Source organism: Neobacillus bataviensis LMG 21833, assembly GCF_000307875.1.
Classification (GTDB): Bacteria; Bacillota; Bacilli; order Bacillales; family Cytobacillaceae; genus Neobacillus; species Neobacillus bataviensis.
The window spans coordinates 57,672-113,715 of the sequence record NZ_AJLS01000054.1 but is presented as its reverse complement, the minus strand read 5'-3'; the positions used below and the strand labels follow the sequence as shown (position 1 = coordinate 113,715).

59 protein-coding genes and 4 pseudogenes (1 of these 63 running past the window's edge) are annotated in these 56,044 nt (G+C 38.8%); 45 read left to right on the top strand and 18 right to left on the bottom strand.

Going from position 1 to position 56,044, the window contains the following annotated elements:
- From BABA_RS08405 to BABA_RS28045, 5 genes are all read left to right on the top strand, one after another.
- Window positions 1–672: penicillin-binding transpeptidase domain-containing protein (locus BABA_RS08405; protein WP_007084731.1), on the top strand; the 672-nt coding region annotated here is incomplete at its 5' end.
- Window positions 673–792: 120 nt separating this feature from the next.
- The gene (locus tag BABA_RS08400; protein WP_007084730.1) at window positions 793–2,847 is read left to right on the top strand and encodes a peptidoglycan D,D-transpeptidase FtsI family protein; all 2,055 of its coding nucleotides are present in this window, start codon (window positions 793–795) and stop codon (window positions 2,845–2,847) included.
- A gap of 263 nt (window positions 2,848–3,110) precedes the next feature.
- Window positions 3,111–4,016, top strand: a complete 906-nt coding sequence (bla, locus tag BABA_RS08395; protein WP_083865338.1) for a class A beta-lactamase — start codon at window positions 3,111–3,113, stop codon at window positions 4,014–4,016.
- A 174-nt stretch (window positions 4,017–4,190) separates the two neighbouring features.
- Window positions 4,191–4,688, top strand: coding sequence for a glycoside hydrolase family 18 protein (locus tag BABA_RS28050; RefSeq protein WP_007084728.1), 498 nt, complete (start codon window positions 4,191–4,193; stop codon window positions 4,686–4,688).
- Between the two features lie 46 nt (window positions 4,689–4,734).
- Window positions 4,735–5,298: a glycosyl hydrolase family 18 protein gene (locus tag BABA_RS28045; RefSeq protein WP_235749622.1), complete on the top strand. Its 564-nt coding sequence runs from the start codon at window positions 4,735–4,737 to the stop codon at window positions 5,296–5,298.
- 120 nt (window positions 5,299–5,418) lie between these two features.
- On the opposite strand, the gene BABA_RS08380 is transcribed toward BABA_RS28045, so the two are convergent.
- Window positions 5,419–5,769 carry a GIY-YIG nuclease family protein gene (locus BABA_RS08380; protein ID WP_007084726.1) on the bottom strand — a complete coding sequence of 117 codons (351 nt, stop codon included), beginning with the start codon at window positions 5,767–5,769 and terminating at the stop codon, window positions 5,419–5,421.
- A 23-nt stretch (window positions 5,770–5,792) separates the two neighbouring features.
- Window positions 5,793–6,539 carry a DUF2087 domain-containing protein gene (locus BABA_RS08375; RefSeq protein ID WP_007084725.1) on the bottom strand — a complete coding sequence of 249 codons (747 nt, stop codon included), beginning with the start codon at window positions 6,537–6,539 and terminating at the stop codon, window positions 5,793–5,795.
- A gap of 234 nt (window positions 6,540–6,773) precedes the next feature.
- On the opposite strand from BABA_RS08375, the pseudogene BABA_RS08370 reads away from it, so the two are divergent.
- Window positions 6,774–7,189, top strand: a pseudogene (locus BABA_RS08370) (VOC family protein).
- Window positions 7,190–7,444: 255 nt separating this feature from the next.
- On the opposite strand, the pseudogene BABA_RS08365 reads toward BABA_RS08370, so the two are convergent.
- Window positions 7,445–7,867 (bottom strand): annotated as a pseudogene (locus tag BABA_RS08365) (VOC family protein).
- 203 nt (window positions 7,868–8,070) lie between these two features.
- Between BABA_RS08365 and BABA_RS28040 the strand changes: the two are divergent.
- A complete protein-coding gene (locus BABA_RS28040; protein ID WP_235749618.1) occupies window positions 8,071–8,463 on the top strand; it encodes a DUF3231 family protein in 393 nt (130 codons plus the stop codon).
- Window positions 8,464–8,475: 12 nt separating this feature from the next.
- Window positions 8,476–9,087: a DUF3231 family protein gene (locus tag BABA_RS28035; protein ID WP_235749616.1), complete on the top strand. Its 612-nt coding sequence runs from the start codon at window positions 8,476–8,478 to the stop codon at window positions 9,085–9,087.
- A gap of 66 nt (window positions 9,088–9,153) precedes the next feature.
- Here BABA_RS28035 and BABA_RS08355 read toward each other — a convergent pair whose 3' ends face one another.
- On the bottom strand, window positions 9,154–9,780 hold the full coding sequence (locus tag BABA_RS08355) for an NUDIX hydrolase (protein ID WP_007084722.1): 627 nt from the start codon (window positions 9,778–9,780) through the stop codon (window positions 9,154–9,156).
- Window positions 9,781–10,046: 266 nt separating this feature from the next.
- Here BABA_RS08355 and BABA_RS25995 point away from each other — a divergent pair, with 266 nt between their 5' ends.
- From BABA_RS25995 to BABA_RS08340, 3 genes are all read left to right on the top strand, one after another.
- Window positions 10,047–10,625 (top strand): hypothetical protein, encoded by a 579-nt coding sequence (locus BABA_RS25995; protein ID WP_157273142.1) that lies wholly within the window; start codon window positions 10,047–10,049, stop codon window positions 10,623–10,625.
- A 174-nt stretch (window positions 10,626–10,799) separates the two neighbouring features.
- The gene (locus BABA_RS08345) at window positions 10,800–12,047 is read left to right on the top strand and encodes a cation:dicarboxylate symporter family transporter (protein ID WP_007084720.1); all 1,248 of its coding nucleotides are present in this window, start codon (window positions 10,800–10,802) and stop codon (window positions 12,045–12,047) included.
- A gap of 66 nt (window positions 12,048–12,113) precedes the next feature.
- Window positions 12,114–13,421 (top strand): VTT domain-containing protein, encoded by a 1,308-nt coding sequence (locus tag BABA_RS08340; RefSeq protein ID WP_007084719.1) that lies wholly within the window; start codon window positions 12,114–12,116, stop codon window positions 13,419–13,421.
- Window positions 13,422–13,568: 147 nt separating this feature from the next.
- Here BABA_RS08340 and mprF read toward each other — a convergent pair whose 3' ends face one another.
- Complete coding sequence (gene mprF / locus BABA_RS08335) at window positions 13,569–16,118, bottom strand: bifunctional lysylphosphatidylglycerol flippase/synthetase MprF (protein ID WP_007084718.1); 2,550 nt, start codon at window positions 16,116–16,118, stop codon at window positions 13,569–13,571.
- 191 nt (window positions 16,119–16,309) lie between these two features.
- Here mprF and BABA_RS08330 point away from each other — a divergent pair, with 191 nt between their 5' ends.
- On the top strand, window positions 16,310–17,023 hold the full coding sequence (locus tag BABA_RS08330) for an MOSC domain-containing protein (RefSeq protein ID WP_007084717.1): 714 nt from the start codon (window positions 16,310–16,312) through the stop codon (window positions 17,021–17,023).
- A gap of 114 nt (window positions 17,024–17,137) precedes the next feature.
- On the opposite strand, the gene BABA_RS08325 is transcribed toward BABA_RS08330, so the two are convergent.
- On the bottom strand, window positions 17,138–17,383 hold the full coding sequence (locus BABA_RS08325; protein WP_007084716.1) for a hypothetical protein: 246 nt from the start codon (window positions 17,381–17,383) through the stop codon (window positions 17,138–17,140).
- 247 nt (window positions 17,384–17,630) lie between these two features.
- On the opposite strand from BABA_RS08325, the gene BABA_RS27255 reads away from it, so the two are divergent.
- From BABA_RS27255 to BABA_RS08295, 6 genes are all read left to right on the top strand, one after another.
- Window positions 17,631–17,807 (top strand): hypothetical protein, encoded by a 177-nt coding sequence (locus tag BABA_RS27255; protein WP_157273141.1) that lies wholly within the window; start codon window positions 17,631–17,633, stop codon window positions 17,805–17,807.
- A gap of 146 nt (window positions 17,808–17,953) precedes the next feature.
- The gene (locus BABA_RS08320) at window positions 17,954–18,637 is read left to right on the top strand and encodes a response regulator transcription factor (protein ID WP_007084715.1); all 684 of its coding nucleotides are present in this window, start codon (window positions 17,954–17,956) and stop codon (window positions 18,635–18,637) included.
- A 1-nt stretch (window position 18,638) separates the two neighbouring features.
- The gene (locus BABA_RS08315) at window positions 18,639–19,640 is read left to right on the top strand and encodes a sensor histidine kinase (protein ID WP_040345688.1); all 1,002 of its coding nucleotides are present in this window, start codon (window positions 18,639–18,641) and stop codon (window positions 19,638–19,640) included.
- Between the two features lie 188 nt (window positions 19,641–19,828).
- A complete protein-coding gene (locus BABA_RS08310) occupies window positions 19,829–20,512 on the top strand; it encodes an ABC transporter ATP-binding protein (protein WP_007084713.1) in 684 nt (227 codons plus the stop codon).
- Window positions 20,509–23,106 (top strand): ABC transporter permease, encoded by a 2,598-nt coding sequence (locus tag BABA_RS08305; RefSeq protein WP_007084712.1) that lies wholly within the window; start codon window positions 20,509–20,511, stop codon window positions 23,104–23,106. The genes BABA_RS08310 and BABA_RS08305 overlap by 4 nt, the downstream gene beginning before the upstream one ends.
- Before the next feature lie 353 nt (window positions 23,107–23,459).
- A complete protein-coding gene (locus BABA_RS08295) occupies window positions 23,460–24,023 on the top strand; it encodes a uridine kinase family protein (RefSeq protein ID WP_235749620.1) in 564 nt (187 codons plus the stop codon).
- A gap of 59 nt (window positions 24,024–24,082) precedes the next feature.
- Here BABA_RS08295 and BABA_RS08290 read toward each other — a convergent pair whose 3' ends face one another.
- The gene (locus BABA_RS08290) at window positions 24,083–24,403 is read right to left on the bottom strand and encodes a DUF3889 domain-containing protein (RefSeq protein WP_157273143.1); all 321 of its coding nucleotides are present in this window, start codon (window positions 24,401–24,403) and stop codon (window positions 24,083–24,085) included.
- Window positions 24,404–24,582: 179 nt separating this feature from the next.
- On the opposite strand from BABA_RS08290, the gene BABA_RS25990 reads away from it, so the two are divergent.
- Window positions 24,583–25,404 (top strand): DUF4362 domain-containing protein, encoded by an 822-nt coding sequence (locus BABA_RS25990; protein WP_007084708.1) that lies wholly within the window; start codon window positions 24,583–24,585, stop codon window positions 25,402–25,404.
- Window positions 25,405–25,438: 34 nt separating this feature from the next.
- Window positions 25,439–25,945: a GNAT family N-acetyltransferase gene (locus BABA_RS08280; RefSeq protein WP_007084707.1), complete on the top strand. Its 507-nt coding sequence runs from the start codon at window positions 25,439–25,441 to the stop codon at window positions 25,943–25,945.
- A gap of 40 nt (window positions 25,946–25,985) precedes the next feature.
- Here BABA_RS08280 and BABA_RS08275 read toward each other — a convergent pair whose 3' ends face one another.
- Window positions 25,986–26,360 carry a DUF454 family protein gene (locus BABA_RS08275; RefSeq protein WP_268870148.1) on the bottom strand — a complete coding sequence of 125 codons (375 nt, stop codon included), beginning with the start codon at window positions 26,358–26,360 and terminating at the stop codon, window positions 25,986–25,988.
- 204 nt (window positions 26,361–26,564) lie between these two features.
- On the opposite strand from BABA_RS08275, the gene BABA_RS08270 reads away from it, so the two are divergent.
- From BABA_RS08270 to BABA_RS08250, 6 genes are all read left to right on the top strand, one after another.
- On the top strand, window positions 26,565–27,020 hold the full coding sequence (locus tag BABA_RS08270) for a DUF2269 family protein (RefSeq protein ID WP_007084705.1): 456 nt from the start codon (window positions 26,565–26,567) through the stop codon (window positions 27,018–27,020).
- Window positions 27,021–27,179: 159 nt separating this feature from the next.
- Window positions 27,180–28,598, top strand: a complete 1,419-nt coding sequence (locus BABA_RS08265) for a tetratricopeptide repeat protein (protein ID WP_007084704.1) — start codon at window positions 27,180–27,182, stop codon at window positions 28,596–28,598.
- Window positions 28,599–28,859: 261 nt separating this feature from the next.
- A complete protein-coding gene (locus BABA_RS26435) occupies window positions 28,860–29,156 on the top strand; it encodes a phospholipase A2 family protein (protein ID WP_083865335.1) in 297 nt (98 codons plus the stop codon).
- Window positions 29,157–29,376: 220 nt separating this feature from the next.
- Complete coding sequence (locus BABA_RS08260; protein ID WP_040345679.1) at window positions 29,377–29,556, top strand: hypothetical protein; 180 nt, start codon at window positions 29,377–29,379, stop codon at window positions 29,554–29,556.
- A gap of 156 nt (window positions 29,557–29,712) precedes the next feature.
- A complete protein-coding gene (locus BABA_RS08255; RefSeq protein WP_007084703.1) occupies window positions 29,713–30,039 on the top strand; it encodes a PadR family transcriptional regulator in 327 nt (108 codons plus the stop codon).
- Complete coding sequence (locus BABA_RS08250; protein ID WP_007084702.1) at window positions 30,039–30,653, top strand: DUF2812 domain-containing protein; 615 nt, start codon at window positions 30,039–30,041, stop codon at window positions 30,651–30,653. The genes BABA_RS08255 and BABA_RS08250 overlap by 1 nt, the downstream gene beginning before the upstream one ends.
- A 58-nt stretch (window positions 30,654–30,711) precedes the next feature.
- Here BABA_RS08250 and BABA_RS08245 read toward each other — a convergent pair whose 3' ends face one another.
- Together BABA_RS08245 and BABA_RS08240 are read right to left on the bottom strand one after the other, a co-directional pair.
- Entirely contained in the window at window positions 30,712–32,889 is a 2,178-nt protein-coding gene (locus BABA_RS08245) for a peptidoglycan D,D-transpeptidase FtsI family protein (RefSeq protein ID WP_007084701.1), read from the bottom strand.
- Window positions 32,890–33,166: 277 nt separating this feature from the next.
- The gene (locus BABA_RS08240) at window positions 33,167–33,583 is read right to left on the bottom strand and encodes a GNAT family N-acetyltransferase (protein WP_007084700.1); all 417 of its coding nucleotides are present in this window, start codon (window positions 33,581–33,583) and stop codon (window positions 33,167–33,169) included.
- Window positions 33,584–33,696: 113 nt separating this feature from the next.
- On the opposite strand from BABA_RS08240, the gene pdxR reads away from it, so the two are divergent.
- The 14 genes and pseudogenes from pdxR (at window position 33,697) to BABA_RS08170 (ending at window position 45,211) form a co-directional block, all read left to right on the top strand.
- A complete protein-coding gene (gene pdxR / locus BABA_RS08235) occupies window positions 33,697–35,100 on the top strand; it encodes a MocR-like pyridoxine biosynthesis transcription factor PdxR (protein WP_007084699.1) in 1,404 nt (467 codons plus the stop codon).
- 68 nt (window positions 35,101–35,168) lie between these two features.
- Window positions 35,169–35,780 (top strand): FMN-binding negative transcriptional regulator, encoded by a 612-nt coding sequence (locus BABA_RS08230; protein WP_007084698.1) that lies wholly within the window; start codon window positions 35,169–35,171, stop codon window positions 35,778–35,780.
- A 548-nt stretch (window positions 35,781–36,328) separates the two neighbouring features.
- On the top strand, window positions 36,329–37,075 hold the full coding sequence (locus tag BABA_RS08225) for a vWA domain-containing protein (RefSeq protein ID WP_040345710.1): 747 nt from the start codon (window positions 36,329–36,331) through the stop codon (window positions 37,073–37,075).
- A gap of 38 nt (window positions 37,076–37,113) precedes the next feature.
- Window positions 37,114–37,518 (top strand): annotated as a pseudogene (locus BABA_RS08220) (response regulator transcription factor); the annotation flags it as partial.
- Between the two features lie 177 nt (window positions 37,519–37,695).
- Window positions 37,696–38,247 (top strand): signal peptidase I, encoded by a 552-nt coding sequence (gene lepB, locus BABA_RS08215; protein ID WP_420805984.1) that lies wholly within the window; start codon window positions 37,696–37,698, stop codon window positions 38,245–38,247.
- A gap of 79 nt (window positions 38,248–38,326) precedes the next feature.
- A pseudogene (locus BABA_RS27250) lies at window positions 38,327–38,614 on the top strand (DinB family protein); the annotation flags it as partial.
- A 436-nt stretch (window positions 38,615–39,050) separates the two neighbouring features.
- Complete coding sequence (bioB, locus tag BABA_RS08205) at window positions 39,051–40,064, top strand: biotin synthase BioB (RefSeq protein ID WP_007084693.1); 1,014 nt, start codon at window positions 39,051–39,053, stop codon at window positions 40,062–40,064.
- Window positions 40,065–40,406: 342 nt separating this feature from the next.
- Window positions 40,407–40,691 (top strand): hypothetical protein, encoded by a 285-nt coding sequence (locus BABA_RS08200; RefSeq protein ID WP_007084692.1) that lies wholly within the window; start codon window positions 40,407–40,409, stop codon window positions 40,689–40,691.
- 316 nt (window positions 40,692–41,007) lie between these two features.
- A complete protein-coding gene (locus tag BABA_RS08195) occupies window positions 41,008–41,754 on the top strand; it encodes a nucleoside phosphorylase (RefSeq protein ID WP_007084691.1) in 747 nt (248 codons plus the stop codon).
- A gap of 23 nt (window positions 41,755–41,777) precedes the next feature.
- Complete coding sequence (locus BABA_RS08190) at window positions 41,778–42,380, top strand: ECF transporter S component (RefSeq protein ID WP_007084690.1); 603 nt, start codon at window positions 41,778–41,780, stop codon at window positions 42,378–42,380.
- Between the two features lie 33 nt (window positions 42,381–42,413).
- Window positions 42,414–43,181, top strand: coding sequence for an energy-coupling factor transporter transmembrane component T family protein (locus BABA_RS08185; protein WP_007084689.1), 768 nt, complete (start codon window positions 42,414–42,416; stop codon window positions 43,179–43,181).
- Complete coding sequence (locus BABA_RS08180) at window positions 43,178–44,023, top strand: energy-coupling factor ABC transporter ATP-binding protein (protein ID WP_007084688.1); 846 nt, start codon at window positions 43,178–43,180, stop codon at window positions 44,021–44,023. The genes BABA_RS08185 and BABA_RS08180 overlap by 4 nt, the downstream gene beginning before the upstream one ends.
- Window positions 44,020–44,817, top strand: a complete 798-nt coding sequence (locus tag BABA_RS08175) for an energy-coupling factor ABC transporter ATP-binding protein (protein ID WP_007084687.1) — start codon at window positions 44,020–44,022, stop codon at window positions 44,815–44,817. Before BABA_RS08180 ends, BABA_RS08175 begins: the two co-directional genes overlap by 4 nt.
- Before the next feature lie 172 nt (window positions 44,818–44,989).
- Entirely contained in the window at window positions 44,990–45,211 is a 222-nt protein-coding gene (locus BABA_RS08170) for a hypothetical protein (RefSeq protein WP_007084686.1), read from the top strand.
- A 239-nt stretch (window positions 45,212–45,450) separates the two neighbouring features.
- On the opposite strand, the gene BABA_RS08165 is transcribed toward BABA_RS08170, so the two are convergent.
- Genes BABA_RS08165 through BABA_RS08150 form a run of 4 tightly spaced genes read right to left on the bottom strand, consistent with a single transcriptional unit; the run spans window position 45,451 to window position 49,228 of the window.
- A complete protein-coding gene (locus tag BABA_RS08165; protein ID WP_007084685.1) occupies window positions 45,451–46,524 on the bottom strand; it encodes an ABC transporter substrate-binding protein in 1,074 nt (357 codons plus the stop codon).
- Window positions 46,521–47,327, bottom strand: a complete 807-nt coding sequence (locus BABA_RS08160; RefSeq protein ID WP_007084684.1) for an ABC transporter permease — start codon at window positions 47,325–47,327, stop codon at window positions 46,521–46,523. The genes BABA_RS08165 and BABA_RS08160 overlap by 4 nt, the downstream gene beginning before the upstream one ends.
- A gap of 1 nt (window position 47,328) precedes the next feature.
- Complete coding sequence (locus BABA_RS08155) at window positions 47,329–48,132, bottom strand: ABC transporter permease (protein ID WP_007084683.1); 804 nt, start codon at window positions 48,130–48,132, stop codon at window positions 47,329–47,331.
- Complete coding sequence (locus tag BABA_RS08150) at window positions 48,122–49,228, bottom strand: ABC transporter ATP-binding protein (RefSeq protein ID WP_007084682.1); 1,107 nt, start codon at window positions 49,226–49,228, stop codon at window positions 48,122–48,124. The genes BABA_RS08155 and BABA_RS08150 overlap by 11 nt, the downstream gene beginning before the upstream one ends.
- A 339-nt stretch (window positions 49,229–49,567) precedes the next feature.
- On the opposite strand from BABA_RS08150, the gene BABA_RS08145 reads away from it, so the two are divergent.
- Window positions 49,568–50,275, top strand: coding sequence for an MBL fold metallo-hydrolase (locus BABA_RS08145; protein WP_007084681.1), 708 nt, complete (start codon window positions 49,568–49,570; stop codon window positions 50,273–50,275).
- 13 nt (window positions 50,276–50,288) lie between these two features.
- On the top strand, window positions 50,289–50,867 hold the full coding sequence (locus BABA_RS08140) for a TetR/AcrR family transcriptional regulator (RefSeq protein ID WP_007084680.1): 579 nt from the start codon (window positions 50,289–50,291) through the stop codon (window positions 50,865–50,867).
- A 34-nt stretch (window positions 50,868–50,901) separates the two neighbouring features.
- Here BABA_RS08140 and BABA_RS08135 read toward each other — a convergent pair whose 3' ends face one another.
- On the bottom strand, window positions 50,902–51,294 hold the full coding sequence (locus tag BABA_RS08135) for a VOC family protein (RefSeq protein WP_007084679.1): 393 nt from the start codon (window positions 51,292–51,294) through the stop codon (window positions 50,902–50,904).
- A gap of 186 nt (window positions 51,295–51,480) precedes the next feature.
- On the opposite strand from BABA_RS08135, the gene BABA_RS08130 reads away from it, so the two are divergent.
- Window positions 51,481–52,089: an exonuclease domain-containing protein gene (locus BABA_RS08130; protein ID WP_007084678.1), complete on the top strand. Its 609-nt coding sequence runs from the start codon at window positions 51,481–51,483 to the stop codon at window positions 52,087–52,089.
- Window positions 52,090–52,209: 120 nt separating this feature from the next.
- Here the strand turns inward: BABA_RS08130 and BABA_RS08125 are convergent, their stop codons facing one another.
- Window positions 52,210–53,298, bottom strand: a complete 1,089-nt coding sequence (locus BABA_RS08125) for a citrate synthase/methylcitrate synthase (protein ID WP_007084677.1) — start codon at window positions 53,296–53,298, stop codon at window positions 52,210–52,212.
- 107 nt (window positions 53,299–53,405) lie between these two features.
- Here BABA_RS08125 and BABA_RS08120 point away from each other — a divergent pair, with 107 nt between their 5' ends.
- A complete protein-coding gene (locus BABA_RS08120) occupies window positions 53,406–54,284 on the top strand; it encodes a LysR family transcriptional regulator (protein ID WP_007084676.1) in 879 nt (292 codons plus the stop codon).
- 87 nt (window positions 54,285–54,371) lie between these two features.
- Here the strand turns inward: BABA_RS08120 and BABA_RS08115 are convergent, their stop codons facing one another.
- Both BABA_RS08115 and BABA_RS08110 read right to left on the bottom strand, forming a co-directional pair.
- The gene (locus BABA_RS08115; RefSeq protein ID WP_007084675.1) at window positions 54,372–54,797 is read right to left on the bottom strand and encodes a VOC family protein; all 426 of its coding nucleotides are present in this window, start codon (window positions 54,795–54,797) and stop codon (window positions 54,372–54,374) included.
- 194 nt (window positions 54,798–54,991) lie between these two features.
- On the bottom strand, window positions 54,992–55,516 hold the full coding sequence (locus BABA_RS08110) for a DinB family protein (protein ID WP_007084674.1): 525 nt from the start codon (window positions 55,514–55,516) through the stop codon (window positions 54,992–54,994).
- Window positions 55,517–55,811: 295 nt separating this feature from the next.
- Between BABA_RS08110 and BABA_RS08105 the strand changes: the two genes are divergently transcribed.
- Window positions 55,812–56,044 carry the start of a copper homeostasis protein CutC gene (locus BABA_RS08105; protein WP_007084673.1) on the top strand. It continues 469 nt past the right edge of the window, so the window shows 233 of its 702 coding nt (coding positions 1–233); the start codon lies at window positions 55,812–55,814; its stop codon lies off the right edge, out of view.

Below are 56,044 nucleotides of genomic sequence, written 5' to 3'. Positions count from 1 at the left end.
TTTGTTTTATTTGATTCCTCAAAAAACCAATATCAACTTTATAATAGAGAAATGAGTGAACAGAGAGTTTCTCCTAATAGCACCTATAAAATATATTCTGCCTTATTTGCATTGGAATCCAATGTGATTTCTACAACAAGTAATAGCCAGATTTGGGATGGAACCGTTCACCCCTATCCAGAATGGAATCAAAATCAAAATTTAGCGACTGCCTTAAGCCGTTCCGTAAATTGGTATTTCCAGAATACCGATCGAGAGGTAGGGAGAAAGCTGCTGCAAGATTATTTTCACAAGATAAAATACGGGAATGAGGATCTTTCAGGGAATTTGGAAAGTTACTGGATGGAATCTTCCTTAAAAATATCACCCATTGAACAAGTCCAATTATTATACCAATTAGAAGAAAATCAATGGGGTTTTAAAGCGGAAAATATCAAAGCTGTAAAAAAGGCACTTTTAATAGATGAGCAAAAAAATGGGCGGTTGTATGGTAAAACGGGAACCGGTATGGTTAATGGAAAGAATGTAAATGGCTGGTTTATTGGCTTTGTCGATAAAGGTGATGATCGTTTTTATTTTGCCATTAATATTCAAAATAAGGATGGTCAAGCCCAGGGAAGTAAGGCTGCGGAGATTGCCAAGCAGATCCTGCATCAAAAAAAGATATATTAATAATGAACTCCAGAAAGGATTTCCCTACCTTTTTGGGACTTTTTTGGATTAAATACTACGATTGTAGTATTTATGACTAACTTGTTCACAAATTTCCCAGTATGAAAGGGCTGATGAGTTTTGAAGCAGAAAATGCAGAAAGAAAATATAGTAAAAAACCCAATCCGATGGAGATTGACTGGTCTCTTTTTTATGGTCTTTGTTCTTTTTTCTATCCTGATTCTCCGCCTCGGCGTTATCCAAATTATTAAAGGGGAAGCCTATGCGGCTCAGGCAGAGAAGACAGATGTGACGCCCGTCAGTTATTCCGTTCCGCGTGGAAAAATATATGATACAAATCATAAGTTAGTCGTCTACAATATTCCGGAAAAGGCGATTATCTATACACCGCCGAAAAATCCGCAGCAGGAAGAATTGCTTGAACTGGCTAAAAAGTTAAATACCTTCCTGGTCATGACTGATAAAGAGATCAATAAAGTAACCGATCGTGACTTAAAAGATATCTGGCTGCTAGAGCATAACAATGGCACAGATTTAATCACAAAGAAGGAGGAGAAATTATACGAACAGGAAAAGCTGAATGACAGGGATTTATATCAATTAAAATTGAAACGCATTACAGAAAGCGAGCTCAAGAAAATGGACAAAAATCTGGCGGCCATCTACCGGAAGCTATCGACCGCCATAGCTTTAACCCTGACGATGATCAAAAATGAAAATGTAACAGAGGAAGAATTTGCAAAGGTCAATGAAAATCTGGATAACCTGCCGGGTGTGGATGTCACGACTGATTGGAAGAGGGGCCGAACCTATGGGGAAACGTTTTGGAATATGCTTGGGGAAGTAACGAGTGCAGATGAAGGCCTACCGGCAGAAAAGGTAGATTACTATACTGCTAAAGGATACAAACTGAATGACCGCGTCGGAAAAAGCTATATTGAAGAGCTTTATGATAGTGTGTTGCAAGGTCGAAAGGAAAAAGTGAAAACAGTGACAGATCAAAATGGAAATGTGGTGAGTACTGAGACTGTATCGGAAGGGAAGAGCGGCAAGGATCTTGTTTTGACCATTGATATGGAGTTTCAAGCCCAAGTGGAGAAAATTATGCAGGAAGAGTTGGTAAGTGCAATCCAAAAGCCGCATACGGATACGCTTGACACTGCCTTTGTTGTGGCAATGGAACCGAAAACAGGCCGTATTCTTGCGATGTCAGGAAAAGTGTATGACAGGAAGTCCGGGGAGTTTACCGATTTTACTCCGGGAACCTTTACTTATGCATTTGAACAGGGGTCCGTTGTAAAAGGGGCTACCGTATTAACCGGATACCAAACGGGTGTAAGGGATTTCGGGGAAATTGAGCTGGATGAAGTCATGCGATTTAAAGGGTCGGGAACCTTTTCCTCTTACCAGGTCATGAACAGAATTAACGAATTAGAGGCATTAGAGCGTTCATCAAACGTTTATATGTGGAAAACCGCGATTGAAATTATGGGCGGCAAGTATGTACCCAATGGCACATTAAATATCGATCCGAAAAAAATTGAAACCATCCGCTATTATTTCAACCAATTTGGTTTGGGCATCCCGACCGGTATTGGTTTTGATAATGAAACGGCGGGAATGAAAGGAACGAATACAAGCACCTACTTCCAAATTGCCATTGGACAATTAGATACCTATACACCTATGCAAATCGCCCAGTATATTACCACGATTGCCAATGGAGGATACCGGATGAAGCCCCAATTGGTCAAGGAGATTCGAGAACCCAATGAGGATGGTAATGAACCAGGCAACGTAATCGATGAAATCGAACCAGTGGTGCTGAATCAGGTGGATATGAGTGCGGAGATGCTTAAGCGGGTTCAACAAGGTTTTTGGCTGGTCACCCATGGCTCCAAAGGAACAGCAAGAGGATATTTTAAAGACGAACCGTACAATGCCGCGGGTAAAACCGGGACCTCGGAATCTTATAAAAATGGGGTGAAGACTTGGAATCTTTCTTTTGCTGGTTATGCCCCATTCGATGATCCCGAGATTGCCATTGCCGTTATTGTGCCAAATGCCTACCGTGATGGTTATGCTCAGCCGCATAGTGCAGCTAATATCATCAGCCAGCGGGTTTTTCGGGCATATTTTGATCTTAATAAAAAAGGATGGCCAACTACAAAATGATTGACATCTTTTTATTACAGTTGTAGTATTAGGTGTGCAATAAATACTACACAAGTAGTATTACATACATAATCAAATATTACGTATGTAATCAGAGTGGAGAAAGGAGGAAATTCTCCTCTAGCATTTTTAGAATCTGCTGATTAAGAGCTGATCGGTGTTAATCTAAACATTATGATTAAACCCGCTGATTCTATTTTCAGGACATCTAGTATTAATAGAAAGAGGTTATGATCTTGAGGAAAACACATGATATTTTCAGTATGAATAAATTTATATATGCCTTGCTTGTGCTAGTGGTTGCAATTGTACCGCTCGCCGGTTGGTCGATGACCACTCATAACCCTTCTGACAAGCCTGAAAAGGCAGTCAAGAAAACACCAGCACCCCAAATTCACCGTGAGTTTGCAGAACTCGAGAACAAATATGATGCTCGGCTCGGAGTCTACGCCATCGATACAGGTACAAATCGGAAAGTCTCTTATCGGCCTCAAGAGCGGTTCGCTTACGCATCTACTTACAAAGCTCTAGCCGCAGGTGCATTGCTGCAGCATTACTCAATTGATCAACTTGATGAACTGGTCACATACAACAGCGAGGACATCGTTTCGTATTCACCCGTAACACAACTTCACGTAGATACCGGGATGACTCTTCGGGAAGTTGCCGAGGCTGCTGTGCGATATAGCGACAACACCGCAGGGAACCTTTTATTAGAGAAATTGGGAGGCACTGAGGAATTTGAAACAGCACTAAGGAAGATTGGCGATCATAAAACCCAAGTTGATCGCTACGAGACGGATTTGAACTCAGCTGTTCCTGGAGATACACGTGACACAAGCACGCCAAAAGCACTTGCTACCAGCCTCAAGGCTTTTGTAGTCAGCGACTTGCTCCCAACTGAAAAACGAACGATCCTGACAGATTGGATGCGAGGAAATGCCACTGGAGATGCATTAATCCGGGCTGGTGCACCAACAGGCTGGAAAGTCGATGATAAGAGCGGGGCAGGAAGCTATGGAACGCGGAATGACATTGCAATTGTTTGGCCGCCGAATAGAGCTCCCATTGTCATCGCAGTTCTATCCAGCCGCGATACACAGAATGCCACCTATGACAATACGCTTATCGCAGAAGCTGCTAAGATCGCACTTAACGCTCTTAAGTGAACAGATAAGTAAATTTACTCATCACAATTCTCGAATAAAAAAGCTGATGAGTAAAAACACTCTAGAATACGAAACAGTGGGAAACGAATGCTTCCCATTGTTTCGTACGTTATTGAATAAGTTACACCTTTTCTCATCAACTTAAGAAATATACAAATTAGGAGAAGGTGTAATATGGAGAAAAGTGGTTATCGGTCATTCACCATCATGGCCATAAGCATAGCAATGTTGCTAATGTCATCCTGTAGTCAGTCCCAAAAAATAGAGAAAAATTCAAGTACGAATAAAACTCCTCGTGAAGTTTTAGGTTTCTACACAGAAAAGGAAGGAACGTATCCAGGGTCTCAACCGATAGTTAACTCGCATTTCAACAGTTTAAGCATCATTGCCCCCTTTTGGTATAAGCTGGATGATCAGCGTCCAGGCAGTCTGATTGATTCCGTTACTGCCGATCATAAGAAAAAGGTTATTCAGAGTGCTCATAAAAAACACCTGAAGGTCTATATGGTTGTCCATAATCTCTTTTATGAAACCGTCGAGAAGGGGAAGCAGGTAGCGAGTAATGTACTCGATCACGATAACGACCGCCATGTTTTCATTCAGAATATACGCAATGAAATCAATCAGTTTAACTATGACGGTATAATATTGACATGGAAAATTTGTATGTGACTGACCGAGATTCTTTTAGTCAGCTGATAAAAGACTTGTCTGATGCATAAAACCTGATGGAAAAGTAGTTACGGTTTCAGTCCCGGCAAACACAGGTGATTCCCGAGCTAATCCCTGGTCACCGTGGTTTGATTACGAAAAGCTTGGTCAATATTCAGATGGGTTAATGATTATGACATACGACGAACACAACCCAAGAACCAAACCTGGTTCAACAGCATCAGTCGATTGGACAGAAGCAACGATTCGTTATGCTTTGAAACAGGAAGTACCGCCCTCAAAAATTTTACTCGTTATCGCTGGGTATGGATGGGATTGGGATACAGCAGCAGGCAAAGCCAAGTATAGCTCCTATGAAGAGCTGATGGGGCAGAAGACAAAATATAAAGCGAAAGTTCAATGGGACTCCCGTTCGCAAACACCTCATTTCGATTACGTAGATGAAGAACAACATAGCCACCAGGTTTGGTTTGAGAATAGCGATAGTCTGCGGTTTAAGCTAGACCTTGTAGAAAAATATAATTTACGGGGAATCGGGATATGGCGGCTCGGTTTAGAAGATCCAATGTACTGGACGACCATCCCGGAGAAAATAAAAGTAAAAAAGTGATGGAATCGCCCTTCAAATCCTGTTGGGATGGCTGCGGCGATCCCATTTTTCTGTTTTTCTACTCTTGCACATGCAATATGAAAATATATCTTTCCCTTGTTACATTCATTCTTCAAAAGACTATTTTTTGTTATAACCTCGTTCCCCATAGGATTGTAACTTTTCTATCCATTTTTCTTCAAGGGCTAATAATGCTTCTTTTTCGTTAAAATACGGATCATCGGACTTCTTCAATTTTTCAAGAATATCAATCCTGAAAGCATCTTTTCCGTATTGATTCCATTCTTTTTGCAGCTCTTTGTTGGTGGTATACCCGTTTGTTTCAAGCATGAATTTTAAACCGTTTAAGGTTTTTAAGTTTCTCGTACTTCCAACCAATATTTTATTGTTGATCGTATTCTTTATCTGATAAATTCCTGCTTCAACGGTTATTTCTTTAAATTGTTGTTTTAACTCTTTTTTGCGATCCATGTTTATTCACCTTCTGTTATCATTTACTTTTTTAACCAATAACTACTTCCGTCTGATTTACGGTCTAAAAATCCGTATTCAACTAAATATCTTCTTATTAAAACATAATCCTCATAAAAGCCTATTAGAATTTGATTTAATTCTTGTTCATCATAATTGTAATCCGTTTTTAAATGGTTTGAAATTTCACTAAGGATTACAAGTCTTTGTTTTTCTTTTTTGGGAAACCTAGTCAAAATTCCTTCGGAGAAGTATTTATGAACAAATTGCTCATGTTCATCTTGGGTAATATTGTATCTCTCATCTACCATTGTGGCTGTTTTATGCACGGGAACAAAAGCTGGTGCAAAATTATCTTTTTCTTTCAGTAATTCCATCATAGCTAAAAAAGTCTTTGCCTGACGTTCTTTTTCTTTTAAAGCAAAGCGATGATGACGAATAGTAGAGGCACTTCCAATGGCAAGCTCAGTTTGAATTTCTTTGTCATTTTTCCCCTGATAAAAAAGGGATAATAGTTTCTTTTGATGTTCAGTAAGACCTGTGAGTTTCTTGTCCATGTCAAGTAAATATTCAAATACGGATTGGTGCATATTTTCAATATGAATACGCATATACCTTTCAGCTTCGTACAATCTATTTTCATAAGGATAAACAATTCCTTTTTCTATTCTTTCGCCACATAATAGACAAGTAAATGAACCAGTTTCTTGAATATACCCACTTTTCAGTTCTTCCAATGAGGCATTCCAAAAAATATTTGATATTTCCATTGGTATTAACACTTCCTATCATTAAAAAGAAAAATAAACATCCGCTTATTTTGTTTATTTAATTACAAACATTCTATAATAATGTTTGTATATAATCAATAAAAAAAACAAACAAAACATTGAACTATATATATTCATCAGCTTAACTCCAATGTAATTATGTTTTTATAAAAACCGAACCTTAGTTGACTTTGTTTTGTTGCTTGTGATAACGTCAGCATGAGGTGATAATAAATGGCATTTAAATCCAAAAATATCTTTATCAATTTACCCGTGAAAGATCTGAACAAATCAAGCAACTTTTTTCGGGACTAGGTTTTGAATTCAATCCCCAATTCAGTGATGAGACTACAGCCAGTATGATCATTAACGACAATATCTTCGCATTGATAATGGTCGAAGAACGTTTCAAAGAGTTTAGTAAGAAGGATATTGTCGATGCTACTACTTCTGCCGAAGCGATTTTCTGTTTATCAGCTGAAAATCGGGATCAAGTAGACGAATTGGTAAATAAAGCACTGGCATCTGGCGGTAAACCTTCGAATGCCCCTCAAGATCATGGATTTATGTATGGATGGGGGTTCCAGGACTTAGACGGTCATATTTGGGAAGTCGTTTATATGGATGAAAATGCAATTAACCAGGCGTAACACATATTGGATAACGGTGCCTGTCCCTCGATGCGTTAAAGCTTTAACCTGTTGGGGTTCAGGCACCGCCTTTGAAATACACCGATAAAACTTTTAAATTCTCCGAAAAACGGGTGTGTAGTACATTATTTCCGCTAAATAATAGGGAGAAAAGCTCTATAGCAGTGCAAAAACCACAATCATACGTGAAAAATCACGCACTCGATTGTGGTTTTATATACTTTTATGTATATCTAGTTCTACTACAAGTAATTGTTAATCTTGAAACTCCCATGCTGGATTCCAGACAACTTCCCATAAATGCCCATCTGGGTCTTGGAAATGGCCGGAATATCCACCCTAAAAAGCATCATGCGCAGGGTCTGTTATAATGGCACCAGCCTTTTTAGCTAGCTCCAATACTCGATCTACTTCTTCTTTACTTTCTACATTGTGGCCAATTGTACATTCGGTGGGATTTGGTGCGGTTTGAATAACCTTCGCCTCGTGGGCAATATTTTTGCGGCTCCATAGAGCGAGCTTCAACCCCGCTTGCAAGTCAAAAAAGGCAACGGCTCCATGCTCGAATTCTTTTCCAAGGATCCCCTCCGTTGGTAACCCTAATCCTTCACGGTAAAATTCTACCGATCTCTCTAAATTGTCTACACCTAAGGTGATAACAGTAATTCGTGGTTTCATCATTAAATGCCTCCTATTAATATACAAAGTTTTTCTATTGACTACTACACATCCTGTTAGATATTCATTCAATTATAATATAAAAATAGAGGAGGGAAAAATATGCGTACTGAACAAGAAATAATGGAGTTAATCTGTATAATTCATAACCAATACCATAAAATATCTCAGAATAACAAAATAAAAATAGGGAGGTATTTTCTTTGGGGATTTTTAGAAAAAAAAATACAAACAGCTTAACCGCTGCAGAAGTATCCGCCCTTTGGTTACAGTTTACAGGCGATAGTATGGCTATATGTGTTTACAAATATTTTCTTAACATTGTTGAAAGAAACGAAATAAAACCCATATTAGAATTCTCTTTACAGTTAGCTGAAGGACATTTAACGAAAATCAAAGAATTCTTGAAAAGTGCAAATTTTCAAGTCCCAAAAGGATTTACAGAGAGTGACGTGAATGTTAATGTCCCGCGTCTTTTTTCTGACCAATTTCTACTATTTTACTCCTATATTATGACAATTCATGGGTTAACCGCTTATAGCCTAGCTATTACAAACTCGGAACGACAAGACATTCAAAATTATTTTTTTGAATGAACATCCAAGGAATTGTTCCAAAAAATAGTTGAATTAGCTAAAAACCAACCCAAATTTTCAAGTGTCCCCTCTATTCCTACACCTCATGGGGCGAAGTTTATTGAATCCACAGGAATCATTTCAAATTTAATTGGCGATAAAAGACCACTGAATAGTTCGGAAATCAGTACCCTTTTCTTTAATTCAACGAAAACTGGATTTATCAGTTCGCTCAGCTTGGCTTTCAGTCAAGTGGCGGAGCTGGAGGAAGTTCGTAATTTTATGTTGAAAAACGTTAAATTAGCAGGGAAAGATGCGGATAGCTTTGACGCTATATTACGACAAGATCATTTACCAATACCTGAGAAATGGGATGCTGAGATCACTGATTCTACTGTAAATCCTTTTTCGGACAAATTGATCATGTTTCACGCAGCGTTTTTAGTAAATGCGGCTCTTTCCTATTATGGTGCATCATTAGGTTCCAGCTTTAGATCGGATATAATTGTGAACTATTATAAAGTATTTACCCATGCTATGGAGGCTGGTGCATCTTCTTTCAATATTATGGTTAAACATGGATGGCTAGAAAAACAACCTGAAGCGATTGACAGAAAATCTCTGGCACAAGGTTCAGAGAAATGAACCCCAAAAACAGGCGAACAGTGACAAAACTATTCGCCATTTTGATTACCGCAATACGGGTTTGCTTCATTCAGTTAGTTTTTCTTGAATCAACTGAATGATTGTTTCATAAAATGAAAGCCCATGTGGGACAAATCTACTTTTATCAGCCATTCCATCGATAACGAGCTTTTCACCCATATGATTTATCTCAAATCCGCTGATATTTATTTCTGGTTTAACACCCGACCAAAGATCAATAAAATCAGCAAAATTCACTTTGATGATGCCTGAAACTTCTTCTTTTTGTAAGCTAAATTCATCAAATCCCAGGTTTTTTTTATATAAAAATGTGTGTGCAAGTTCATTATCAAGTAAGTCTTCATGGTTGACGCAATAATTGATGATTCCCAATGGTATTAGTTCATTAAAGGCAACATCAAGTCCTAATTCTTCCTTGATCTCTCTAATGCCATCTTCTGCCGATTCATGTGCTAATAAATGACCTGCTGAAGTTATATCAAAAAGATTTGGGTGGTCTTTTTTCAGGTCACATCGAAGCTGAAGATAAAGATAATCAATTTCCTCCTCACGGCTAACAATCCAGCAATGAAAAGATTCATGCCAAAGTCCTTGTCGATGCACTTCCTCCCTAGTTGCTACTCCAATAGGATTCCGCTGGTTATCAAAAACTCTTACTAACTCATTCTCCATTGTTTGTTCTCCTTATATAAATATTCTATATATGTAGAATTTCTATGTATATAGAATAATATATTCAACCTGTTCGTGCAACAAGTTTTACTTGTTTTTTCCAAAAAGAGGGAAATGCATTATATAATTAGTAACTAAAATAAGCCTTATTAAATGTTGAATTTATAAAGCGATTCTAGATAAGGTCATTGTTGTAAACTGTATCTGTTATAATAAAGGTAACAATGGAAAACTTATCCTTGGAAATTTGGAAGGGAGTCATTCAAGTGTTATCTTTTGAGGAAAAAAAGGCTATTTTTCATTCATTTAAACTAAAGGAAAAGAAGATTAGTAATGGGAAAGTAAGTTTTATTTATCCGGAAAGTAATCAAAAGGGGCAAGTGTTGGCTACGCAATTACATCCAAGTGGAAATGGCTATGTGAACGGTAAGTATTTGTCAGAAGAAATTATTGAGAAACATGGGTACGAAGTAGATCCGCGAGGTTGGATTTCAATTAAGGCTTTTTCAAAGGATGAAATTGCGAAGGTAATAACGGAGGCCATGAAATCAATGGCAGTGATGACCGGTGAGGAACTTTTTGAGAAGAATGCAAAGGAAAGTCCTGTGCAGACGGAAGGGTCACTAGAGGAGCAGGAGATTCCAGGTAGAGAGGTCGAAAAAAGTTTAGAGCCTCAGAAAATGAAGTCAATTGAAAAAATCCAATCTTCTACATATGAAATCTATCACGGTTCGTGTTTATTTTCCTGGCTGGGGCTGACATTATCGACAATGGAATATGGCTTTTTGGTCTGGAGGAAAGCTGTAAGGAAATATGTGGGGATTGGATCAAAATTACAGAAATAAGTATAGCCAAATAGAAAACCTTGCCAATTTTGCTGGCAAGGTTTTCTTATGTTTAAATTAACTCCAAAACTTCTTTTTTTTTTTTGTATTGCATGTTATTCTAAAATAATAACTTCAATGAAGACATTTTTAGTGTTAATCAACTTTTTATATAAAACAAAAGGAGAAATGTTGATGAAGAAAATTAGTTTAGCATGGCAGATATTCATTGGACTTGCTCTAGGTATTGCAGTCGGAGCAGCTTTTTATGGCAATCCGCAGGTAGCAAGCTATCTCCAGCCAATTGGTGATATATTTATTCGTTTAATTAAAATGATAGTTGTTCCGATTGTTATTTCAAGTCTTATCGTTGGTGTTGCAGGCGTTGGTGACATGAAGTCTTTGGGAAAGCTTGGTGGCAAAACACTGCTATATTTTGAAATTATTACCACAATTGCCATCATTGTTGGCCTTCTTGCCGCGAATGTATTTCAACCTGGGCTTGGGGTAGACCGTTCCCAATTAACGAAGACGGATATTAACAGTTATGTAAGCACAGCTGAAAAAACGGAATCACATTCAATGATTGATACAGTGGTGAACATTGTTCCTACCAATATCATGCAGTCGCTTGCAAATGGCGATATGCTTGCGATCATTTTCTTCTCCGTTATGTTTGGGCTTGGAGTGGCGGCGATTGGCGAGAAAGGCCTGCCTATTCTTAATTTCTTCAAAGGAACGGCAGATGCGATGTTTTTTGTCACAAACCAGATTATGAAATTAGCACCATTTGGTGTTTTTGCCTTGATTGGTGTGACCGTTTCTAAATTTGGGATCACCTCGCTAATTCCACTGGGAAAACTGGTTTTAGTTGTATATGGGTCAATGATCTTTTTCATTTTAGTAGTTTTGGGGTTAGTGGCTAAGATTGCCGGGTATAATGTTTTTAAACTAATCCGGTATTTAAAGGACGAACTGATTTTGGGCTATACGACTGCGAGTTCAGAAACCGTTCTACCGAAACTTATGGAGAAGATGGAGAAAATCGGTTGTCCGAAGTCGATTACTTCTTTTGTCATTCCGACCGGTTATTCCTTTAATCTAGATGGATCGACCCTTTATCAAGCGATTGCGGCCATGTTCATTGCACAAATGTATGGAATTCCGATGAGCATCGGACAGCAAATTACATTAGTGTTTGTCCTGATGCTAACCTCCAAGGGAATTGCTGGGGTGCCGGGGGTATCATTTGTCGTACTTCTTGCTACATTAGGCAGTGTGGGAATCCCTGCCGAGGGACTTGCATTTATTGCCGGTATTGACCGAATCTTGGACATGGCACGTACATGTGTAAACATTGTCGGAAACTCATTAGCGGCTATTGTGATTACCAAATGGGAAGGCCATAGCCTTGATGATCGTCAGGAACAAAACGCAGCTTAATATTAAGCAGGGAACCCTTTATGATGGTTCCCTGCTTTCGTATAATCATAAAAGTGAGGGTTGTCTGTGGGTGTTATTACATCTTATCTGGATCAGTATGGATATGTATTGTTATTTATCGCGCTTACACTTGAGCTGTTAGCACTCCCACTACCGGGTGAGCTCATTATGAGTTACACTGGATTTCTTGTCTACCAAGGACATCAGGGATGGTTTACCAGTATTATCGTTGCTGGCTTGGGGAGTTCAATTGGAATGACCATTGCTTATTGGATAGGTAAAAAATATGGTACTGTTTTTTTTGAAAAATACGGTAGGAAATTCCACCTAGGCCCGGAACGAATAGAAAACACCTCTAAATGGTTTAGTAAGTATGGGAATAAGTTGCTAATCATTGCTTATTTTATCCCCGGAGTAAGACATTTCACGGGCTATTTTTCAGGGATTACAAATCTCAAATTTCGTACCTACGCTCTATATGCCTATAGTGGTGCATTTATTTGGGTTGCCACGTTTATTTCGCTAGGTAAAATACTAGGACCAAAATGGGATCAATTCCATGCATCCATAAAAAAATATCTTATAATTGGCATAATTATCGCTTTAATCATCTTGGTTCTTGTTTATGTATACCGTAGAAAGAAACAACAAATTAAAGATGCAGCCATTTTATGGATCAACAAAATGATGAAATTATTGAAGTCAAGAAGACGAACAGGGATATTAATTGTGAGCACCGTTGTCATCACACTTGTATTTAGTGTCTTAATGATCGAAGTCATTCAAAGTTTGTTAACAAATGAGTTTCAAGAATTCGATGAAACGATGACCTTTTTGGTTCCGTCTACTTTTGGACATGAGTGGACTTCTGTCATGCAGGCTTTCTCTTTTCTAGGGACGTCTAAAGTCCTTTTTTGCTTATGTGTCTTTACATTAATATGGATATTATGGAAGGGGAGAAATAAAGTTCTTGAAACCATTACATGGATGCTTATTGTTTCAGGTGGAGAATTATTTGAAGAAAGTTTAAGAAGTCTATTCCATAGCTTGGCACCTAATAATCAAACTTCCGCGCAGGACTTGTTCAATAACTTTCCAAGTGAACAGTCATTAATGGTACTTGTCATCTATGGTTTTGCCATTTTTGTAATAGTGCGATACACCGGTAAAGCACGACTTCATACAGCAACTGTTGCCGGAGCCCTGTTTTTATTATTTTTCATAGCAGTTAGCCGTATCTTTTTTAATGTTCAATATCCTAGTGATATTGTGGTGGGATATATATTTGGTGGAGTTTGGTTAAGTTTAAATATCCTTGGACTAGAGTTTTTTCGTTTGCTGCGAAATTTCCATATTGAAGTCAAAGCTAATTAATAAGATTAGGTGCATTTTATTCTTCATAAATTCTAAAACCAAAGAAAGATTGGCTCGAAAAGCCAATCTTTCTTTGGTTAATATTTGGTGAAATTTCAGGTTGCGATTTCCGTCAATCTATGGATTGCAGTAGTAAATGAATCACGACTACTGTTTTGATTTTGGTCGTTTCTTACCTATTAACAGGGTAATTTGTGTCATGGTAATAGGCAGTGAAGATTTCCTTCGAAAAGCTAAATATTTAGGGAGCCACATATCGGCATATTTATCTTTGAATTTTCTTAACCCTTGAAATGAATAGAAAAATTGCCCATGCAAAAATATTTGCGAAGCAACCTTTTCACTTAAAAATGAAAATTTTGACAGCCCAACATTTGATAAGGGAGCCATCCCAATAATAAAGGATTGATATCCTTGCTCTTTTGCCCATTCAAATAATGATAGAAAAACAAAGTCCATCGTTCCGTTTGGCGAATCCTTCTTAAAGCGCATCATGTCCAATGAGATCGTTTGGTTTTGATCATAAACCGGCATCAGGCTGACAAATCCGAGAATCCCCACTTCGTTTGCTCTAACAACGGCTATTTCCGCTTTATTGAGATAAGTCTCATCAAAAAAACCGAGGGAAAAACCTTTTTCCGTTCTTCCTTGTAGCCATTCATCAGAGATATCCTTAAGTTCCTTCATTAAATCTGCATGAAAAGGAGGAGATACAATCTCAAACTGATAATTTTCTCGTTCAAACTTGTTTTTTACTGCGCGGGCTCCTTTCATTTTTTTGCCGCCAAATGAAAAGCCTTCTAAGTCAACATAAGCCTCCTCGCCGAGCTTGAAAAAGTCATAACCGTTTTCATGCAGAAATGGGAGCATTTTCTCGCTGACTTCATAAAAAACAGGCGTATACCCATGGAGATCCGCTGTTTCTCGGAATTCTTCAATGGCAAGTGGTAATTCATCGTGGTCTCCAATAGGGTCACCGAGAACCACAAGCTTGTCCGCATAAGCCTGATAGGCAAACATGACGTTGTCTTTTTTATTCCAATAAATAAATTTATCATGTAAAAAGATTAAATGTGTTAGGACCGTTCCGTTATAATGATCCAAATGGTCCATGATTTTCTCTTCCTGGGTAATGGATGTTTTTAGCTCCCATTTTCTATTCCGTCTAAACAAATAGCCGAAGAAAAAAAGAAACATCGCGATAACTAAACCGATCCCAGCACTTTTAAATAAATCACGATAGTCTTTTATGAGATAGGGTGAGAGCTTTGGATTCATTTTAATTTCAGAAGAAGGCAAATTGAGATAACCAATTAATACAAACATAAAGGTAATAACCACAAACATACCGATATCAAAAATAGTTTTGCCCCAATTTAAAACAAAACGCTCCCTATAAAAACGTTTTTTTGATGCACTTAAGAGCAAAACAACAATTAAAATATACAATGCTTCTTCATAATCAAACCCTTTCAAGAAGGTGAATAAAGCCGCAAAGATTAAAACGACTAAGGTTAGGTGGTATGCCCGCTTCTCTTTGTATTGAATACCTCGGGATAGCCCGAGCAGGATAAAACCAGTTGCTACTGATAGTTGATGTGAGATATTCATGATCGGAAAGGATAAGAATTCTTGAGCAATCTTAAGCCTTCCGATAATTCCTGGGACGGCTGCTGAAAGAAGTAAAACAAGTCCTGACAGAAAGACCAAAAAGGTTAAAAGGATATGGCTAATTCTCCCCAGGATGGCATTAGGAACATCATTCCACGATTGATTCCACCTGTTCCAAAAATCCATTATGAATAAAACTAGCCCCAGTAAAAATGGAAGAATAAAATAGCCAATCCGGTAAAATAGCAGAAGGACGACTACTTGCTCCTCCGGAACACCTAAGACATGAGTACCCCAAATAAAAACTAAATCAAAGGATCCTAAGCCGCCGGGAATCATGCTAATAATTCCGGCGCATGAAGCAACGATCAAAACGGATACAAGCCCGGCAAAGTCAATCGAGATTTTCAAAATCAAACATAATAACCATATAGCAAGGAAAATGGCAATCCATTCGAGTAACGAAACCATGATCAGTTTGAGCGCCATTCCAAATTCTATCATAGATTCTGCTCGTTTTTTTCGTTGAATAAAATAGATCGAGATAAAAATTGGCAGATACAAACCTACCACTGCTACGGCCCAAAGGAGCCATTTTTTATCATGCAATAGAGGAGTCCGTTGGTAACTGATAAGAACAGTCCAAGCAAGCAAAGAGATTCCAGTGAGATAAAACAGCGAAACTGAGGCAATTTTCTTTACCAGTATTTTTTTGTCGGCCTCAGCTTCATGATAGAAATAGGTTCTCAGTGTAGCGCCAACAAGACCTCCAAAGCCTATTAAATTTGAAAAGGTATTCGCAATAAAGGACTTTTTTACCAGCTCTTTAATCGGCATTTTAAAGCCCAAAATTTTGACTAAAATTACATCATAGAAAAACATCGGGAAAATGGCGCAAAAGGTAATGAGAAATATCAAGACCATCTTGGCCAAATGCAATTGATTTACTTCATGGCGAAACAACTGAACATTCATATTTCCGGTGAATTTTTTTATTTCATATCCAGCAAGAACTAATAAGATCATCGGAAATAAAATTTTTAGGAATAATATGATCTTTTCTTTATTTATCTTTTTCATACTCATTCACCTATTTTCTCCTTGTTTGCAAGGCATTGACAACTCTAAATAAACATACGGAAATGTAGCCATTAAAAACATATGAAGCATATCTGTATTTTGCATAGAAAGTATCCAAATATTCGTAAGGATGGTTTAATATAAAATCGAGACTAGTAGAATGTATATAACAGAAATTATCAAAGGAGTGAGTAATAGTGGAAATCACGCTAAATAAAATCTTTGTGGGTTTGCCAAAAACAATTGGCAGTAAAGAGGCAGCAAATCCAATGGAACGGATATGGACAAGTGCAATTTTTAAAGAGCCTGTTGAAGGGCCAATCTGGGTTGGGAAAACTGGCTTATCGGGTGATGGACAGGGAGATTTGGAGCACCATGGCGGGCCAGAAAAAGCTGTGTTTGCCTATTCACTTGAAAATTATTTATATTGGCAAAAGGAACTGGGGAATTCTGAGATAACAGCCGGCGGCATGGGAGAAAACTTGGTTATGGAACATATAACAGAGGAAATGATTGCCATAGGTGATACCTTCCAAATTGGTGAGGCGGTAATTCAAGTTTCGCAACCTAGACAACCATGCTGGAAACCCGCACGCCGTTTTAAAGTAAAAAATCTGGCACTGCTTTTGCAAAATACGGGCAAAACGGGCTGGTATTTTCGCGTTTTACGAGAAGGATTTGTAGAGGCGGGGCAATCCTTTACCTTACTTGACCGCCCGTATCCGCAATGGACAATCCAAAAAGCAAATCAAGTGATCCATGCGAGGCAACAGAACTTTTCAGATATGCAGGAACTTGCCTGTTGCGAATTGCTTGCCCCTGGCATGAGAGCTACATTAGCTAAGCGGATAGAAAAGCAAGATCCCGGTGCCCCGGATATCCGTAGCCGGGTTTTCGGACCAAATGAATAGGATACTGCTAAGGTCAGCTGTTAAAAACCCAAGATGCTGAAAGGGGAAGATGCCTCCTTTAAAGGCGGTCATCTTCCCAGGCTCTATCATCATCTTTAATATTGTATTTATTTTTTAATGTTTTGCTTGATCAAAGAATCCTAAAGCATATTTAACTACTTCTTGAATATCATTTGTTTCGTATGCCGTGAAATCCTCATTGGTGATGTTCATCTTAACGCCTTCCAGTACATAACCACTGTCCAAATCGAGTTCTAAAAGTATCTCATAACCCTCAGAAATTTTTTTTGTCTCAATAATGTTGAACGTCTGAATAGAAGTGCCTGTTTCATAATCGATTGATTCCACAAAATCTGACATGCAAACACCACCTTCATTTTAGGGTGTAACCTCTTATAGTTTAACCGTACTGCAATCTGGTATTCCCTTAGATTTAAGGGATTGAAAGGGTTGAAAATACCCCTTTTGCTGTAGAAATTTATTAAAAGCCTAAATATTTTGAAAACGCTTACAATTTGTTAGGGAAACTGATATAATAAAACCAAGGGGACCTCATGATTTTTTCATCAGGAATAACTTAATGAAATCATGAAAGGGGTAGAGAAGAATGACTGAAAGTATTTTCAAACACTTAGAAAAAAAGGGAATCGTCGTACCTGAACATCAGATTCAACCTTTAATGTCACAGTGGGATGCATATAAACACCTCACAAACAATTCAAATCCCGAAAATCTCACATTCAAAAACAACGTAAAGCTTAAAAACGAACCAAGATTACAATAAGGTGCTGGAAAATCATATACTGGAGATAATTCTCTATTTCATTGTCATAAACTTGTAAAGGGTGTCAGGCACCATGTGAAAATTTCACATGGTGCCTGACACCTTTTTGTGCTGTTATAATGGAGAGGTGGAAGGAGGATGTGATGATGAAAATTTTGCTTGTGGAAGATGATAAAACGATTGCATTTGGACTGGAATATTCGTTGCAACAGGATCAGTTTTCCACGATTCTTTGCCATGATGCCTCATCTGCGAAAAAGGTAATAGCAGCGGAATTGGATAAAATCTCATTATGTTTATTTGATTTATCCCTGCCAGACGGGAGCGGATATGAATTGTGTAAGCTCGTGAAGGAGCGTAGTGATGTTCCTGTCATTTTTTTAACCGCGATTGATGATGAGGTCAATGTCGTAATGGGACTTGATATGGGTGCGGATGATTACATAACGAAACCATTTCGGGTTCGCGAGCTGATTTCTAGGATTAAAACTGTGCTAAGAAGATACCAAAAACAGCCGCAATCCAAAGTTATTATTGAAATACAAAGCGTCAATATTAATACCCTCGAAGGAAAAGTCTATAAAAATGGTGAAGAAATTCTGTTAACAGCCCTAGAGTACCGCTTACTTTTAATCTTTGCGAACCATATTGGCCAGGTTCTCTCACGAAATCAGCTTTTGGAACGGATTTGGGATGTTGCCGGGGACTTCGTTAATGATAATACCTTAACGGTTTACATAAAAAGACTAAGGGAAAAGTTAGAGGACCATCCGCAAAGACCACAAATTATCAAAACAGTACGCGGATTTGGCTATAAGGTCGGTGATTAGCATGGTGCGTAATCGTGAGGTACGAGTGTTTCTACTGTCAATGTGCCTGATCAGTTTAGGGGGCATTGTCGTTGCAGCATTTTATTCAACAGCTGTTATGGTTCTCGTTTTGATCATTTCTATTTTGTTAATAGGCTGCAGCCTTATTTTTACGGGTTGGCGATATCGTGAAATCGCAAACCTGTCCCGGTATTTACGTCAAATTAGCGGCGGCGATTATTCGCTAGATGTGCGTGATAACGTTGAGGGCGAGTTAAGTATCCTAAAAAACAATATTTATAAAGTGACCATCATGTTATCTGAACAAGGTTCGCTTTTGCAGCAGGATAAGACCCAGCTCACCAATGCGATTTCCGACATTTCGCATCAGCTGAAAACCCCACTTACCTCGATGATGATGATGGCTGATTTGTTAAGCGATACCAAGCTCCCTTCCGAAAAAAGACAAGAATTCACTCGGACGATCCGCATTCAGCTTGAACGAATCGACTGGCTTGTTTCTTCATTATTAAAGCTATCAAAGATAGATGCTGGAACAGTTTCATTCAAAAAAGATCAAATAGCTGTGAAAAAACTGATTCAAAAAGCATTAGAGCCCATGCTGATTTCGATGGATATTAAGGAACAAACTGTTTCCGTTGAGGGTGATGATTCCACTTCATTTGTTGGCGATCTTAACTGGACGGCTGAGGCCGTCATTAATATTTTGAAAAATTGTGTAGAGCATAGCCCCACGGGTGGCAAGATTGTTATTACTTTTTCGGAAAATGCGTTGTTTACTGAATTTATCATAACTGATAGCGGAAAAGGTATCGCGAAGGAAGATCTTCCATATCTTTTTAAACGTTTTTACAAAGGTAAGAATGCCAGTGAAGACAGCGTAGGTATTGGCCTAGCAATGGCCCATAGTATTATTACTCATCAAAATGGTGATATCGAAGTTAGGAGTAAGACGGGTGAGGGGACGCAATTTCGGATTAAATTTTATAAACAAGTGACTTAAGCTTGAGACAGATGTTCAACTGGCGGATAGGAGCACTTTATTGGTGGATAAGGCGCCTTACGGGCAAAGTGTCATTTTTTGTTATTGAAATAAAGCATTAAGTGACTAAACTGTCATTTAACAGTCACTGTAAAGTCATTTTAGCCAGATAAACTAATATCATCAGTAAATATGGAGGTTTTACCACAATGGATATTTTAAAAATAGAACATCTGACTAAAATGTACGGTAAAGGCGAGACGGCAGTTAAGGCACTTGATGATGTTTCTTTTTCAGTGAAAAAAGGCGAATTTGTCGCGATTATTGGTCCGTCTGGTTCAGGAAAATCGACCCTGCTTCATCTGCTTGGCGGCGTTGACCGGCCCACAAGCGGAAAAGTGCTTGTTGATAACACGGATATTTATAACCTAAATGAAACACAGTTGGCGATTTTTAGACGCAGACAAATTGGTTTAATCTATCAATTTTACAATCTAATTCCGGTTTTGACAGTAGAAGAGAATATTACCCTGCCACTTTTGCTCGATGAACACCAGGTTGATAAGAAGCAGTTTTATGAGATCGTGAAAATTCTCAAACTGGAGAATCGCTTAAACCACCTTCCGAATCAGCTTTCCGGTGGGCAGCAGCAGCGGGTTTCTATCGGCAGGGCGTTAATCAGTAATCCTGCAATCATGCTTGCCGATGAGCCTACAGGTAATTTAGATAGTAAGAATAGTAGTGAAATTATCGATTTACTAAAAATGTTTAATAAAACGTATAAGCAAACGTTGTTAGTTATTACCCATGATGAACGAATTGCCTTGCAAGCCGACAGAGTCATTGCGATTGAAGATGGCAGAATCGCCAGGGATGAGGTGATTCGACCGTGAATATTGTCAATAAATTAACGGTCAGGCATTTGAAGCACAACAAACGGCGTTCGCTTGTAACCATTATTGGCGTCATTATCTCTGTAGCTATGGTGACCGCAGTGGCAACCCTCGGTGTTTCCTTTATGGACTTAATGCAAAGGCAGACAATTGCGAGTGAAGGTGAGTGGCATGTCCTTTATAAGGATGTAAATAAAGAGCAGCTTAAGGCGATTAAAAACGATGGGGAAACAAAAAAGGTTGTTCTTTCACGTGATCTCGGCTACGCCCTATTAGAAGGCGGCCAGAATGAAAGCAAACCTTACTTGTTTGTCAAAGAGTATAATGCCCAAGGATTTAAACAGTTTCCGATTGAATTGAGCAGCGGGCGGCTGCCAAAAGCAAGTAATGAGGTTGTTCTTTCGGAGCATATTGCCACGAACGCCAAAGTAGAATACAAGATTGGCGATCAGATAACCCTTGAGGTCGGGCAGCGCACCATGCTTGGCGTTACGGATCATATCTTTGAACAACAGGACCCCCTACAAATAGAGAATGAGAAAATATCTGAGAGTTTGATTAATAAAAAGACTGCAAGCTACAGGGTTGTAGGCGTTATCAAACGTCCGACATGGGAACCAACATGGGCGCCAGGGTATACGATTATTAGCTATGTAGATGAAAGCACTATTAGAGCAAATGAGCCTGTTAATGTAACGGTTGTGTTAAAAAAGGTCAAGAGCTCCTTGTACGACCATGCAAAGGATTTAGCTATGAAAAAAAAAATCACCTCACCGCAATTTAACAATCAGTTATTGCGCTATTACGGTGTAACAAGTAATGATGGGCTGCAGCGCACGCTTATTTCTTTAATGGCCATCATTATGGCGGTTATTATTATTGGTTCTGTTTCATTAATCTATAATGCCTTTGCCATTTCTGTTTCAGAGCGTTCGCGTCATTTAGGAATGCTTGCAAGTGTGGGCGCAACGAAAAGACAGAAGCGTAATTCAGTGTTTTTTGAAGGAATAATCATTGGCTGCATCAGTATTCCAATTGGTATTATTGCCGGTCTTCTCGGAATCGGGATTACATTTTGGTCCATTAACTCGGTTATTCAAGGGGCGTTAGGTTTAGAAGAGAAGTTAACCGTGACGGTCACACCATTATCACTCTTAATTGCCTGTGCGGTTTCGATGATAACAATCTTCATCTCCACATACCTGCCGGCCATTAAGGCATCGAAAATTTCCGCTATTGATGCGATTCGCCAAACAACTGAGGTGAAGCTGACCGGTAAAGCAGTGAAAACATCAAAGCTTGTTCGAAAGCTATTCGGTATTGAAGCAGAGATAGGCTTGAAAAATTTAAAACGAAATAAACGGAAGTACCAAGCCACAGTATTTTCGCTTGTCATCAGTATCGTTCTGTTTTTAACCGTTTCGGTTTTTACCGACAACTTGAAAAAATCGCTTGAGCTCTCACAGGATGGAGTGAATTATGATATTTCAGTATCAAATGGAGATGAATTAACTGAATCAAAATTGCGGATGCTGCAATCATTTTCTTCCCTTGAGGGCGTAACGGAATCAAGCATGGTAAGAGAATTAACAATGAACACCGGGATTGATGAAGCGTCTCTTACTGATGAATTACGTAAAGAGGTGAAGCAGAATAAGAGTATACTTCACAACGGAAAATATCCTATTTATGTGCGATTATATGCATTAAATGAGAAAAATCTAAAGGCATATGCCAAGGAAATTGGTGCTGATTATAAACAATTAACAAATACAGCGCATATGACGGGCGTTGTTATTGATACGGTTCCCTATCAGGATATGGAAACGGGAAAATATGTTGAGGCGAAGGCTATCCATATGGAACCGGGAGAAAGTATTGATTTAAATTATCATTATGTAAACAGTGAAAAAGAAACATTTATAAGTAATATGACAGTCGCTGCTCTGTCTGACAAATTACCGATGGGGATTACACCGGCTGCAATTGGTGGGGTAACAGTCATTGTCTCCGAACAGGCCATGGATCAAATGCTGACAGAAAAGCTACGCCCAGCCGTTCAGATGAACCTCTACCTGAAGAGCAATGACCCAATGAAAACTCAACAGGAAATGGAAGAAATAAAAGAGGGTAACCTATATATTCACAATGTATATCAAAACAGGCAACAGGATGAACAGATGATCATGCTCATGTCGGTATTTACGTATGGCTTTATTGCCTTAATTACAGCGATATCGATTGCGAATATTTTTAATACGATTTCGACCTCTATTTCCTTAAGGAAACGGGAATTTGCCATGCTGAAGTCGGTGGGAATGACACCTAAGGGATTTAACAAAATGATTAATTATGAAAGTATGTTTTATGGCATCAAGGCACTGCTCTATGGGCTACCTATTAGCATTGCCGTTATGTATTTGATCCATAGGTCTATGATGAACAGCTTCCGCTATGGCTTCACACTGCCATGGATCAGTATCATCTACGTGGTCGCCGCCGTATTTATCATCGTCGGTTCCGCCATGATCTACTCCAGCAGCAAAGTAAAAAAAGAAAACATCGTTGATACCTTAAAACAAGATAGTATATAAAAAAGGGTGTCAGGCACCATGTGAATTCTTAGTATGAATATAAAGAAATAAATGGTAAAATTGTGAAAAATACAACACTTTAAAGGATAACGAGATGTTTTTTTTTGAATAAGAGCCTCTAGACGGACGGCTCTTTTTGTTATCAATCAAAATAAATTTTGGGGTGTTAGACATGTTCACGAAGCTTGTACCCAATGACACTGCATTGGCAGAGGGAAGCCTATTTGTACCCAATGACACTGCATTGGCAGAGGGAAGCATATTTGTACCTGGTGAGGTTGTAACTTCCAATTCAAATAATGAAAGGTGGGATTTCATTGGATTTTCCTATCCAAAGAGGGAACTTTCATTCTATAGAGCAATTCATAAAGTCATTTGACCAAATTCCTAGAAAGCAAAAGACACTATTAATCGGTATCGATGGCTGCGGCGGTTCAGGCAAAAGTACATTAGCAAATTTTTTAAAAGAGCATTGTTCCGACGTAACGGTTGTACATATGGATGATTTTTATTTTCCATCAGATCAAATTATCGAAACAACGCCAACGCAGAAACCGATAGGTGCTGATGTTGACTGGAAGCGGGTAGTAAAACAGGTGCTTGAACCGATAAGGCGCAATAAAGAGGGGCATTATCAACGTTACGATTGGAAATCAGATCAGTTGGCAGAATGGCATCCAGTTCCGATTGGAGGAATTGTCATTATCGAAGGCGTGTATTCTACACGAAACGAACTATCAAATCTTTACGATTACACTATTTGGATCGATTGTCCTAGAGAGACAAGGCTAGTACGCGGCCTTGAAAGAGATGGAGAAGAAGCACGCGGAATGTGGGAAGATAATTGGATGATTTCTGAGGATCTATATGTGAAGGAACATCAGCCCCATCATCGAGCACACCTAGTAGTAGGATAGTGGGCGTTTCAAAGGAACATTAGGAAAAATGTCCCTTACTAAAACGACTACCTTAAGTTTCATCTGGAGGTTTCCTTGAAAGTGATATTAGTGACTTTCCCAGTTTCATTGTTAAATTCAATATTTACGAAAACGCCGAATTCTTTGCTGTTATCTTTTAACCAAAGTTTAAACTTTTCAGTCGAGGATTGGGAGCCGGTGATTCTTCCAATATGCAGATAATCAATGATTTTTGCATTAGGATATTTTTCATGGGTTTTCTCCATAGCGAGGGTTCCAAACTTCGCATATGGAGGAACCGGCTTTTGTTGTGCCGTTGCTGTATGTATTATTTTTGGTGGTAGTATACTCACAGAAAAAAAGACAATTGTGGCAAACATACCTGTTAGCAGTTTTCTCAAGTCATTACCCTCTTTGCTTTTATTTTTATCATGTCACTTTTGGTCTAAACTTATGAATTTTATCCTGTACAGAGTAGGTTTAAATTTAGTAATAGCTGATGGGCACGAAACGTTTGTATGGTTTACCTCGTCTCTTCTTTAAAAGGAAGTGAGTAAGTATGCTAAAAAGAACATACCTTATTGTATTTATAATAGTATTCTGTACTTTTATCACTGGTTGCCAATTAGATAAAGCCCATTCAGATGATTACCCTAAAAAACCTACTGAAAACGAAGTTGTCAATATTCATGGAGGTTTGGAAAATATTGAGCGGTTAGATCTTTTTGTGAAAAATACGCAAAATGGAAAAAAGGATAAGGTTCGACTTACACAATATACGATTGAAGGAGACCCGATTTTTCAAGACTTAGAATATGATGGGGACAAGGTAGCGATTAAAATAGACTCAACAAAGGATAAGTTTGGTGGGGGAGAAGTAAGAAGCTACGTCTGTAAAGGGATTCAAAAACAGGAATCCAATACGGAAACCAAATATTTGCTTGAAGAGTGCCCAGATATAAGTGATTTGGTAACCATTTCCCACGATGTTGGGAACCAAGATTATTTTGCCTTTGAGCTAAAGTATGGTGCAGGTTTGAAAAACAAAATCAATACCAAAAGTCAAGAAGTAATAAAGGATTTAAAAAACGGGAAGACCGTCGCCATAAGTGATTTTCAGTTTTCAAAAGAAGAATTGAACCAAATTTACAAACAGATGATTCTTTCCAATTACCTTGGTGACAAAAAGCTTTCAACGAAATGCAATAAGAAGTCATATGAAAGCTATGACTTGACTATTTGGATTAATGACGGTGGCCGCCACTTTAAATGGTCGGAATGTGATAAGAGTACGGATGGCAGGAAAATGACGAATCTAGTCAATAACATACTTGAAATCTTAAAAAACAACACAACGTATCAATCACTCTCTGACAGTTGAACAGTCATAATTGAACAAAGGGGAGAACACAATCGTGGAAATTAGATTACTAAACCCATCAGATGCCGAGAGCTACTGGGCGTTACGTTTAGAAGCATTGAAGCAAAATCCGGAGGCGTTTTTAACAAGCTATGAAGAATCCGTAAAAAGGGAAAATGCTGTTGAAGAGATTGCCCGTAACTTTACGACGGAAGGAAACTACACGTTTGGAGCATTTGAGAATGATAAACTGATCGGAGTTGTCACTTTACTTCAGGAAGACCGAGTAAAAATACAGCACCGCGCAAATATTTTTGCCATGTATGTTACCCCAAAGAAACAAGGTCTAGGCATTGGGAAGGCATTAATGATAGAAGCGATCAATAAAGCAAAAGAGATCAAAACTATTGAAAAAGTAAACCTAGGCGTAATCGCAAGTAATAATAAAGCAAAACAACTTTATCAAAAACTAGGTTTTAAAACATTTGGATTAGAGGAAAAGGCACTTAAGGTAGATGGTGTTTATTATGATGATGAATATATGGTTCTAGATTTAAATTGATAACAACTGGCACCATCCAACTATTTGGATGGTGCCATCTTTATTTTGTATTATTTTGGCTCGCTTTTACAACCTGAACTGTTTTAATTTTATAGATAAAATAATAGTATTTATACACGACAATTAGCAACAGGACAACCCTTAAAATGATATTATCGAGAAAGAAGAAGGCGATGGCGATCATGACGTCGGCAAATAGCAGAATAGTAAGTTTCTGCTGTAAGGTCATCGCTCTCTCTTTCACGAAGTTTTCCAAATGACGCTTATAGATGGTTGTCCCTTTGAACCAGCGTTCAAACTTCTCTGATCCCTTCACAAAGCAAAATGATGCTAATAGTAAGAATGGCGTGGTGGGTAATAAGGGCAAAATAATTCCCAAAATGCCAAGACCTAGTGCTAAAAAGCCTATAAAAATATAGATGAATTTAATGAATTTCTTTATGTTGGCTGCCCCCTTTCAGGTGCATGGAAAATCCTAGTTTTCTTATATTATATCATTTTACTTGTGAGAAATTAATGGTGGAAAACCCACAAAACTTTATTACTGAGCAAGATATCACATTGTAGTCACATTGTTTATGGTAAAATGGGAGCAAGCAGATAATGGAGGGTGGCACCAGTGATTACATTCTACAAAGTCGTAGTGTTCATACATATCTTTTCAGCTATTTTGGGAATGGGGCCAGGATTTATTTTAACAACTGTTGTTAAATCAGGGAAAACAATGACCGAATTAAGACATTCATATAAGATTAGACATAAATTACATATATTTGTGATGGTTGGCGGCACACTTTTACTTGTCACAGGTTTGGCTATGGGTTTTTTAAATCCCGTCCTGTTTCGTATGGGATGGTATGTAACAAGTCTTGTTCTCTTTTTGGCAGCGCTCGCTATTGGTCCGCTTGTCCTTTCACCAAGGTCAAAACCGGTTAAAGAGTTACTAGCCTCACATAAAGGTGAAGAGATTCCTGAAGAGTATTGGCGTTTATCAAAAGTCCTGTTTCAATTTGAAAACCTTGAAAATGTGATTTTTATCATTATTATTGCCCTCATGATCTTAAAACCATTTTAGCAACAAAAGGTATGGCTTATATTCTGCCATGCCTTTTATCATTTCAAAAATCACCAATGATAAAGTTAATGCTCCGCATTCCACATAACTGACATATGTTATAATAAACCTAACAAGTGTCTAACTTAAGTATCAAAATTGACGGGAGGCAATAGGACAATGAATAAAGAATTGATGATGCCAACGGAAATTTCCATTAAGAATAAAAAGCATGCCATAAAAGGACAGGTCATTCGGGCTTCAATTTTTGCAAGAAGTAAGGTAATTGAAGTTTTAACTGCAGATGGTGAAAAATATTATCTAATTTACTATAAAAACACGCTTGTTTTCGGAGCTAAACTTGATCAAATTGAAGAAGACACATTTATTAATAAAGCACTGCTTGAAGGTATTGTCATAGAATCTCCCAATCCAATCTTAACCGCCTTAATTCCTCAGCAATTCGTTTCTATACCAAATAAACATAAACTTTTCTCCCAATTACAACTTCATTTTTCTTTACAGGAAGTAGCCTACATTGCAACAACACTCGACTCCTTTTTTGAAAGAGCTCAGTTAATCGAGATGATTGATAAGATTTTCTATCACCTCCGAAGAAACGGAAAATTTATGAAGGCATTCCAGGTCATCCAAATTTTATACAATTTTGCACCTTCATTAAAATCTGCAAAGGAACGATTGTATTCGCACGAATTCAATCCCTACCACAATTTTTACCATTCCTTAGACTACCCATCCATCGTACAAAAGGATCCTCTATTTGTTGAATTACACTGTTTCAAAAATCGCTCTCATTCAAACGAACGAATGGTGTTAGAAGAGATTTTATGTAAACAAGATAGTTTAATTGCGTTATTACTATGGTTGGAACATGTCGATCGGCTTCAAAACCCTCAAACCATTGAAAAGTATACGGATATTGCAATGGGCTTAGTTACAATGGAGGAATGGATGCTCATTTTAGGTCAGTTGGACATCAATCCGTTCCGAGTGTTACCTGATTCAAAGGTGATTTTGGAAAAGATGATTAAAGAGGAAAATTATGAGCAAGCAGCCTCATCCCTATTCAAATTTGTTCACGATCTACCATCTTCCTATGATGCCATCCTAGAAATCATTTGGGAAAGGTGCGATGCCAATTTCGTTCTATCACACTTGGACGAATTCGCTCCTTTATTGGACCATCTCTCCCACACGGAAAATTCAAAGCAATTGGAGGATAAAATTTTCCAACTTGCGGTTAATATGCTTAACGAGCATGATATTTCAGACGTTCATAATAAACTTTTAGCTATTGAAAAATTATATCCGGAATCTGAAGTGCTGAGAAAAATTAATGAAATGTTTGAATTAGTGGAAGATCCCGATCGCATGATGGATTTAGGTGATTACTATGCTGAATTTAAACAATTCGATAAGGCCATTGACTGCTTCCAGTGGGAAATGGAACTCCAGCCAAAAAATCCTTCACCAGTACGAAAGATCAGCAAAATGTACCAAAATAAAGGATTACCAAAAGAAGCCGTAGCCTATCAAAAAATCTATAACCAACTAAAAAGCAACCAAGAAACAGGTTAACAAGTTGATAAAGGGAAAAAGGGTGTCAGGCACCATGTTTCACATGGTGCCTGACACCCTTTCTCATGTGGTTAGCTTGTTAATTCAAGGTGGATGATTCAAAAGGTAAAAACCTTTAGGTCATTCGCTTTTTTTTATTTTTCCTTATTGGACAAGGCTGGGGGTTTTACCATTTCGCTTTGCTAAAAAAAACATATTTTATTAGAAGAGAATCATTTTTTAATGGTCATAAAGCCATTTTCTTTTTAGGAGGTGTTTTTATTGCAACATAGAAGGAGAAGAAGTCCATTTGCATTGTGCATTTTTCCGGGGTATCGATGGTGCGGGCCTGGCTGCAGCGGGCCGGGGGCACCTATTAATGATGTTGATGCCTGCTGCCAGAGACATGATCGCTGCATTGGCCGGGGAATCTCCCCTTGTCAGTGTGATGCTGAATTTATAGGGTGTCTCCGTTCGAAGAAAAATAGATTCACAGATAAAGGAAGAAAAGCAGCTCTTATGCACGACTTTATGAGGGCAAAGACTACATTTACATGCGGCCGGCAGCAGCATCGGTAGTAAAAAAGAAAGAAGGATCATCCTTCTTTCTTTTTCGCAAATGCGGTTCTGTCTTTGGTGCCAGGAGGTTGCTCAAGCCAATTGTTTTTCATCATAATTAATGAGGTAATTTTATTCTTTACATTGATTGGATTGATTATGCTATAGGGCGAATACTTTGTAATCTTACTTAATATAGGTGAACATAGGAGTATATCTACTTTTCGAAAGGGCGAATATCATGTACTTCATCTATTGGTTTCTTAAATTTGGCGGGCTGCTGCTAATAATATTCATTGGAAACATTTATTTAAGCAGCCTCGGCATATGGTCAGTGGTTATTGGTATTGCCCTGTTTTTAGCAGGGAATTGGATAATTAATAAGGTAATGGAATCCTACTTGAAAGGGAAAAATCCGTAAAACGGCTATATTGTTATCCAAAATCGTCACCACTTGGGGAGAATCTTCCAAGTGGTATTTTATTGGAGTTCCCATTGACATATACAGTTTAACTGTATAAACTAAAACTATATAGTCAGACTGTATAATATAGATTTAAAGACTGGAGAAAAAATGATGAAAAGGGATAAGCATATACCACTTACAGAAACAGTTTATTACATTTTGTTGTCTTTGTTGGAGCCTGCGCATGGGTATCTCATCTTACAAAAGATAGAAGAACTTAGTGACGGGCAGGTACGAATGGCGGCCGGTACATTATATGGAGCAATTGAAAATTTACTAAAGCTTAAATTTATTCAGCCGGTTGAAAGCAAAGATGGTCGACGGAAAATCTACTTGATTACAGATATGGGAAAGGAGATACTGCTGTTGGATACAGAAAGAATGAAGCATATGATCCGGATTACGGAGGATGCCTTTAAAAATGAGGGGAGAATATAATGAAGAAGTTTAAATACTTTTTAGATTTTGAAAAGGAAGCTGTATGGCTGAACCAAATGGCTGCTGATGGGTATGAGCTTGTTGGAAAGTCATTCGGGTATCGTTTCCGTAAAAATAATCCTGAAAAAGCGAATATAAAAATAGATTATCGTATGTTTAAGAAACAAGCAGATTTTGTTGATTATTGTACTCTTTTTGAAGATAGCGGTTGGAAGCATGTTGCTGGAACAAAAAGTTCAGGAGCCCAATATTTCAAAAGAGTCAGTGAAACTGCTGATGAGGATATTTTCTCAGATATTGATTCTAAAGCTGGAAGGTACAAACGGCTTTCAGATATGTACTTCTCATTATCGGCTTGTTATCTCCCAATTTTTGCAGCATTAGTGATGACCGGGGCTATAGATACGGGCGCTTTCCTTAATCCCAAACAATTGTATTATACGCCAGGATTATGGGAAAAAGAGGGTGCTGGCTTTTGGGGTGCTTTCTTGTTTGAAACACCATTTGCATTCTTCAGAGGATTTATTTGGGTGATTTTTCCGGTCTTAATTATCCTATTTCTAATCTTTAGTTACAAAGCCCAACAGCGATATAAGAATATGAAAAAAATATAAATGTAGGTAAAATAAAAGAGCTAAAAAACTAGCTCTTTTATTTTGGGTATATGGTAATTTATTGTGCATCATTTTCTACTGCTTCATTAACGGATTCCCCATTTTGACTTGATGTTCCTAATCCTTGGTTTAATCGGGCTTGTTTTAAATCAAAATACGCTTTAAATATTTCATCAGCTATTTCTAAATTTGTATGTGTTTGATCCGTAGTTGACCAGGGAACGACAACTGAAATGGCAATCTCAGGATTGTCGTATGGGGCATACCCGACAAACGTTACGTTCCATAGCATGGGGTGACCTGGCAACGGTCCATCGTATAAAGCTTGTGCTGTTCCTGTTTTCCCAGCAATCTTATATTGTTTATTTTTGATGCCCCCGTATCCAGTCCCCTGGGGATCATTGATCACCAATCTCAAGCCCTCTTGAACATGATTAATCCAAGAATCTTTCATATCAAGTTTGTTTAAGATTGTTGGATTTATTTCTTGAAGGATAGGCCCCAATTCATCTGAATTATTAGTAGGTTTCCGAATTTCTTTTACAAGATGTGGCTGGATCCGATAACCGCCATTTGCAATGGTGGAAATATACTGAACAAGTTGCAATGGTGTATAGGTGTCGTATTGTCCTATTGCATAGTCCAAAACTTTACCGGCATCAGCAGGTATTTGTCCACCACCGTACCCTGTTTGTTCACCAGGAAGATCAATGCCCGTTCGAATCCCTAGTCCAAATTGTGCAAAGTTTTTTCTGAATGTGGTTATGGCTGCTACTTTATCAATGCTTAACGGGCCCATTGGAACGTAGGTTTGCTGTCCGCCAAGTTTCATCGCCGTTAAGAACATATAGACGTTCGATGACCTTTTTAAAGCATATAAATCATTAATTGAGCCGAAACCAACGGTGTTCCATGATTTTTTAACTTGTGTATTCTTGAATTGCAATGGTTGGTCATATAGGGATTGCCACGGAGCAATTGCCCCTGTTTGATACCCGGTTAATAAGGTTGCGGCCTTTACAACTGATCCCATAGAATAAGATGTGGTCATGTTGCCTAATGCAAAATCTCTCACTTCCGTTTTTTTCGTTTCATTATCTTCCACAAATTGTTTCCCGGACATAGCGAGCATTTCTCCGGTTTTTGGATTCATAACGGAGACTAAGGTTCTATCGATATAAGGCTGACCAACCCGGGATTTACCTAGTTTGTCTTGAATGATCTCATCAATTTTTTGCTGAAGTTCAATATCAACGGATAAAACTATATCATTTCCGCTCTGTCCTTCTTGAAAAATTTGCGTTTCTAAAACATTCCCCGATTTATCCGTAATATTCTTTACCGTTTCTTTTTGACCTTGTAAAACATCATCATACTGTTGCTCAATATAACTCTTTCCAACGCGGTCATTACGGCTATACCCTTTAGCAAGCAAGTAATCTAAGCTATCTTTTGGCAAACCTTCTTTTGCGCTAGTCACCTTGCCTAAAACGGAGCTTAATGGCCCATTCCCATCCGCATTTTTAAAAACAAAATCCCTTTCCCAATCCGTTGTTGTATCCACTCCAGGCAAGGAATCAAGTTGTTCACTTACAACTGCATATTCTTCATCGGTAACATCTTTATTTTTAATGATATGAGGTGTTAAAGCAGTTCCACTGGACATTTCTCGAAAAATAGCTAATACCTCAAGTTCCTGTTGTGAAAAAGAATTTAGTTCTTCCTCTGTAATTCTTTCTCTGGTTAAATCATAGATTTCTCTATCATACTCTTTCTTCTCCAACTCTTTTTTCCTTAGTCTGTCTTTATCCTCATTAGTAATTTTTGCAGTAGCTAATTTGGGGTGCTTGATGATCCAAAAGTCTTGCCGATCTCTCTTTGTAATGGCTTTGAAGTCATCCTCAGATTCTTTATTAATAAGGTCAGCTAATTTAGCTGCAATATCTAGCATTTCATCCTGTGTAACCGAACCGGATCTAGTATAGGTAATGGCTTTTAAAGGTTGATTTCCAACAACCAACTTCCAATTCTTGTCATATATTTTCCCGCGAGGCACAGATGAATTAATGGGAACAATCTCTTTTTGGTCTATCTCCCGCTGATAACTTTCGCCAAAAACAATCTGTAACATCCCCAGCCGAAGAATAAGCGTTGAAAATAATATAAAGACAATAAAAAATAATATATTTATTCTTAATGGGGTATTTTCCTTTTTCTTCTTCTTCACTGTATTCAATCTAGACAAACCTCTCTATTTAGTAAAATATAACCTCTATTACTCTAATATAACGAAAATACTATATTTTGGAAAGTTACTTGTTTTGAAAAAATAAAGGAAATCAACTATGGCTGTTTGATTAGAGGGGAGTCGCCTATTATCCCAAGGTGTAGCTCCATATTTTGCCGTGCCCCTGGGAGGAGGGTCAGCCACTTGAAATGTGATTGAATAAAAAAAACAAAGCCTGTCATATCTTATTAGGTTTAGACCTGACAGGCTGTAAAGGTTTATATTTTTACTTCTTTCTCGGAAGGATAAATCCATTTTCCACTTTATCGAATCCAATTTGCGGATAATAATCCATCGCACTAGGAGCGGACAGGAGTATTAATGTTACTTCCTCACCAATTTGTTCTTTAACCAATCGTACGAGCTCTTTTCCGATTCCCCGTTTTTGGTAGTCTTCATTCACCGCAAGGTCAGATAAATAGCAGCAATAGCTAAAATCTGTAACGGCTCTTGCTACACCCACTAATGTTTGTTCATCCCAGGCGGTAATAAGCAAATCAGCATGTTCAATCATTCGCTGCAGGCGGGGCAGGTCATCAACTGGTCTTCTTATCCCAGACTTTTTGAACACATCTGATAATTCCTCCGCTGTAATGGCTGCGCCAACCTTAAAGTCAATTACTTTCCCATCTGAAAAATTCATCGTAAACATCATCCCTTCCAGTTTTATATAGTTGATTATAAAAAATAACTGATACTCTCAAAAGGGTCAGATATAATGAATTTAAACACGCCAGATTATTGGGGGGAAAGAGAATGCTAGAGATTACTTTGGATTTTGATTACGGGAATGAAGAACCTATATATATCCAACTCTATACCTTTTTTAAAAAAGAAATTCAAACGGGAAAAATTGAACCCGGGGAAAAGCTGCCGTCAAAAAGGAAACTATCCCATCATTTAGGAATCAGTCAAACTACGGTAGAAACAGCATACGAACAATTGCTGGCAGAGGGGTATGTTGAAAGTGTGGAGAGAAAGGGGATTTATGTAAGGGAACTCAACCGGGATTTGTTTCTTCACGTTGACGATGTTCCAAAAATCATAAAGGAAATAAATGACGAAAGTGAACAATACAAAGTTGATTTTAGTCATGGTACGGTCGCTTTGGAACATTTTCCGTATCCCGTTTGGCGAAAGTTAACGATTCATGGCCTATTTGAAGAGCAAAGTTCCTATTTTTTGAATGGTGAATCTCAAGGAGAGTTACCACTTCGGGAGGCAATCGCCAAATATTTATATCAATCAAGAGGCGTAAGATGTTCAGCAAACCAAATTATCGTAGGTGCCGGAACGCAATATTTAATTGGTTTGTTAACGATGATCATTGGGAGAGATGCGGTTTATTCCATGGAGGATCCAGGGTTTCACCGAACAAGGGAGGCGTTTAAAGACCAAGGCGTAATATTAAAGCCGATTCCACTCGATCATGACGGGATCGATCTCAATCATTTAGTTGAAAGTAAGGCAAAAGTCACCTATGTTACCCCTTCACACCAATTTCCAAATGGAATGGTCATGCCGATTACAAGAAGAATGGAGTTATTACAATGGGCAGAGGATGAGGGGCGGTATATTATTGAAGATGACTATGATGGGGAATTTAGATATAAGGGAACACCAATCCCATCCTTGCAAGGGCTAGACAATAACGGCAAAGTCATTTATTTAGGAACTTTTTCTAAATCCCTAATTCCTTCGATTCGCATAAGTTATTTGGTATTACCCAATAGCTTACTAGAAAAATATAATCAGCATTATATTATTTACAAACAGACTGTTTCAAGGCTCCATCAACACACACTATGGCAATTTATGATTAACGGGCATTGGGAACGGCATTTAAATAAAATGAGAACCGTCTACCGTAAGAAGCAGGCCACACTAATTCGGTCCATTGAAAAATATCTGGGCGAGCAAGTCACGGTTATTGGGGATGAGGCAGGATTACACATTTTATTATGCATCGATAATCAACTATCGGAGAAAGAACTAATTGAAAGGGCAAAAGCATATAAGGTGAAGGTGTATCCAACATCTGTTTATTATAATAATAATCAGCCTGAACAAGTGCCGAACATTTTATTAGGTTTTGGTGGTTTAACTGAGGAGCAAATAGAGCAAGGAATTCGGTTATTAAAAGAGGCGTGGAGGATTTAAAAACTTTTGACATGATTTGAACACTTTGGATATAAATAATAAAAATATTAGAAATGAGGCGGAATCATATGTATATACCAAAATATTTTAAAATCGAAAATGAAGAAATGATTTATGACCTTATCGAAAAATACAGTTTTGCCACATTATTTTCACAGCATAAGGGAGAACCGCACGCTACTCATCTTCCACTGATCTTAAATAAAGATGAAAATGCTTTATATGGTCATTTTGCACGTGCCAACGAGCAGTGGAAGGATATAGCAAACCAACAAGTTCTTGTGGTTTTCCAGGGCCCTCACTGTTATATTTCCCCATCTTGGTATGAAACAACGAGGGCAGTACCTACGTGGAATTATGTTTCAATCCATGTATATGGAAAGCTGGAGATTGTCCAAGATGGAAAAGTAGTATTCGATTCGTTAAATGATATGGTAAATAAATATGAAAGCCCAGAAAGTTCGTACAATTTACATGATTTAGAACCCGGTTTCATCGAGGGAATGAGTAAAGGAATTGTAGCGTTCAAAATAAACATCACAAAAATTGAAGCAAAAGCTAAATTAAGTCAAAATCATCCTGTAGAACGACAAGAGTTAGTTATTAAACAGCTAGAAAACAGTTCTAATCAAGATAATAAACAAATAGCATCCCTTATGAAGAAAAATCTTCTAAAATGAAACTACTTACACGTCTTCGATTTTTTGATGAAGACCATTTTGCTAGTGTTCGTTCGTAGATTTGGTCTTCATTAGCTTGATGAAGACCATTTTGCCAGTATTCATTCGTAGTTTTGGTCTTCATTAGCTTGATGAAGACCATTCTGCTAGTATTCGTTCATAGTTTTGGTCTTCATAAGTATGAAGAAGGTCGTTATGTCCCCACTTCCCTCCAATTACGACATATTCTCCGTAGTTTATTACAAATATCTGAACACTTATGACATAAATTCAGACACTTACTACCTATTTTTCAAAAACTTACGACATTCGCTGGATATTAATTGGAAATCGTCCGAATTTGATTGATTTTATTACGTATATAGTTCGAAGTATGTCACGATTAAGGAATCTGTTATGTTGATAGGGTGAATCTTCTTACAAATTTTGGATAATATTGGATTTTGATAGAGTTGGAATATTATAATTATCGTAAAACCTTTGAAATTTGCATCATGGAAGGCGAGGTACACCAGAAATTAGTTTTAAAAAAACGGGAGGTAGAAACAATGGCAACAATTGATCTACAGAAAAAGAGTGTAAAGATTGTATTGGAGAAAAAGAATTTAGTAAAGGTAACAGCTAGAGTAGGACTAGTTCTAGACATTACAGGCTCAATGAGAAATCTATACAAAAATGGAACCGTTCAAAAGGTCGTCGAGCGAATTTTAGCGATTGCCTCTCAATTTGATGATGACGGTCTGTTAGATGTTTGGGTATATGATAATGAATTTTCTAGATTAAAGCCTGTTTCCGAAAGAGATTTTGAAGGATATGTAGATCGTATTATCCTAGAGGATGAGTTGGTACATAAATTTGGAAGAAATGATGAACCGCCTGTGATGAAGGATGTGTTAAAAAAGTACCTTGAAGAGGATCAAAGTAAGGATCCGGCATATCTTGTTTTTATCAATGATGGTGGCTGCAAGAAATCAATTAAGCCAATAATCGAAAGCTCGGCAAAACATCCGCTATTTTGGCAGTTCGTCGGCATTGGAAATGGTAATTTTGACTTTCTGAAAAAATTAGACACAATGGAAGGGCGGATCGTTGACAACGCAAACTTCTTGCATATTGCAGATATAGATAAGATTTCTGATGAGCAGCTTTACAATTCGTTATTAAACGAATTCCCAAGCTGGTTAAGTGAAGCAAAGCAAATGGGAATCGTTCCTATCGAGAAAGAAGAGCAGGAAACATCAAGGGAGTCAGAACCGAAAAAGCAGGGATTTTGGGGTAAATTATTTGGCCGATAAACGAAAGCGATTAGTTAGGCAATAAGGGGAGATACTGTTTGCGCCATATATTAATAGTGGATGATGATAAGGAAATTGTTCAATTGATTGCGATTTATTTGCAAAATGAAGGATATAAAATTTCGAAAGCCTTCAATGGTGAAGAGGCACTAACTTTATTTGAAAAAGAAAAGATCGACTTGATCATATTAGATGTGATGATGCCGAAAGTGGATGGTTTGGAAGTATGTAGAATTTTACGTGCCAAGCATCATGTTCCGATTATGATGGTTAGTGCTAAGACAGAGGATATGGACAAAATAACGGGGCTAATGAGCGGGGCTGATGATTATTTAACCAAACCATTCAATCCATTGGAGTTAGTAGCCCGCATTAAAACATTGATGCGCAGGGTCTACTTATATCAGGAGGAACAGAACGATGACCACATTATTAACCAACGGCTTTACCTCATCGGAATACGTGAAAAAATAATTGCGAATAATAGATTTATTTTCCCAACGCCAAAATGAATCAAGTGTTGGGATTTTTGGATTTTTAGAGTTTTAAAAGGTCTTATTGGCTGGGTATCGAATAGTATTACTATCAGTATTTTTCGTATGAACATTAGTAGAAGGGGGTTGTTGAAAATGGATGGTTCGAACTCAAAAATGGAGCTTCTTGGCTGGGGGAAATCACTATTGATCGCAGCAGGTATTGCTGTTATTATCCGAACATTTTTATTTTCACCCTATATTGTTGAAGGTGCATCGATGGAACCGACTTTACATAATGAAGAGAAAATTTTTGTGAATAAAATGAACTATGTAACAAGTTTTAAGAGAGGTGACGTTGTTATAATTAAAGGGCCGGCTAAAAATTATGTAAAAAGAATCATAGGGTTGCCGGGGGATAAGATTGAAATGAACGATGATCAATTATTGATTAATGGGGAGCCCGTTAAGGAATCCTACCTAACAGAAAATCGTAAGGCAGCCGAGGAAATGGGAAGCCTGTTAACAGGGAACTTTGGCCCAATCTCTGTCCCGGCAAATCATTATTTTGTAATGGGAGATAATCGATTAAAAAGTATGGATAGCCGCAATGGTTTAGGCTTTATTAAGCAAACTGCAATCATTGGTGAAAGTGAATTTGTGATCTTCCCTTTCTCGAATATTAGAAATGTGAAGTAGAGGAGAAACTATGGATAAGCGCCAAATTATTGGAGAAAAACTAAGTTTAATTGCTTGGTGTTAATCACTCAAGGATCTAACAGATGACGTCTGGTTTCGGCCATTTAAGGAAGGGAGCTGGGGGATTGCGGATGTGATTTCCCACTTTATTTCTTGGGATCAATTTCTATTGGACTATCGCTTGCCGTTTATCATTCGCTCTACTGAATTTCCAACAGTAAATGTGGATGTAGAGAGGGTAAATGCGGATGCCTCTCGTTATGCACGCTCGGGAATTGGAAAAGACCGCCTAATCAATGAATTCGCTGTAAGAAGGGCGGAGGTCGTTTCTCAAATTGAGAACATACCAGTGGAAAGATTTCATTAACAGATTATGGTTGGGAAAAGCAGCTTGATAATAGCCGATTATTTCTCCAGTCTAATTGATCATGACCGGACTCATAGGAACCAAATAGATAACTTTTTAAAAGAACTGTAATTGGAAGGCGGCAATGATGCGGCCTTTTTCTTTGCAAAAAAAATAGATTGGTGTCAGCACCAATCAAATTATGGGAAGTTTTAAGAAATGAGCTCTTATGAACTTATTTCCTAATTAAGTTACCTTTATCATAAGAAAAACTTGTGTAGAACTTAGGGGGAAGTTGTGTGGAAGTTGTGAAGATTTTTCACTCGGAATGGTAGGTCTAATTCCCTGAAAAGTCCCAATTTATTATAAAATTATTTCCATATTAGATTGTGTGATATATAATTTTAATTGTAAACTTAATTTTCTAGTTGGTTAACAATTAAAATGAGGTGAAGGTATGGAGTGGCTCAAACTGGCAGGGAACGTGATTGAGGGTTATAAACTTTCAACGGATGAAGCGAAGGGAATTTTATTATCCAGGGATGAGGATATTTTATCACTCGTAAATGGAGCTTATGAAATTCGCAGACATTTTTATGGAAAAAGAGTGAAGTTGAATTTGATTATTAACGCCAAAAGCGGCCTATGCCCGGAAGACTGTGGCTATTGTGCCCAATCGATTAAAGCAAAAACGGATATTGACCGGTATACTCTAATAAGTAAGCAAACGATTGTGGAGGGAGCTAAAGAAGCGAAAAGGAATAAAATAGGTACATATTGCATCGTTATGAGCGGCCGGAAACCGACCACGAATGAGGTAGATACCGTAATCTCTGCCGTTCAAGAAATTAAAAATGAAGTAGAGCAAATCAAAATTTGTGCCTGTATGGGGCTTGTTTCCGAAGAGCAGGCGGTTAAGCTGAAATCTGCCGGTGTGGACCGGTTTAATCATAATATCAATACTAGTGCAAATTATCATGAAAATATTACGACTACACATGATTATGAGGATCGAATCCAGACGATAGAAAATGTAAAAAAAGCAGGGATTTCCCCTTGTTCCGGTATCATCTGCGGGATGGGCGAAACAGATGAGGATATTGTAGATATGGCTTTTGCATTGAAGGAACTAGATGCGGATTCAATTCCCGTTAATTTCCTTCATCCCATTAAGGGTACAAAGCTTGAGAATCTGGATGAGCTTACCCCCATTCGCTGTTTGAAAATTTTAGCGCTATTTCGGTTTGTCAATCCGACAAAGGAGATTCGCATATCCGGAGGCCGCGAATTCAATCTGCGATCCTTGCAAAATTTAGGCTTATTCATTGCTAACTCCATTTTTGTCGGGGACTACTTAACGACAGATGGCCAATGCGCAGATGCCGACTACCAGCTTATTAAGGATCTTGGTTTTGAAATTGAAGACAATCCATTTGAAATGGAAAGCCAATCGTTTGCAAAAACATATTAATCAGTGATGATGCGTCCATTAAACAGATGGGGGCATTTTTTGAGCAAAAAAAAGGATTGGTGTCAGGCACCAATCAAATTATGGGAAGTTTTAAGAAATGAGCTCTTGTGAACATATTTCCTAATTAAGTTACCTTTATACTAATCTAAACTTATGTAGAAGTTATAGTGAACTTGTGTGGAAGTTGTGAAGATTCACTTACAATGGCCGGCGGCCTTATAAAACAACTTCAGCCATAAGCCTAACTTTTACTGGATCTGCAGCATAATGGTCTATAGTCTAGTCCTATTTTTTGATGTAGACATACACTATGTAGAAAACAGTAAAAAGGAGGGATTCTTAATGGAGCGACAAATGGGAGGTTATGCTGGAAATCCGGAACAAGGTTATCACCATGGCCACGGCGGCAGCTATCAGGGGCAAGGGTATCACCATGGACATGGCGGATATTATCCAACCCCGGTTGGCTATCATCACGGTCACGGCGGCTACTATCCAGGTCATGGTTATCACCATGGACATGGTGGGTATTATCCAGGCCACGGCTATCATCATGGTCACAGTGGTTATTATCCCGGTCATGGCTATCACCACGGCCACGGCACATATAATCCAGGACAACGGTAATTAATACCATTCGTTACAAAAGCCTTTCTCTTAGGGGGAAGGTTTTTTATGCTTGTTAAAATTAGGAAAAATGAGCAGTTCATTAAATTAAATGACCAAATCGGTTAACTTTGGTAAAATTGTAATATATAGTAGGGGGTTTTCCTTCTATTACAACAGAAAATGCTCCCTCTTCTAGATGCTAAACAGCACCCGCCCAATCGGAAAGTCCAAATCCCTTTCGTTACGAATAGAACGTAATATGAGTCATACATATGAACCAACCAATCTCCCAGCATTTAAACGACAATTAAAACTCAAAAAGGAGCAAATGAAAATGGAAACTAACCTACAACCACATATCAGAATTGGAAACGGACATGAAGTGCAATATGCGTTGCTGCCAGGAGATCCAGGCCGTGTCGAGGAAGTAGCCAAATTTTTAGAAGATCCAGTGGAGCTTGCCCATAACCGGGAATACAAAACTATAAAGGGCTTTTATAAAGGAGTCCCTATTTTCGTGACTTCAACTGGTATTGGCGGAGTGTCTGCCGGAATTGCCATCGAAGAGTTAAAGAATATTGGTGTGAAAGGGATGATTCGGATTGGCAGCTGCGGCGCCTTGCAGCCGCATATACGCCTGGGAGACTTGGTAATTGCTTCCGGTGCGGTGAGAAATGACGGGGCATCATATGCCTATATTAACAAGGCCTATCCAGCTATACCGGATACGGAGTTGCTATTTCATGTAATGAATGCAGCAAAAAAGAATGGTGCAAAAAATCACACAGGTATTGTCAGATGTCATGACAGCTTTTATACTGATAAAGAACAAGAAATCGACAAGTACTGGTCAGAAAAAGGGATTCTCGCTTCAGATATGGAAACTGCTGCCCTATTTGTGATTGGTGGATTGCGCGGCATTAAGACCGCTTCCATATTAAATGTTGTTGTCGAAAAAGAAGGGGATTTGGAAGGGGGAATCAATGATTATGTCGATGCGAAAAACAATAGTAAGCGTGGGGAAGAGCTAGAAATTCTCACCGCACTAGAGGCTTTTGTTTCTTATGATTCTACATTTTGAAAATGAATAGGGGGGTTTTTAGAATGAAAAAACAAAGCATGTGGTCGTTACGTTTATCAACAGCTGCGCTTGTGCTGATTCCAGTTGCAGTAGGTGTCAACTATATTGGTAAATTACTAGCTCAACTGTTGAAACTGCCATTATGGTTAGACTCCATCGGAACTGTTTTAGCCGCGATGCTTGGAGGTCCCATTGTCGGCGCTTTAGCAGGTGCCATTAATAATATTATTTATGGCTTTACAGATCCTATTTCCTTTGTCTATGCGATTACAAGTGTGGCGATCGGTTTGGCAGTTGGTATTCTTTTTTACAAGGGCTATATTTCCAGCTGGGGGAAAGCGATTGTTGCCGGTTTAATCATTGGGCTTGTGGCAACGGTTATATCTACACCGCTAAATATTGGTTTCTGGGGCGGTCAAACAGGGAATGTATGGGGTGATGCTTTATTTGCTTTTATTCTAGCAAACACCGATTCTACTTGGCTGGCATCGCTGCTTGATGAATTGGTTGTCGATGTACCGGATAAATTATTAGTGGTCTTAATCAGTTTTGGTATTTTTAAAGGTTTACCGCGGAATGTCGTCCAATTATATAACAATAATGAAAAAATCGAGACACTGGATTAAGTCTTCTTGTTAAAGGAAAGCTGGTGAAACTTTTTGAAATCGATTAGCTTGTATGTGGATCGGGAATCGATCATTCATGATGTTGATCCCGTCACAAAGCTCATATACATTCTTTTTGCTTTATTGCTGCCTATTATTCTGCCATCGTTCACGATTTCTTTTGTTTGCCTGGGATTTAGTCTTCTGTTATTGATCGTGGCAAAAGTCATTCGAAAAGCAGTTCCTGTTTTTGGCTTTGTCTTTTTTGTGCTGATTACGGTCGTTATTATACAGGGCTTGTTTAAGCCGGAAAATGAAACGGTTCTTTTTCAAGTGGGCCCGGTTGCTATGTATAAAGAAGGTCTGCTATATGCCTTAACGATTACGCTCCGGGTAACGAATATCGTCAGTTCCTTTATGATCCTAGTTTTAACAACGAAACCATCAGATCTGGTCGAAACGCTTGTCCGTAAAGGAATGTCACCTAGAATTGGCTATGTGATTGTTTCTGTTTTTCAAATTATCCCCGAAATGATGTCGAGCATGGAGACGATTATGGATGCGCAGAGAGCAAGAGGAATGGAGACAGAAGGAAATTTACTTGTCCGGATCAAGGCTTTCGTGCCGTTATTGGGCCCGGTTATCCTCGGGTCGCTAATCAACACAAAGGAACGGGCAATGGCATTAGAAGTGAGGGGCTTTAATTCAAAGTCCCCCAAAACATACCTTTATGAGGAAAAGACTTACACTTATAGCGGACTAGTTCAATCAGTGATGATGCTGCTAGTAGTGGGCGCAGTCGCATGGAGGATTTTTACATGAAAAAGATAGTCGTAGAAGGTCTTAAATATAAATATCCATTATCCGACAAGCTTGCCCTTAACGATCTTTCGTTTGAAGTGAACGAAGGAGAATTTATCGGTATTATTGGAAAAAACTCTGCGGGAAAGTCGACCGTATGCCAGGCACTTGTCGGGCTTGTCCCTCATTTTTATAAAGGGGCTTACGGCGGTAAAGTCCTAGTGGACGGGCTGGAAGTAAAAAATAGTTCGATTGCTGATATTTCTCTAAAGGTAGGTATGGTGTTTCAAAATCCATTCACTCAGGTGACGGGTTCGAAGATGACGGTTTATGAGGAAATTGCCTTTGGACTTGAGAATATTGGGCTGCCCCGTCCGGTAATTATTGAAAGAATTGATTACGTGCTTGACCTGTTAAAAATTGAGCAGGTAAAAGATCACAATCCCTTTGATTTATCTGGAGGGCAAATGCAGCGGATGGCGATTGCAAGTATTATTGCCATGCAACCTGACATTTTGGTATTGGATGAACCAACCTCCCAGCTTGATCCTGCGGGCTCTGAGGAAGTTTTTAGTGCGATTCAAAAGCTTAGCAAACAGGGGATTACCGTTGTTCTGGCTGAACATAAAATGGAGAAGGTTGCTCAGTATTGCAATCGGGTCTTACTCCTACACGAAGGAAAAATGGTTGACTTTGATACACCTGAGAAGGTTTTTTCGCGGAAGGATCTTGAGGATCATGGGGTTGTTGCACCTGTTTATACTAGATTGTGTAAAGCATTAGGTATAAAGAAGGCAGGCTCGGACTGTTACCCTGTAACCTTGGAGGATGCAGAAAAGGCTTTAAGGGGGCAGATAGGATGATCAAGGTATCTAATCTTTCTTTTTCCTATAAAAAGGGTGGCCACCGGGTGCTTTCGGGAATAAATATAGAGTTTGACCAGCGTTCAACGGCCATTATTGGCCAAAACGGTGCCGGAAAGACCACTTTTGTAAAACTGCTAAAGGGCCTATTGAAACCGGATGAAGGAGAAATTTTAGTTCATCACTTTGATGCAAAATTAAAAACGGCTGCTGAGATGGCTAGAACAATTGGTCTTGTGTTTCAAAATCCCAATGATCAAATTTTTAAACGAACGGTTTTGGAAGAAGTGATGTTCGGCCCGTTGAATATTAAAATGGGTAAATATACGGCGGAGAAACAGGCGATCAAAGCTTTAAAAATGGTCGAGCTCGATGATAAACTTGAGATGAATCCTCATGATTTGAGTTTATCGGAAAAGAAACTGCTTTGTATCGCTTCCGTTGTGGCAATGGATACGGACATTATTATTTTTGATGAGCCGACCATTGCACAGGATCATCAAGGTAAAGAGAAGATTCGTGAAATCATCAATGAATTGAAGAACAACAATAAACTGATCCTGACAATTATCCATGATATGGATTTTGTTGCAGAGAATTTTGAGCGAACAATTGTGTTTAATGAAGGAAAAGTCCTTCTCGATGGAGATACACGATTCGTATTCTCGCAAAAAGCTATTTTAAGCCAAGCCAAAGTCGAACCGCCAGGGATCACCCAATTAGCAGAGAGACTTGGAATGAAAAACACTATACTAACAGTAGATGAGTATATAAGGGTGTCAGGCACCATGTGAACATGGTGCCTGACACCCTTTTCTTTATTGGTAAGTTGGGAGTTGTGTTTAATGGATTTTGCCATATAATAGAGGTAAGGATGTTCACGAAATTGTCATAAATGCACTATTTTCACTAATTATAATTTGAAACCTATGGATAGAAGTACCATTTTAGAAGGGGGAAATTGAAATGTTCAGAGCGGCCGCGGCGGGTGTGTTAGGGTTTATTTTGATTTTTATCGAATCGATGATTGTCATCAAACTAAAAGGATACGCAACGATTGAATTTGGCGGGATTGCCCCTTTCGTTAATGTCTGGGCGATGAATTTCTTTTTTGTCTTTGCAATTTTAACTCAAATAACCAATTGGTATACCAATAAGGAAAGTTATAAAGAAGATAATAGTTATTAAATGTAAGGAAATGGCAGCAATCTCAATGAAAACTGAGATTGCTGCCATTTTTTTATAAAGAAAGTATACAATTTTCGACTTTGAGAATTGTCTAGCGCAAGCGCCCTAGCGGCTAGTGTCCTTCGCTCTCCGCCCTACGATAAGTCAACATCGGTTCGCTACGCTCACCGTGTTTCCTTTATCTCAGTTGGAGCGCTCCAGGCCATACGCCGCTGACCAGGGCACTTGCGCTTTTCTCATTATTTCCGATGCATTTTAAACTGTAAAAACAGTTCATTGTAGTAGGCTAAGTTCCTTTTACCAAGGTTTTCATATACTTCAAGTTTTTCCGTCAATTCAGGGGATGGATAGAACCGCTCATCCTTGACGACCTCTTTAGGCATATGTTTGAGTGCCTGCTTATTCGGTGTTGAATAGCCAACATATTCTGTGTTTTGTGCAGCAACCTTTGGATCGAGCATGAAGTTAATAAATTTATGAGCCGCCTCAATATTCTTCGCCGTTTTTGGAATGACCATATTATCAAACCAAAGATTAGAGCCTTCCTTTGGGACAACATAATCCAAATCTTCATTCTCGGACATAATTTCGGAAGCATCCCCTGACCATACCAGACCAACAGAGGCCTCTTCATTGGCTAGCAGCATCTTGATTTCATCGCCAACAATGGCTTTGACATTTGGGGTAAGCGTATCGAGCTTTTCCTTTGCCTTAATTAGATGGGCCTTCTTTGTATCATTAAGTGAATAACCTAAACTATTCAGCCCCATTCCCATGACTTCACGGGCACCATCAATGAGCAAAATCTTATTTCTTAATGAGGGTGCCCAAAGGTCATTCCAGCTGGTAATTTTCTTACCATTCAGCATTTTAGGATTATAGACAATGCCAACAGTCCCCCAGAAATAGGGCACTGAATACTTATTTCCCGGATCAAACGGCAGATCCATGAATCGTTTATCAATATTCTTTAAGTTGGGTAGCTTGGAATGATCCAGGGGAATAAGTAAATCCTCATGCCGCATTTTATCAATCATATATTCAGATGGAACGGCAATATCATAGGTCGTGCCGCCTTGTTCAATCTTGGTCAGCATCGCCTCATTTGAATCAAAGGTTTCATAAATGACCTTGATACCTGTTGCTTTTTCAAACTGCTTGATAAGATCTTCATCAATGTAATCGCCCCAGTTATAAATCGTCAGCGTATTACCGCCTGAATAGCCTTGGGACGTGTTTAAACTGGAAATCGCATATAATAGCACTGCTGATGCAAGGGCGATTATGAGGAAAAAACGAAAAAGCTTGTTCATCGTTTTCGAACCCCCATTCCATTAACCTTGTTGCGCTGGGTAATAAAGTAATAAATGACCACGAGCAGCATTGTAAACAGGAACAATAAGGCTGATAATGCATTTATATTCAAGGAAATTCCCCGGCGGGCTAATGAATAAATTTCAACGGAAAGTGTTGAAAAGCCATTACCCGTGACAAAAAAGGTAACCGCGAAATCATCGAATGAATACGTTAATGCCATGAAAAATCCTGCGAAAATTCCTGGTGTGATAAAAGGAATGATTACCTTTGTCAGGACGTTCCAGCGGCTTGCCCCAAGATCCCGAGCCGCGTCGATTAAGGTAGGGCTCATCTCCATCAACTTTGGCAGCACCATCAAGACAACAATCGGAATGCTAAAGGCGATATGGGATAACAGCACCGAATAAAACCCAAGCTTGATCCCAGCCATCGTGAATAAAATTAAAAAAGAAGCGCCAATGATGACATCAGGGCTGACGATGAGCACATTATTTAATGATAACAATGAATTTTTGGTTTGTCTTTTTTTCGCCTGATGGATCGCCAGCGCCCCTAGTACACCTATGATGGTAGAAAAGAGTGCTGATAATAATGCAACTACAACCGTATTCAAAACAATAATCAGAAGCCTTGTATCTTGAAAAAGTTCACGGTACCACTCAAGCGAGAATCCTTTAAAGTTATACATCGTTTCTCCACTGTTGAAAGAGAAGATAACCAGGAAGAAAATAGGTGCATACAGGATAAAAAAGATCATTAATAAAAATACCTTTGATAATGGAGTAATTTTATTATCCACGCTACACACCTCGCTTTCGGGTATTCGTTATAATCATAATGAAAACCATGATCATGATTAAAAAGACCGCAATCGTGGCGCCCATACCCCAGTCCCGGGTTACAAGGAAATGCTGTTCAATCGCTGTCCCAAGAGTGATCACACGGTTCCCCGCAATTAATCTTGTCAGCATGAACAAGGATAGAGCAGGAATAAAGACTACCTGGCAGCCTGATTTCACCCCATCAATCGTTAAGGGAAAAATAACCCGGCGAAACGTCGTCCATTTGGATGCCCCTAAGTCGTTAGCTGCGTCCAAAAGGGTCGGATTCAATTCATTTAATGAATTGAAAATCGGTAAAATCATGAATGGGATAAAAATATAAACTGAAACAAACACAAAACTGAAATCTGTAAATAAGATTTGCTGCGCCCCAATCCCAATCATTTTTAAAAAGCTGTTTGCCGCTCCATAGGTACCAAAAATACCTAGGAAGGCATAAGCCTTTAACAATAAATTAATCCATGATGGCACAATAATTAATAAGAGCCACAGCTGTTTATGCCTAGTTTTTGTTAATAAATAGGCTGTGGGATAGGCAACCAACAGTGAAATAGCTGTAATCAAAAAGGCATACCAAAAGGAGCTAAGTGTCATCTTTAGATACACCGGTGTGAAAAACTTTTGATAATTCACGAGTGACACATTTCCCTCAATATCAAAGAAGGAATAATAGAGTACAAGAAGAATGGGTGCAATGACAAAAAGAACAATCCAAAGGAAATAAGGAACCATATATAAATTGCGGCTGAGTTTATTTTCCATTGGCTTCCACATCCGAATAGGCTTCTAATCGCCGATCGAATTCTTCCTCAGTTTCCCCATGCCGCATAACATGGATAGCCTCCGGGTCGAAATAAAGCCCAATTTTATCACCCACGGTTGCCTTTTTCGTGGAATGGACGAGCCATTCATTTCCGTCTTGATCATAGCAACTGATTTCATAATGAACACCACGGAATAATTGCGAATCAACACGTACTTGAAGTTTGCCTCGTTCCAGAGTTGTGATTTCCAAATCCTCTGGGCGGATGACAATCTCAACCGTCTCATTCTTGTTTAAGCCCTGGTCAACACACTCGAACTCTCTGCCGACAAATTCGACACGATAATCCTCCATCATTCTTCCTTCTACTATATTGGATTCACCAATAAAATCCGCCACAAAACGGTTAATCGGTTCATCATAAATATCTGTTGGTGTGCCGCTTTGCTGGATTTTCCCTTTATTGATGACAAAAATTTCATCAGACATCGCTAGTGCTTCTTCTTGATCGTGTGTAACGAAGATAAAGGTAATGCCAAGTCGGCGCTGCAATTCACGCAGCTCATACTGCATTTCAGTACGCAGCTTTAAATCAAGCGCTGACAATGGTTCATCAAGCAAGATCACTTCCGGCTCATTGACAATTGCACGAGCAATCGCAACACGCTGCCGCTGCCCACCGGACATTTCTCTAATTTCGCGCGTTTCATAGCCCGAAAGGTTAACAAAGCTTAGCGCTTCTTTTACCTTTCGTTCAATTTCCGCATTCTTCATTTTTTTAATACGTAATCCGAATGCCACATTTTCAAATACATTTAAATGAGGAAAAAGGGCGTAATCTTGGAAAACGGTATTCACCTGGCGTTTATTTGCAGGTACATGATTGATTTTTTTACCGTTAAAAACTATTTCTCCTTCAGATGCTTCAGTAAATCCGGCGATTAACCGTAATATTGTCGTCTTCCCGCATCCTGAAGGACCGAGAAGCGTATAAAATTTTCCGCGCTCAATCTCAAAACTTACATCGTTTAGGATGGGCGGGTCGTTATCATATTGTTTTGTTACATTTTTAAATTGAATAATAGCACCGCTCATTAAAGTGACCTCCTTTTTTACAGTTAAAACAAGTTTCACGTTGTTCCATTCGGAAATCATTATACAGGAAGAGCCTGAAAATACAATTACTGTTTCATTATACAATTAAAGAATCCAGCAAAAGGCAATTTTTTTCAAAAATGGCCTGGATATAGTTTCGGCCATGATAAGCCGGAAAAAGATTGTAGTTAGTGGTCTAAGAAAAATTCAGAGCCTGAGAATTTGTTCACATGCCGGTGTCGAAATACTTTTGATAAAAAATGGAAAAAAGTTCTTGATTTAACTAATTGCATTAGTTAAGATAAAACTAACGATATTAGTTAAAAGGGGATGATCACGGTGAGAATGATCAAAAACGGTTATTTATATCAAGTGACATTTATGGCAAATGTTTTTCCGGTTAATTGTTACTTGGTGGAGGAAGAGGATGGATTAACATTGATTGATGCAGCTCTCGGATATTGTGCAAAGGGGATTTTGAAGGCTGCCGAAACCATTGGAAAGCCCATTACAAAAATTGTTTTAACACATGCACATGAAGATCATGTTGGTGCGCTTGATTCTTTAAAAGCAATCTTGCCAGAGGTACCAGTGTATATTTCGATTCGTGACCACCGATTAATGAATGATGATCGTTCGCTTGACCCGCATGAGGAGCAAACACCGATCAAGGGCGGAGTACCAAAAAAATTAAAGACACGGGCAAATGTGTTATTGAAGGAAGGTGATCTTGTCGGTTCGTTAACGGCAATTGAATCACCGGGGCACACACCAGGATCGATGGCGTTTTTAGATTTGCGTTCCAAGGCGCTGATTGCGGGGGATGCCTTTCAAACAAGGGGTGGTATCGCAGTGGCTGGGGATTTGAAGCCATTGTTCCCATTCCCGTCATTTGGTACATGGAGTAAAAAGACGGCATTAACTAGTGCGAAGAAACTTGTGAGCTATGAACCTGAGCTTCTTGCGGTGGGGCATGGGGAAATGGTTGTGCATCCTGTGAGTGTGATGGCACAGGCTATTGAGAATTTGGAACGGAAAATAGGATAGAGGAGTAGTTATCATGTCACCTAGACCAAAAATTGGACTCGATTTAATGGCGATACTAGATGCAGCAGGGGGAATTGCGGATCAGCAAGGAATGCAGGAGGTTACTTTAGCAAATCTGGCAAAGAAGTTAGGGATTCGTCCTCCATCACTATATAACCATTTTGACGGATTGCCGGGACTAAGGAAAAAGCTGGCGATATACGGGATTGATATGCTTTACGGGGAAATGGCGGATGCTGCGATTGGGGTGTCAGGCACCGAGGCTGTCCTTGCAATCAGTAAGGCATATGTCAATTTTGCCCGGAAGCACCCTGGGATGTATGAGGCAACATTGTTTGCCCCCGACCCGGAGGATGAGGAAGTCCAGCAAGCCGGGGCAAAAATTGTCGACCTTTCTGTCCGGATCCTACATGCCTATCATTTAGAAGGGGATCTCGCCCTGCATGGTGTTAGGGGGTTGCGCAGTATTTTACATGGCTTTTCCGCATTGGAGCAAAAAGGCGGTTTTAAGATGGCGCTGGATTTGGATGAAAGTCTGTCGATTATTCTTAAGGCATTTCTTGCTGGGATGGAAAAAGAAGGGGTATCTTGATAAAGAGCCCCCGTTGTTCGGTCTTATAAATACTTTACAAATCTTTTTGATCAACATTTAATTCAATTAGATTCCCATCAGGATCGGCACAAAAGATTTGGGCGAAGCCGCTGGCACTATGAGGTTTTTCTAATGTCGCAATCCCATGTTGTTTAAGCCAGTAAAGAGTATCATTGTAGGATTTGATTCTTAGGGCAAAATGGCCTTCCCGGCTGCTCAGATGTTTTTCCTTGCGAATCGTTTGAGAGGTCGGGAGGACAATAAGATGAAGCTGCTGGTTGCCTATTTTATACCATGCTCCTGCGAAATCAAAGGGTGGACGTTCAAGTTCTTTTAAACATAGGATTTCACTATAAAAATGTTTTGCACGCTCTAGATCGGTTACGGTCAGACTAACGTGATGAAGAAGTTCTTCGTATTGAATCAATTCGGTCATCTCCAGTACAATTGAATTTTTGAGTTTGATAACTAAATTATAACATTGTACTGAAAAGGATTTAAAAGAAGAATCTTGCTAGGACAATCTATAACCATAAGGGACATTTTGGAGATGTATTAGTTTGCTAAGCTTTGTTATAATAATGGAAAACTTAAGTAATAAGGAATGATGCCTGTGCGGAGCATAGAAAAATATGGTTTAATTTTGGACGTGGAAACGACCGGATTGGGTCCCACTAAAGATGAAGTAATTGAATTGGCCTTAAAGTTATTTACCTATCGATCCGATTCGGGTGAAATAATCGATATTATTGAGGAAGATTCATTTTTAAGGGAGCCACTTTCTGAGTCAGCTCGTTTTAACTATGACCAAGCATATAGAGTACATGGGATTCCGTATGAGTTAGTTAAAGGAAAAAGCTTTTTCGATGGAAAAATAAAAACCTATTTTCATCGTGCAGACACTGTGTTTGCACATAACGCATCCTTTGACCGCAGCTTTCTTTATCACATGTACCCAGAGGTTAACGAATTAAAGTGGTATTGTACGATGAGAGGGGTACCGTGGAAAAATTATGGATTTCCAAATGGGAAACTTTTGACCCTTTTACAAGCCCATAACATTACCAATTACCAAACACATAGAGCACTTGACGATATTACATATTTAATGGAATTGCTCAAGAAAGAAAGTCCGAACGGCAACCTCTATCTGCAGGAAGTACTCGAAAAAGGCCCAATGAGAAAATACCAACCAGCCGCCGCTCGAACAAAAATGGGCTAAAACCTGCCCCAACCGAAACCCCAACGCAAAAACCCTGCGTTGGGGTTAGTAATGGTGCCTGTCACCATTGCTACTATTTACACTATATTTAATTTCCTTTTTACTTGAAGGTTTACCGCTTTATTTGAAGGTTCCAATATATTTAGATTGTGGTCTATAGATGGTGTTGTTTTCTGCTTGTTCTAAGACGTGTGCTGTCCAGCCTACCGTTCTGCTTGCGGTAAAGGTGGGGGTGAACAGTTCTGAATCCATATTGATTGCTTTCATGATGGCGGCAGCGTAAAATTCTACGTTTGTATAAAGGGAACGACCAGGCTTCAGTTCTGCTAATACCCTGACAGCCGTGTCTTCTACAAGCATCGCTAAGTCAAGCCACTCATCTTCTCCAACCAGTTCCATTATTTTTGCTTTTAAGGCAATCGCTCGAGGGTCGTGCGTTTTATATACCCTATGCCCAAAGCCCATTAATTTTTCTCCGCGTAAAACCTTTTCCCGTATCACCATTTCTGGCTCTGCCCCCATAGCAATTTCATCAAGAAGCTCGATGACTCCTGAAGGAGCCCCTCCATGAAGAGGGCCTTTCATTGTTCCGATTGCTGATGTAATTGCTGAAACTAAGTCTGATTCAGTGGATACCGTAACTCTGGCAGAAAATGTAGAGGCGTTCATTCCATGTTCAAGTGTTAAGACCATATACGTTTCAAGTGCCTCCACATGGGCAGACGAAGGAACATTCCCGTACAACATATACAAATAATTTTCAACATGGTCTAAATCATTCCGAGGAGATACGAACTTTTTTCCCTCTAATTGACTTTTTCGATAGGCGATAATGGTAGGGGTCAAGGCGGTTAAACGGATGGCCTGCGTAACAGTAGGTTTCCAGCCGTAATCAAAATAACCAGCCTCCGCTGAAATGGCAGTCCTAATAACACTCATTAAATCCATATCTAGAGGAAGCTGATTAATTATTCTCATAATATATTCGGGAAGTCCACGATTACTCTTCAGATCACCTTTCAACGCAGCTAGCTGTTCAGCATCGGGAAAATGACCAAACCACAGAAGATAGGCAGTTTCTTCAAATGAGTTATTCCTCGCAATTTCTTTAATGTCATAACCGCGATAAAATAGCTCGCCAATTTCCCCATCAATATGACTAATCAATGTTTCTGCCGTCACAATCCCTTTTAAACCTTTCTGAATCATAAAAATCGCTCCTTTCCTTATTTATTATTATTTTATAAAATAAAGATAATTAAGAACATTAAATATTATTAAAGTAATTGATTACTATTTTTAATAAGGAGCAATTTATGGAATTTCAATGGCTCAACACATTTATTACAGCGGCAGAATATGGGAATTTTCGCAGGACAGCGGAGCTATTATATATTTCACAACCTTCCGTTACGGTTCATATAAAACATCTAGAAAAAGAGCTTGGTATCCTGTTGTTCCATCGGGATGGGAAAAAAATAAAACTGACTGAAGAGGGAACACGATATTTAGTTCACGCAAAAAAATTACTTGAAGTCTATCAAGTAGGCCTTGAGGATCTGAATTCTTTTACCCAAGGATATACAAAGAAATTATTACTCGGAATTTCACCACTTATTGCAGATACCATCTTGCCATATGTTTTAAAAAGCTATACAAATCAGTATCCGGAAGTAGAGATTTCGGTAAAAATAATTGAATCTGTCGATATTGAGCAGGCGGTTTTAAAGGAAGAAGTTGATCTAGGTCTTTCGTGCCTAAACAGCAGCCATCCCAATTTGCTTTGTGAACTTTTATCAAAAGACCGTGTTATATTGGTGGCTCCTCATGATGGGAGGGATGCTGAATCAGCGCCGCCTCTAAACGAGGAAGAGGTGCTAACAACCAATTATTTAATCACCCACAATCATCCTGGCTACTGGGATCTTCTTTGCAGAATGGTCAAAAATCAATATCCAGGTATACGAATGATGAGAGTCTCGCAGGTTCATATTACAAAAAGATTTATTGTTGAAGGGTTAGGAGTATCATTTCTGCCGACATCGACGGTAAGGAGAGAATTATTAGAGGGGAGATTACTAGAGGTAGACTGTCATTCAATTCAAATGCCTGAAGCCAATACCTACGCGGTAATGAAATATAATCATTCTAAACAAAGTGAATTTTTAAAGTTTATTTCGAATTATAGATTGTAGAATATGAATCAGAGTTGTATGTGGCGCTATAAAAAAAACGGCCCTGTCACAAGATTGCTGACAGAGCCGTTTTTTTCGTTCAATAAATTAGTGTTTGCCTTCAGCGAAAACTTGGAAGGTAACACCAAATTTATCTGTAACACTACCATAGGCAGGGCTAAAGAAAGTTTCTTGCAATGGCACTTGAACTTGACCGCCGTCTTGTAAGGCATCAAAAAATTTGCGAGCCTTTTCAGCATCGTCAGTGGTGATACAGATGGTCACTTGGGTTCCGCTTTCATGTGGCTGACCTGGGAACGTATCAGAAAACATTAGATCTGTCTCGCCAACTTTAATTGTTGCATGACTCACGAGATCCTTTGCTTCTGCAGGGAGAGGAAACTCCGGATTTTCCGGCATTTCACCGAAAGATTGTTTAAAAAGAACCTGTGCATCCAATGCATGTTGATAAAACTCAATCGCTTCCTTTGCATTACCCTTCATCACCAAATAGGGAATCAATCTTACTGTCATAAAATAATCGCTCCTTGTCTCATAAGAAAAGTTACTTGCCTTATTCGATAGTATGAAGACAGGCATCTTGCTGACACTAACCAATAAAAGCAGCCACATCCTAGTATTACCGATAATTCAATTATAAAACAAAGAACCTATGTTCGCAATAGTGAAATTGGTGCCTGACACCAATTTCACTATTGCCGTGTTATTTATTTCAATCCGGACAGGTATCTTTCTTTGATGATGTTGCCATGGTGGATGGCGTGCCCTGCGATGATGTAGGCGATGGCACGGGTGGTGATTTCTGTACCGTTGGCAAAGCCTTTTCTGCCCCAAGGCTCATCCGCCATGTTTTGGATTAAGGTGATGGTGGCATTTCGTACTGCTTTAAAGTCCTCAAGAATCACTTTATTCGAAAGTTGGTCAATCTGGGATCCCTTAATATAATCGTTCTCGTCGAACCCAGCCAATGGTGTTTGGTCACCGCGGCCAACACGAAGCAGGCGATAGCTCATTATTCTTTCGGTATCAGTCATATGACCAAGAACTTCTTTTATACTCCATTTTCCAGATGCATAACGGTAATGCCCATCTTCCTCGGATAGGCCTTCAAAAAGAGCAACCGTCTCCGCTAAATTCTCTTTTAAAATCGACAAAAGGTCACTATCCGATACTAAATTTACATAAGGTACATAATACTCAGGATATTCATTCTCTAATGGACGTTGTAACAATCCCGTTCTCTCCCCTCTAATCTCGAAGGCATGTTCACCCTTCATATTTAATCATTAACATTTCAATCCTACCACAATATTCAAAAAAATCGAAAAGATTAGGTTGGAAATGGTAACAATAAAAACTCGTTTCCTTTTCTAGGTATAAAAAAAGAAATAATAATTGGGATAGGTTACGAACATATCCCAATATATTGTTAGCAGGAGAAATTAATAGGTATAACTTGTAAAATACAGAAAAAAGTTGCAAACTAAAGTGTAATACAAATATTTTTCTAATTAAGAGGTTATGAAAATGAGCAAAGTAGAAATCATTGTTTTAAATGAAGAAGATGCCAAAACAGCGGAGGCCTATGGCGCTGACCGTCTTGAGTTAGTTTCCGCCATGACAGAAGGCGGACTGACACCTAGTTACGGAATCATTAAAACAGTTGTTCAGAGTGTGAAGATTCCTGTGATGGTCATGGTACGGCCACATAGCTTTTCGTTTGTGTACCGCAATGATGAATGGGTGGCCATTCGCGAAGA

Bases quoted from the DNA above. Each gene is read 5' to 3' on its own strand.
- BABA_RS08225 (WP_040345710.1), top strand. From the start codon at position 36,329: ATGGCAACAATTGATCTACAGAAAAAGAGTGTAAAGATTGTATTGGAG.
- BABA_RS28050 (WP_007084728.1), top strand. From the start codon at position 4,191: ATGGAGAAAAGTGGTTATCGGTCATTCACCATCATGGCCATAAGCATA.
- BABA_RS08355 (WP_007084722.1), bottom strand. From the start codon at position 9,780: ATGGAGAATGAGTTAGTAAGAGTTTTTGATAACCAGCGGAATCCTATT.
- BABA_RS08345 (WP_007084720.1), top strand. From the start codon at position 10,800: ATGAAGAAAATTAGTTTAGCATGGCAGATATTCATTGGACTTGCTCTA.
- pdxR (WP_007084699.1), top strand. From the start codon at position 33,697: ATGCTAGAGATTACTTTGGATTTTGATTACGGGAATGAAGAACCTATA.
- BABA_RS08155 (WP_007084683.1), bottom strand. From the start codon at position 48,132: ATGGAAAATAAACTCAGCCGCAATTTATATATGGTTCCTTATTTCCTT.
- BABA_RS27255 (WP_157273141.1), top strand. From the start codon at position 17,631: ATGACTGAAAGTATTTTCAAACACTTAGAAAAAAAGGGAATCGTCGTA.
- BABA_RS08200 (WP_007084692.1), top strand. From the start codon at position 40,407: ATGGAGCGACAAATGGGAGGTTATGCTGGAAATCCGGAACAAGGTTAT.
- BABA_RS08150 (WP_007084682.1), bottom strand. From the start codon at position 49,228: ATGAGCGGTGCTATTATTCAATTTAAAAATGTAACAAAACAATATGAT.
- BABA_RS08260 (WP_040345679.1), top strand. From the start codon at position 29,377: ATGTACTTCATCTATTGGTTTCTTAAATTTGGCGGGCTGCTGCTAATA.
- BABA_RS25990 (WP_007084708.1), top strand. From the start codon at position 24,583: ATGCTAAAAAGAACATACCTTATTGTATTTATAATAGTATTCTGTACT.
- BABA_RS08195 (WP_007084691.1), top strand. From the start codon at position 41,008: ATGGAAACTAACCTACAACCACATATCAGAATTGGAAACGGACATGAA.
- BABA_RS08380 (WP_007084726.1), bottom strand. From the start codon at position 5,769: ATGGATCGCAAAAAAGAGTTAAAACAACAATTTAAAGAAATAACCGTT.
- BABA_RS08115 (WP_007084675.1), bottom strand. From the start codon at position 54,797: ATGACAGTAAGATTGATTCCCTATTTGGTGATGAAGGGTAATGCAAAG.
- BABA_RS08230 (WP_007084698.1), top strand. From the start codon at position 35,169: ATGTATATACCAAAATATTTTAAAATCGAAAATGAAGAAATGATTTAT.
- BABA_RS08320 (WP_007084715.1), top strand. From the start codon at position 17,954: ATGAAAATTTTGCTTGTGGAAGATGATAAAACGATTGCATTTGGACTG.
- BABA_RS08180 (WP_007084688.1), top strand. From the start codon at position 43,178: ATGAAAAAGATAGTCGTAGAAGGTCTTAAATATAAATATCCATTATCC.
- BABA_RS08315 (WP_040345688.1), top strand. From the start codon at position 18,639: ATGGTGCGTAATCGTGAGGTACGAGTGTTTCTACTGTCAATGTGCCTG.
- BABA_RS08265 (WP_007084704.1), top strand. From the start codon at position 27,180: ATGAATAAAGAATTGATGATGCCAACGGAAATTTCCATTAAGAATAAA.
- mprF (WP_007084718.1), bottom strand. From the start codon at position 16,118: ATGAGTATGAAAAAGATAAATAAAGAAAAGATCATATTATTCCTAAAA.
- bioB (WP_007084693.1), top strand. From the start codon at position 39,051: ATGGAGTGGCTCAAACTGGCAGGGAACGTGATTGAGGGTTATAAACTT.
- BABA_RS08325 (WP_007084716.1), bottom strand. From the start codon at position 17,383: ATGTCAGATTTTGTGGAATCAATCGATTATGAAACAGGCACTTCTATT.
- bla (WP_083865338.1), top strand. From the start codon at position 3,111: ATGAATAAATTTATATATGCCTTGCTTGTGCTAGTGGTTGCAATTGTA.
- BABA_RS08290 (WP_157273143.1), bottom strand. From the start codon at position 24,403: ATGTTTGCCACAATTGTCTTTTTTTCTGTGAGTATACTACCACCAAAA.
- BABA_RS08125 (WP_007084677.1), bottom strand. From the start codon at position 53,298: ATGATTCAGAAAGGTTTAAAAGGGATTGTGACGGCAGAAACATTGATT.
- BABA_RS08375 (WP_007084725.1), bottom strand. From the start codon at position 6,539: ATGGAAATATCAAATATTTTTTGGAATGCCTCATTGGAAGAACTGAAA.
- BABA_RS08165 (WP_007084685.1), bottom strand. From the start codon at position 46,524: ATGAACAAGCTTTTTCGTTTTTTCCTCATAATCGCCCTTGCATCAGCA.
- BABA_RS08140 (WP_007084680.1), top strand. From the start codon at position 50,289: ATGTCACCTAGACCAAAAATTGGACTCGATTTAATGGCGATACTAGAT.
- BABA_RS08190 (WP_007084690.1), top strand. From the start codon at position 41,778: ATGAAAAAACAAAGCATGTGGTCGTTACGTTTATCAACAGCTGCGCTT.
- BABA_RS08240 (WP_007084700.1), bottom strand. From the start codon at position 33,583: ATGAATTTTTCAGATGGGAAAGTAATTGACTTTAAGGTTGGCGCAGCC.
- BABA_RS08250 (WP_007084702.1), top strand. From the start codon at position 30,039: ATGAAGAAGTTTAAATACTTTTTAGATTTTGAAAAGGAAGCTGTATGG.
- BABA_RS08175 (WP_007084687.1), top strand. From the start codon at position 44,020: ATGATCAAGGTATCTAATCTTTCTTTTTCCTATAAAAAGGGTGGCCAC.
- BABA_RS08120 (WP_007084676.1), top strand. From the start codon at position 53,406: ATGGAATTTCAATGGCTCAACACATTTATTACAGCGGCAGAATATGGG.
- BABA_RS08310 (WP_007084713.1), top strand. From the start codon at position 19,829: ATGGATATTTTAAAAATAGAACATCTGACTAAAATGTACGGTAAAGGC.
- BABA_RS08255 (WP_007084703.1), top strand. From the start codon at position 29,713: ATGAAAAGGGATAAGCATATACCACTTACAGAAACAGTTTATTACATT.
- BABA_RS08170 (WP_007084686.1), top strand. From the start codon at position 44,990: ATGTTCAGAGCGGCCGCGGCGGGTGTGTTAGGGTTTATTTTGATTTTT.